Source organism: Acinetobacter sp. SWAC5, from assembly GCF_003419885.1.
Lineage (GTDB): Bacteria > Pseudomonadota > Gammaproteobacteria > Pseudomonadales > Moraxellaceae > Acinetobacter > Acinetobacter cumulans.
This window is the reverse complement of the sequence record NZ_QUWR01000020.1, coordinates 1-57671: the sequence shown is the minus strand read 5'-3', so window position 1 is coordinate 57671 and position 57671 is coordinate 1. Positions and strand designations below refer to the sequence as shown.

Annotated in this window: 55 protein-coding genes and 1 pseudogene (1 of these 56 running past the window's edge); 13 read left to right on the top strand and 43 right to left on the bottom strand. The window is 42.1% G+C overall.

What is annotated here, in order from left to right; translation table 11 throughout:
* Both DYI81_RS14120 and ppx read right to left on the bottom strand, forming a co-directional pair.
* Positions 1–140 carry the start of an acetyl-CoA carboxylase carboxyltransferase subunit alpha gene (locus DYI81_RS14120; protein ID WP_106986219.1) on the bottom strand. The gene continues 685 nt to the left of window position 1, outside the view, so the window shows 140 of its 825 coding nt (coding positions 1–140); its start codon is at positions 138–140; its stop codon lies off the left edge, out of view.
* Positions 141–174: 34 nt separating this feature from the next.
* Positions 175–1695 (bottom strand): exopolyphosphatase, encoded by a 1521-nt coding sequence (gene ppx / locus DYI81_RS14115; RefSeq protein ID WP_117007903.1) that lies wholly within the window; start codon positions 1693–1695, stop codon positions 175–177.
* Positions 1696–1962: 267 nt separating this feature from the next.
* On the opposite strand from ppx, the gene trxA reads away from it, so the two are divergent.
* The 3 genes from trxA to DYI81_RS14100 all read left to right on the top strand — a co-directional run bounded on the left by trxA (position 1963) and on the right by DYI81_RS14100 (position 4540).
* Positions 1963–2289 (top strand): thioredoxin, encoded by a 327-nt coding sequence (trxA, locus tag DYI81_RS14110; RefSeq protein WP_106986221.1) that lies wholly within the window; start codon positions 1963–1965, stop codon positions 2287–2289.
* A gap of 328 nt (positions 2290–2617) precedes the next feature.
* The gene (rho, locus tag DYI81_RS14105) at positions 2618–3886 is read left to right on the top strand and encodes a transcription termination factor Rho (RefSeq protein WP_106986222.1); all 1269 of its coding nucleotides are present in this window, start codon (positions 2618–2620) and stop codon (positions 3884–3886) included.
* 408 nt (positions 3887–4294) lie between these two features.
* On the top strand, positions 4295–4540 hold the full coding sequence (locus DYI81_RS14100; protein WP_106986223.1) for a hypothetical protein: 246 nt from the start codon (positions 4295–4297) through the stop codon (positions 4538–4540).
* Between the two features lie 194 nt (positions 4541–4734).
* Here the strand turns inward: DYI81_RS14100 and DYI81_RS14095 are convergent, their stop codons facing one another.
* The 3 genes from DYI81_RS14095 to pheS all read right to left on the bottom strand — a co-directional run bounded on the left by DYI81_RS14095 (position 4735) and on the right by pheS (position 8531).
* Positions 4735–5031, bottom strand: a complete 297-nt coding sequence (locus DYI81_RS14095) for an integration host factor subunit alpha (protein WP_004649746.1) — start codon at positions 5029–5031, stop codon at positions 4735–4737.
* The gene (gene pheT, locus DYI81_RS14090) at positions 5028–7409 is read right to left on the bottom strand and encodes a phenylalanine--tRNA ligase subunit beta (RefSeq protein ID WP_117007901.1); all 2382 of its coding nucleotides are present in this window, start codon (positions 7407–7409) and stop codon (positions 5028–5030) included. Before pheT ends, DYI81_RS14095 begins: the two co-directional genes overlap by 4 nt.
* 141 nt (positions 7410–7550) lie before the next feature.
* Positions 7551–8531, bottom strand: a complete 981-nt coding sequence (gene pheS, locus DYI81_RS14085) for a phenylalanine--tRNA ligase subunit alpha (RefSeq protein WP_106986225.1) — start codon at positions 8529–8531, stop codon at positions 7551–7553.
* Between the two features lie 157 nt (positions 8532–8688).
* Here pheS and DYI81_RS14080 point away from each other — a divergent pair, with 157 nt between their 5' ends.
* Entirely contained in the window at positions 8689–9705 is a 1017-nt protein-coding gene (locus DYI81_RS14080; protein WP_117007899.1) for a hypothetical protein, read from the top strand.
* 76 nt (positions 9706–9781) lie between these two features.
* Here the strand turns inward: DYI81_RS14080 and DYI81_RS14075 are convergent, their stop codons facing one another.
* Complete coding sequence (locus tag DYI81_RS14075; protein ID WP_106986240.1) at positions 9782–9994, bottom strand: KOW motif-containing protein; 213 nt, start codon at positions 9992–9994, stop codon at positions 9782–9784.
* A 122-nt stretch (positions 9995–10116) separates the two neighbouring features.
* Positions 10117–10668, bottom strand: a complete 552-nt coding sequence (locus DYI81_RS14070; protein WP_171356368.1) for an adenylate kinase — start codon at positions 10666–10668, stop codon at positions 10117–10119.
* A gap of 620 nt (positions 10669–11288) precedes the next feature.
* Here DYI81_RS14070 and DYI81_RS14060 point away from each other — a divergent pair.
* Entirely contained in the window at positions 11289–12437 is a 1149-nt protein-coding gene (locus tag DYI81_RS14060; RefSeq protein WP_117007894.1) for a hypothetical protein, read from the top strand.
* An 87-nt stretch (positions 12438–12524) separates the two neighbouring features.
* On the opposite strand, the gene DYI81_RS14055 is transcribed toward DYI81_RS14060, so the two are convergent.
* The 4 genes from DYI81_RS14055 to rpmI all read right to left on the bottom strand — a co-directional run bounded on the left by DYI81_RS14055 (position 12525) and on the right by rpmI (position 20529).
* Complete coding sequence (locus tag DYI81_RS14055) at positions 12525–14201, bottom strand: POTRA domain-containing protein (RefSeq protein ID WP_228198886.1); 1677 nt, start codon at positions 14199–14201, stop codon at positions 12525–12527.
* A 72-nt stretch (positions 14202–14273) separates the two neighbouring features.
* Positions 14274–19811: a YDG domain-containing protein gene (locus DYI81_RS14050; protein WP_117007893.1), complete on the bottom strand. Its 5538-nt coding sequence runs from the start codon at positions 19809–19811 to the stop codon at positions 14274–14276.
* A gap of 152 nt (positions 19812–19963) precedes the next feature.
* Positions 19964–20323 carry a 50S ribosomal protein L20 gene (gene rplT, locus DYI81_RS14045; RefSeq protein WP_004723060.1) on the bottom strand — a complete coding sequence of 120 codons (360 nt, stop codon included), beginning with the start codon at positions 20321–20323 and terminating at the stop codon, positions 19964–19966.
* Between the two features lie 11 nt (positions 20324–20334).
* Complete coding sequence (gene rpmI, locus DYI81_RS14040; protein WP_004804484.1) at positions 20335–20529, bottom strand: 50S ribosomal protein L35; 195 nt, start codon at positions 20527–20529, stop codon at positions 20335–20337.
* A gap of 231 nt (positions 20530–20760) precedes the next feature.
* On the opposite strand from rpmI, the gene DYI81_RS14035 reads away from it, so the two are divergent.
* Both DYI81_RS14035 and DYI81_RS14030 read left to right on the top strand, forming a co-directional pair.
* Positions 20761–22014, top strand: a complete 1254-nt coding sequence (locus DYI81_RS14035) for an MFS transporter (RefSeq protein WP_106986232.1) — start codon at positions 20761–20763, stop codon at positions 22012–22014.
* Positions 22015–22114: 100 nt separating this feature from the next.
* On the top strand, positions 22115–22852 hold the full coding sequence (locus tag DYI81_RS14030) for a TonB family protein (RefSeq protein ID WP_106986233.1): 738 nt from the start codon (positions 22115–22117) through the stop codon (positions 22850–22852).
* Positions 22853–22918: 66 nt separating this feature from the next.
* Here the strand turns inward: DYI81_RS14030 and DYI81_RS14025 are convergent, their stop codons facing one another.
* From DYI81_RS14025 to thrS, 5 genes are all read right to left on the bottom strand, one after another.
* Positions 22919–23344, bottom strand: a complete 426-nt coding sequence (locus DYI81_RS14025; RefSeq protein WP_106986234.1) for a YqaA family protein — start codon at positions 23342–23344, stop codon at positions 22919–22921.
* A 27-nt stretch (positions 23345–23371) separates the two neighbouring features.
* Complete coding sequence (locus tag DYI81_RS14020) at positions 23372–23656, bottom strand: hypothetical protein (RefSeq protein ID WP_106986235.1); 285 nt, start codon at positions 23654–23656, stop codon at positions 23372–23374.
* 95 nt (positions 23657–23751) lie between these two features.
* The gene (locus DYI81_RS14015; RefSeq protein ID WP_106986236.1) at positions 23752–24369 is read right to left on the bottom strand and encodes a glutathione S-transferase N-terminal domain-containing protein; all 618 of its coding nucleotides are present in this window, start codon (positions 24367–24369) and stop codon (positions 23752–23754) included.
* A gap of 339 nt (positions 24370–24708) precedes the next feature.
* Positions 24709–25257: a translation initiation factor IF-3 gene (gene infC / locus DYI81_RS14010; protein ID WP_106986237.1), complete on the bottom strand. Its 549-nt coding sequence runs from the start codon at positions 25255–25257 to the stop codon at positions 24709–24711.
* A 5-nt stretch (positions 25258–25262) separates the two neighbouring features.
* Positions 25263–27185 carry a threonine--tRNA ligase gene (gene thrS / locus DYI81_RS14005; protein ID WP_106986238.1) on the bottom strand — a complete coding sequence of 641 codons (1923 nt, stop codon included), beginning with the start codon at positions 27183–27185 and terminating at the stop codon, positions 25263–25265.
* A gap of 337 nt (positions 27186–27522) precedes the next feature.
* Between thrS and DYI81_RS18250 the strand changes: the two are divergent.
* Both DYI81_RS18250 and DYI81_RS18245 read left to right on the top strand, forming a co-directional pair.
* A pseudogene (locus tag DYI81_RS18250) lies at positions 27523–28428 on the top strand (glutamate synthase-related protein); the annotation flags it as partial.
* A 14-nt stretch (positions 28429–28442) separates the two neighbouring features.
* Complete coding sequence (locus tag DYI81_RS18245) at positions 28443–29147, top strand: FMN-binding glutamate synthase family protein (protein WP_346426375.1); 705 nt, start codon at positions 28443–28445, stop codon at positions 29145–29147.
* A 63-nt stretch (positions 29148–29210) separates the two neighbouring features.
* On the opposite strand, the gene DYI81_RS13995 is transcribed toward DYI81_RS18245, so the two are convergent.
* Positions 29211–30365, bottom strand: coding sequence for an alanine racemase (locus tag DYI81_RS13995; RefSeq protein WP_117007915.1), 1155 nt, complete (start codon positions 30363–30365; stop codon positions 29211–29213).
* Between the two features lies 1 nt (position 30366).
* Positions 30367–31653, bottom strand: a complete 1287-nt coding sequence (locus DYI81_RS13990; protein WP_117007891.1) for a D-arabinono-1,4-lactone oxidase — start codon at positions 31651–31653, stop codon at positions 30367–30369.
* Positions 31654–32076: 423 nt separating this feature from the next.
* On the opposite strand from DYI81_RS13990, the gene DYI81_RS13985 reads away from it, so the two are divergent.
* A complete protein-coding gene (locus tag DYI81_RS13985; protein ID WP_117007889.1) occupies positions 32077–33717 on the top strand; it encodes an acyl-CoA synthetase in 1641 nt (546 codons plus the stop codon).
* A 127-nt stretch (positions 33718–33844) separates the two neighbouring features.
* Here the strand turns inward: DYI81_RS13985 and yjgA are convergent, their stop codons facing one another.
* The 9 genes from yjgA to mazG form a co-directional block, all read right to left on the bottom strand.
* Positions 33845–34378, bottom strand: a complete 534-nt coding sequence (gene yjgA / locus DYI81_RS13980; protein ID WP_106986111.1) for a ribosome biogenesis factor YjgA — start codon at positions 34376–34378, stop codon at positions 33845–33847.
* A gap of 2 nt (positions 34379–34380) precedes the next feature.
* Positions 34381–34650 (bottom strand): HPr family phosphocarrier protein, encoded by a 270-nt coding sequence (locus DYI81_RS13975; protein WP_026438354.1) that lies wholly within the window; start codon positions 34648–34650, stop codon positions 34381–34383.
* Positions 34647–35498, bottom strand: a complete 852-nt coding sequence (gene rapZ / locus DYI81_RS13970; RefSeq protein WP_117007888.1) for an RNase adapter RapZ — start codon at positions 35496–35498, stop codon at positions 34647–34649. The genes DYI81_RS13975 and rapZ overlap by 4 nt, the downstream gene beginning before the upstream one ends.
* Positions 35499–35523: 25 nt before the next feature.
* Positions 35524–36372: a pantoate--beta-alanine ligase gene (gene panC, locus DYI81_RS13965; RefSeq protein WP_106986109.1), complete on the bottom strand. Its 849-nt coding sequence runs from the start codon at positions 36370–36372 to the stop codon at positions 35524–35526.
* Between the two features lie 3 nt (positions 36373–36375).
* Complete coding sequence (gene panB, locus DYI81_RS13960) at positions 36376–37185, bottom strand: 3-methyl-2-oxobutanoate hydroxymethyltransferase (RefSeq protein ID WP_117007886.1); 810 nt, start codon at positions 37183–37185, stop codon at positions 36376–36378.
* Between the two features lie 42 nt (positions 37186–37227).
* Positions 37228–37716, bottom strand: coding sequence for a 2-amino-4-hydroxy-6-hydroxymethyldihydropteridine diphosphokinase (gene folK, locus DYI81_RS13955; protein WP_117007884.1), 489 nt, complete (start codon positions 37714–37716; stop codon positions 37228–37230).
* Positions 37713–39173 (bottom strand): polynucleotide adenylyltransferase PcnB, encoded by a 1461-nt coding sequence (gene pcnB, locus DYI81_RS13950; RefSeq protein ID WP_106986106.1) that lies wholly within the window; start codon positions 39171–39173, stop codon positions 37713–37715. The genes folK and pcnB overlap by 4 nt, the downstream gene beginning before the upstream one ends.
* A 134-nt stretch (positions 39174–39307) precedes the next feature.
* Positions 39308–39661, bottom strand: a complete 354-nt coding sequence (locus DYI81_RS13945) for a ComEA family DNA-binding protein (protein ID WP_227865958.1) — start codon at positions 39659–39661, stop codon at positions 39308–39310.
* A 22-nt stretch (positions 39662–39683) separates the two neighbouring features.
* On the bottom strand, positions 39684–40478 hold the full coding sequence (gene mazG, locus DYI81_RS13940; RefSeq protein ID WP_106986104.1) for a nucleoside triphosphate pyrophosphohydrolase: 795 nt from the start codon (positions 40476–40478) through the stop codon (positions 39684–39686).
* Between the two features lie 94 nt (positions 40479–40572).
* Between mazG and DYI81_RS13935 the strand changes: the two genes are divergently transcribed.
* Positions 40573–41343 carry an SDR family oxidoreductase gene (locus DYI81_RS13935; protein WP_117007882.1) on the top strand — a complete coding sequence of 257 codons (771 nt, stop codon included), beginning with the start codon at positions 40573–40575 and terminating at the stop codon, positions 41341–41343.
* A 55-nt stretch (positions 41344–41398) separates the two neighbouring features.
* Here the strand turns inward: DYI81_RS13935 and DYI81_RS13930 are convergent, their stop codons facing one another.
* From DYI81_RS13930 to DYI81_RS13855, 16 genes are all read right to left on the bottom strand, one after another.
* Positions 41399–42037, bottom strand: a complete 639-nt coding sequence (locus DYI81_RS13930) for a 4'-phosphopantetheinyl transferase superfamily protein (protein ID WP_117007881.1) — start codon at positions 42035–42037, stop codon at positions 41399–41401.
* A 106-nt stretch (positions 42038–42143) separates the two neighbouring features.
* Positions 42144–43553 carry a ribosome biogenesis GTPase Der gene (der, locus tag DYI81_RS13925; RefSeq protein ID WP_117007880.1) on the bottom strand — a complete coding sequence of 470 codons (1410 nt, stop codon included), beginning with the start codon at positions 43551–43553 and terminating at the stop codon, positions 42144–42146.
* Between the two features lie 174 nt (positions 43554–43727).
* Positions 43728–44876: an outer membrane protein assembly factor BamB gene (bamB, locus tag DYI81_RS13920; RefSeq protein WP_117007879.1), complete on the bottom strand. Its 1149-nt coding sequence runs from the start codon at positions 44874–44876 to the stop codon at positions 43728–43730.
* Positions 44873–45571 (bottom strand): tetratricopeptide repeat protein, encoded by a 699-nt coding sequence (locus DYI81_RS13915; RefSeq protein ID WP_106986099.1) that lies wholly within the window; start codon positions 45569–45571, stop codon positions 44873–44875. Before DYI81_RS13915 ends, bamB begins: the two co-directional genes overlap by 4 nt.
* 29 nt (positions 45572–45600) lie before the next feature.
* Positions 45601–46896: a histidine--tRNA ligase gene (gene hisS / locus DYI81_RS13910; RefSeq protein ID WP_117007877.1), complete on the bottom strand. Its 1296-nt coding sequence runs from the start codon at positions 46894–46896 to the stop codon at positions 45601–45603.
* 3 nt (positions 46897–46899) lie between these two features.
* Positions 46900–48018 carry a flavodoxin-dependent (E)-4-hydroxy-3-methylbut-2-enyl-diphosphate synthase gene (gene ispG / locus DYI81_RS13905; protein ID WP_106986097.1) on the bottom strand — a complete coding sequence of 373 codons (1119 nt, stop codon included), beginning with the start codon at positions 48016–48018 and terminating at the stop codon, positions 46900–46902.
* 24 nt (positions 48019–48042) lie between these two features.
* Positions 48043–48831 carry a helix-turn-helix domain-containing protein gene (locus tag DYI81_RS13900; protein WP_117007876.1) on the bottom strand — a complete coding sequence of 263 codons (789 nt, stop codon included), beginning with the start codon at positions 48829–48831 and terminating at the stop codon, positions 48043–48045.
* Positions 48822–49646 carry a type IV pilus biogenesis/stability protein PilW gene (pilW, locus tag DYI81_RS13895; RefSeq protein ID WP_117007874.1) on the bottom strand — a complete coding sequence of 275 codons (825 nt, stop codon included), beginning with the start codon at positions 49644–49646 and terminating at the stop codon, positions 48822–48824. The genes DYI81_RS13900 and pilW overlap by 10 nt, the downstream gene beginning before the upstream one ends.
* Positions 49647–49661: 15 nt before the next feature.
* Positions 49662–50897 (bottom strand): 23S rRNA (adenine(2503)-C(2))-methyltransferase RlmN, encoded by a 1236-nt coding sequence (gene rlmN, locus DYI81_RS13890; protein ID WP_117007872.1) that lies wholly within the window; start codon positions 50895–50897, stop codon positions 49662–49664.
* Positions 50898–51020: 123 nt separating this feature from the next.
* Positions 51021–51452 (bottom strand): nucleoside-diphosphate kinase, encoded by a 432-nt coding sequence (gene ndk / locus DYI81_RS13885; protein WP_106986093.1) that lies wholly within the window; start codon positions 51450–51452, stop codon positions 51021–51023.
* A gap of 110 nt (positions 51453–51562) precedes the next feature.
* On the bottom strand, positions 51563–51763 hold the full coding sequence (gene iscX, locus DYI81_RS13880; protein ID WP_106986114.1) for a Fe-S cluster assembly protein IscX: 201 nt from the start codon (positions 51761–51763) through the stop codon (positions 51563–51565).
* A gap of 135 nt (positions 51764–51898) precedes the next feature.
* On the bottom strand, positions 51899–52450 hold the full coding sequence (locus DYI81_RS13875; protein WP_106986092.1) for a phosphatase PAP2 family protein: 552 nt from the start codon (positions 52448–52450) through the stop codon (positions 51899–51901).
* A gap of 54 nt (positions 52451–52504) precedes the next feature.
* Positions 52505–53788 carry a glycosyltransferase family 1 protein gene (locus DYI81_RS13870; RefSeq protein ID WP_106986091.1) on the bottom strand — a complete coding sequence of 428 codons (1284 nt, stop codon included), beginning with the start codon at positions 53786–53788 and terminating at the stop codon, positions 52505–52507.
* A 100-nt stretch (positions 53789–53888) separates the two neighbouring features.
* Positions 53889–54872, bottom strand: a complete 984-nt coding sequence (locus DYI81_RS13865; protein ID WP_121594930.1) for an ATP-binding protein — start codon at positions 54870–54872, stop codon at positions 53889–53891.
* 85 nt (positions 54873–54957) lie between these two features.
* Entirely contained in the window at positions 54958–55692 is a 735-nt protein-coding gene (locus DYI81_RS13860) for a hypothetical protein (RefSeq protein ID WP_106986089.1), read from the bottom strand.
* 289 nt (positions 55693–55981) lie between these two features.
* Positions 55982–56797 carry a hypothetical protein gene (locus DYI81_RS13855; RefSeq protein WP_106986088.1) on the bottom strand — a complete coding sequence of 272 codons (816 nt, stop codon included), beginning with the start codon at positions 56795–56797 and terminating at the stop codon, positions 55982–55984.
* Between the two features lie 180 nt (positions 56798–56977).
* On the opposite strand from DYI81_RS13855, the gene DYI81_RS13850 reads away from it, so the two are divergent.
* Both DYI81_RS13850 and DYI81_RS13845 read left to right on the top strand, forming a co-directional pair.
* Positions 56978–57265 (top strand): hypothetical protein, encoded by a 288-nt coding sequence (locus tag DYI81_RS13850; RefSeq protein ID WP_106986087.1) that lies wholly within the window; start codon positions 56978–56980, stop codon positions 57263–57265.
* On the top strand, positions 57265–57561 hold the full coding sequence (locus DYI81_RS13845) for a hypothetical protein (protein WP_117007871.1): 297 nt from the start codon (positions 57265–57267) through the stop codon (positions 57559–57561). The genes DYI81_RS13850 and DYI81_RS13845 overlap by 1 nt, the downstream gene beginning before the upstream one ends.
* Positions 57562–57671 lie beyond the last annotated feature (110 nt).

The window sequence follows — 57671 nt, the reverse complement described above, 5'->3', positions numbered from 1 at the left end:
TCACCAAATAAACGGTCACCATGTAGCGCATCAAACTCAGTGAAAATTTCACTTACATAGTCCAAAAATTGCGGACGCTCTGGATGACGTGCAATTTTAACCGTTGTCCAAGCTTTAGATTGAGCAGCTTTATTTTTCATAGGTCGACCATTATCCCTAAATTAACCTGATCTGTTAATCGATAAATTGTTCCGACTGAATATTCAATTCAATATCCCAATGCTTGAATTGCACTTGTTCATCATGCAAATCTGCTACAAGCAGTGGCCATTGTTTGGCATCACCAGAAACGCTAAGTTGCCATTGTTGCGCATTGAGGGCGACTAATTCAATGGCAGGAAGCATCTCATCGCTACGACTGTGATTAAGTAAAACGGCGAGTCGAAGTAACAAACACAAGTTTAGGAGTTTTGTGCCGCCCACTTTCATCACATCTACACGTGCATCGCTACGTAGCTTACGACGATGATGTGCCACCAAATGTGACAAATGATTTTGATCAATTTGTGAGAAACCTGGAATGTCTGAATGTTGCAATAAATATGCACCATGACGATGGTAACCACTATGACTAATCGCTAAACCGATTTCGTGCAAACAGCCTGCACGACGCAGTAAATCACTGTCATCATTGGTTAATTCAAGCTTTTCTGCCACACCTTCGAACAACTGTTGTGCCGTCGCAACAACGCGTTCTGCCTGTTTTACATCAGCATTATAACGGCCCATTAAAGCATGAACCGAACGATCGCGAATGTCTTCATGCTGGAAACGCCCTAAGAGGTCGTACATCACCCCTTCGCGTAATGCGCCATCCGAATAGACTAATTTTTCGAGTTTTAACACATCAAATACTGCAAATAAAATGGCAATACCTGCTGGCAAAACTGCTCGACGGTCTTCTTTTAAACCATCAAACTCCATATCCGTTACATGAGAATATTTGAGTAATTTATCTTTTAGTTTTTCTAAGCCTTCACGCGTCAGCTCTTCTTGCTCATTACTCCAGCCCATATTTACTGTAATTTGACGGCAAGCTTTAATCGTACCGCTTGAACCGACTACAGTATCCCAGCCAGCAGCTTTATAAGTAGTCGCAAGACCTGAAATTTCTTTGCGTGCTGCGGTAACCGCTTTATCAAAGGCTTTTTGGCTAATTTCGCCATCACTAAAATAGGCTTTGGTAAATGCTACACAACCCATTTGTACCGATTCTGTATGAATTGGCTCAAACTCTTCACCAATAATAAGCTCTGTAGAGCCACCACCAATATCAATCACCAAACGGCGACCACTATTAGCCATGGTGTGTGAAACACCCAAATAAATCAGACGTGCTTCTTCACGACCTGCAATAATTTCTATCGGCTTAGGTAAAATTTCAGCCGCTTTTTGAATAAATTCTTGTCCATTTTTTGCTTGGCGAAGTGCATTGGTAGCCACAATACGTAAACGTTTTGGCTGTACAGACCCCAAACGACCTACAAAACGGGCCAAACATGCCAGACCACGTTGCTGAGCTGCTTCAGTTAAATTTTTATTTTCATCCAAACCTGCTGCCAGCTGTACTTTTTCTGACATTGATGCGACTTTTTTTACTTCGCCATGATCAACACGTGCAATCGCAAGATGGAAGCTATTCGACCCCATATCGATCGCAGCGAGAAGTTCTTCATCAATCAAAAAATCAGACATGATTTCAAATAAACCTATACAGAATTGTGCTTAGAGTAATTCACAACCATGCAATTTAAAAGCCATTTATGTGCATGAAGTAAAAGTGCCATATTTTAGAGCTTAATGTGACAATTGCATGACACGATTGCAACTATCGTCAGCATCAATTAGACAAAATTCAATTTATCTACGAAAATTAAGCAATCCCCCTACATTGTTAAAGGCGGCTATGTAATACTAATAATTATAGAGTCACCTTTAAAAAATTATTCTGGAGCAAAATCCATGTCAGCGAATATCGTAAACACAACTGATGCAAACTTTGAAGCAGACGTATTACAATCTGACGTACCTGTACTTGTAGATTTCTGGGCTGGCTGGTGTGCGCCATGTAAAGCAATTGCACCAGTATTAGAAGTTCTTTCTACTGAATTCGAAGGCAAAGTTAAAATCGTTAAAGTTGACGTGACATCTTGCGAAGCAACTGCAGTGAACTACAACATCCGTAACATTCCTGCTTTGCTTATGTTTAAAAATGGTGAAGTTGTTGCGACTCAAGTTGGCGCTGCACCAAAATCTAAATTAACTGCATTCATTGAAGAAAACATCTAATCTTCAATTAAGTTAAAAAAATTAAAAAATACGCGACCTTGTGTGGCGTATTTTTTTTGCTGATAAATTGACAAAAAATCGAATCTCTCTTATATTGCATGCTCAAGAAATAAAGGATCTTAAATCCTCTCAGTTTCTTATGAGACTCAACACATAAGATGCCGCTCGGCTAAGAATTTGTTATTCACATTTCTCTTCTAACAATGAATCAGACCTCTGAATTGTGATTGTACATATTCAATTGCTTTCGTTTTATTGTATCCCTGCGGCCTAATGTTGCTCCCTTTCTAACCTGTATCTCAGAATTTTAGATTCTATCTGACCACCTATGAATTTAACCGAACTCAAGAAAAAACCGATTGGCGAACTCATCAAGATTGCCGAGTTTATGGGCCTTGAAGGAATGGCGCGTAACCGTAAGCAAGACATTATTTTTGCCATCTTAAAGCGCCATGCAATGAATGGCGAAGAGATCTTTGGTGATGGCGTTTTGGAAATTCTGTCAGATGGCTTCGGCTTTTTACGCTCAGCGGCTGGCTCATATTTAGCGGGTCCTGATGACATTTATGTCAGCCCTTCACAAATTCGTCGTTTTAACCTGCGTACTGGCGATACCATTACCGGCACAATCCGACCACCGAAAGAAGGCGAACGCTATTTTGCCCTTCTTAAAGTAAACCAAATTAACTACGACACGCCTGAAAACTCTCGTAACAAGATTTTATTTGAAAACTTAACGCCATTATTCCCAACTGAGCAATTGGTTATGGAATTGGGTAACGGTACAACTGAAGATTTAACTGCACGTGTAGTTGACTTGGTTGCCCCAATTGGTAAAGGCCAACGTTCAATTATTGTTGCACCGCCTAAAGCGGGTAAAACGATGTTATTACAAAACATCGCGCAATCAATTGTTCGTAACAATCCTGAATGCTTCTTGATTGTCCTTCTGATTGACGAACGTCCTGAAGAAGTAACAGAAATGGAACGTACAGTTCGTGGTGAAGTGGTTGCATCAACATTTGATGAATCACCTGCGCGTCACGTACAAGTTGCTGAAATGGTCATTGAGAAAGCCAAACGTTTGGTTGAGCATAAGAAAGACGTTGTGATCTTACTTGACTCGATTACACGTTTAGCACGTGCTTACAACACCGTGATTCCTTCTTCTGGTAAGGTGCTCACAGGTGGTGTAGACGCGCATGCGCTTGAACGTCCAAAACGCTTCTTTGGTGCTGCCCGTAATATTGAAGAAGGTGGTTCACTCACCATTATCTCAACTGCATTGATTGAAACAGGCAGTAAGATGGATGAAGTGATCTACGAAGAATTCAAAGGTACAGGTAACCAAGAAATTACCCTTGATCGTCGTATTGCAGAAAAACGTGTGTTCCCTGCAATGAACATCAAGAAATCTGGTACGCGCCGTGAAGAGCGTTTAATGTCTGAAGACAACCTACGTAAAGTATGGATTCTACGTAAGCTACTGCATACGCAAGACGAACTTGCTGCGATGGAATTCCTACTTGATCGTATGAAAGAAACCAAAACGAATGATGATTTCTTCGACCAAATGAAGCGTAAAGCGACAAACTAATCGATGTAAATTTTAAAAGGCCATCTATAACGATGGCCTTTTTATTTGGTTGACTTTGTTTACATAAATACACAATCCACTCAGCCATTTGTAAAGTTTTTTTCAAGTGAATGATTATAAAAATAATTTTATTAAAAACCCTATTGTTTTTAGGGGGTTATTTAGCATTTATCCAATATATTTCTTTTCTTTGATTGTTATTTTCTGTTAAAAAAAGCCACTTTTTAACCAATTTTTTAAGTTTTTTGCCTGTGAAGCAGTAGCATTTCAAAATACTCAGTGATAGCATATTCGCATACCAGTTACACTGCTCTGCATTGTTCATACCTAATAAAAATTAGGCATAATAAAAGCAAATAACAGTGCTAACTAAGGTTTTTTTTAATCTCATATTTAGAGAGTGATGCCATGTTATTCAAAAAAATCGCTGTTGCTGCTGCAGTTGCTACTACTTTAGCTTTCGTTGGTTGTGCTAAAAAAACTGAAGAAGCTCCTGCTGCTGCTGCTTCTGAAGCTGTAGTTGCTGCTTCTGAAGCTTCTGCTGCTGCTGACGCTGCTGCTGTTGAAGCTTCTGCTGCTGCTTCTGAAGCTACTGCTGCTGCTTCTGAAGCTGTTGCTGCTACTTCTGAAGCTGCTGCTTCTGAAGCTAAATAATCTAAACGATTATAAAGCACAAAAAGAGAGCCATTTGGCTCTCTTTTTTATTACAACAACAAATCTCAAAACACAATAAACAGAAAGATCAGTACACAATTAGCTTTCACCAGAACGACTGCCCTAGCATCTCTTCCCATATAGATCGATTAAGATCCTCTATCTTGCTATGAATGGACAATAAAAAAAGCAGATCAATCGATCTGCTCATTTCCAACGCGTTGACGGAATTTTTGTCCCGCACGGAAGGTTACTACACGGCGTGCAGAAATCGGAATTTCTTCACCCGTTTTCGGGTTACGGCCTGGGCGCTGACGCTTATCACGTAGCTCAAAGTTACCGAAACCTGAAAGTTTGACTTGCTCGCCTGAGATTAGCGCTTGGCTAATCTCATCGAAGAATAACTCGACCATTTGTTTCGCTTCACGACGGTTTAAACTCGTGAGCTCACTTAAATGATCAGCCATTTCTGCTTTTGTTAGTGCTGTCATGAAGCCCTCAATGTCGCCTGGTAAGTGTTTTCTAACACTTGGAGAATATTATCCATACCGGATTTGATCTCAGCATCTTCAAGAGTACGTGATGGGTGCTGCCAAAGTAATGCAAATGCCAATGAGCGCTTGCCTTCTTCAACACCTTGACCAGTGTACACATCGAACAACCAAGTAGAGTCTAAAAGCTCACCACCCGTTTTTCCGATAAGTTGCTGAATTTCGCTAACATTAATCTTATCACTAATTAAAAGCGCAATATCACGTCTTACCGACGGAAAACGTGATAATTCTGTAAAATTAGATACATAAGTTTGCAAAACAGCCTGTTGATCGAGTTCTGCAACCCAAGTCGTACTTAAATCCAATTCATCTTCTAAAGATGGGTGTAAGCGACCTAAGTAACCAATCGACTTTCCATTAACCAAAATTTCTGCAGATTGACCAGGATGTAACCATGCACGCTCAGAACGTACATATTCCACCTCTAAACGACCTGCTGCTAAAACTTCTTCAACATCGCCTTTAAAGTCAAAGAAATCCATTGGCGCTGCTTTACCATGCCAAGATTCAACATTACGTGGGCCTGTCGCAATCATCGCAAATGTTGGGATTTGTTTTAGATCATGAATAGATGCTGCATCTTGATAGTCAAAGCGCAAACCAAGCTCATAGAAACGTACACGGCTTTGCTGACGATTCACATTGTATTGCACACATGGAATCAGACTTGAAAGCAAGGTAGAGCGCATCACTGCCAAATCACTTGAAATTGGGTTTGCCAATGCCAATGGATTCACTGCTGGATTCAACTGTTTTTCAAGCTTCAAATCTGCAAAGCTAAAGCTGATTGCTTCTTGGTAACCTAAAGCCACAACCGTTTGGCGTAATTGAGCAAGCTCAAATTGGTCTTGGTATTTTGCCAATTTCACATCAATAACAGGCAGACTGATTTGAATATTGTCATAGCCATGAATACGCGCGACTTCTTCAATGAGGTCTTGATAAATGGCCATATCATAACGATGTGATGGTGGCACAACAGTCCATTCACCTGCAGCATGTACAGTGACATCACAGCCTAAACGCGTTAACGCATCTGCAATAAATTCGCCATCTACGCTATAACCAAGAAGTTGATCAACCTGCGCTTGTTTTAATTCAATCGCTTCACGTGTAGGCAATACATTGGCTTGCTCTGCTACAGTGATTGGACCAAAGTCACCACCAGCAAGTTCAGCAATGAGCTGAGATGCGCGGTGCATGGCAATCATTGGTAATTCAAAATCTACACCACGTTCATAGCGCTGAGATGCATCTGTATGCAAACCAAAGCTACGCGCACGACCTGCAATCGCAAGTGGTGCAAAGAATGCTGATTCTAAGAAAATTTCTTTGGTTTCATCTGTTACTGATGAAGACAAACCACCCATGATGCCTGCGATTGCCAATGCTTTTTCATCATCTGCAATGACCATCACTTTTTCGTTCAGCTCAACTTCTTGCTCATTTAAAAGCGTTAACTTTTCAGCAACAGTTGCTTGACGAACGTGTACAGCACCTTGAACTTTACCGCCATCAAATGCATGTAGTGGTTGGCCCAACTCCATCAATACATAGTTGGTAATGTCGACCAAAATGCTATGCTGACGAATACCTGAACGAGCAAGCGCACGCTCCATCCATTCAGGTGTTGGTGCTTTGGTATTAACGTTTTTAATGACACGACCTAAATAACGAGGACAACCTTCAGTTGTAACTACAACTTTTTTCTCATCCGCAATGGTTGCAGCCACTTCTTTAATTTCAGGTGCAGTCACAGCCAATTGGTTAATCACACCAATTTCACGTGCAATACCACGGATACTGAAACAGTCACCACGGTTTGGTGTAATGCTAATATCAATCACGTGATCATCTAGGTCTAGATATTCACGAATATCCATGCCCACAGGCGCATCTGCAGGAAGCTCTAACAGACCATCGATTTTGTCTTCTAAATCAATTTCTGACGCACCGCACAGCATGCCTTGTGATTCAACACCACGAAGTTTGCCTTTTTTGATTTTAAAATCACCTGGAAGTACAGCACCAATGGTTGCAACTGGTGCTTTCATGCCTTCACGTACGTTGGGCGCGCCACATACAATTTGTAAAGGCTCAGCTGTACCAATATTTACTGTGGTTACACGTAAACGGTCTGCATCTGGATGTTGTACAACTGTCAAAACTTCACCCACTACAACACCTGTAAAAGGCTTTGCTGCTGGATCCATATCGTCGACTTCTAAACCAAGCATCGTCAGCTGGTCAGATAAAGTATTGCTATCAATGGCTGGATTAACCCATGTACGCAACCAATTTTCGCTAATTTTCATAAATTCATTTCCTTAATCTCCCCTAGCCCCTCTTTTAAATAGAGGGGAAGCACATCTGCCCTTTAAGGCAGGAAAGTCCCCCTTTTACAAAGGGGGATTTAGGGGGATTTCAATAATTTTCAAATAACTGTTTAAATTCGTTTAAGCAAATTGGCGTAAGAAACGCACGTCATTTTGGTAGAACATACGTAAGTCATTGATGCCATAACGCAACATTGCAAAACGTTCTACACCTAGACCAAATGCAAAGCCTTTGTATTTGTCTGGATCAATACCTGCTGAACGTAATACGTTTGGATGCACCATACCGCAACCCAATACTTCTAACCATTTGCCACGCTCATCCATAATGTCCACTTCAGCACTAGGCTCAGTGAATGGGAAATAAGATGGACGGAAACGTACTTTTAAATCTTTTTCAAAGAATTCATTTAAAAGATTAACCAACAAGCCTTTTAATTCTGCAAAGCTGGTGTTTTCAGCAACGTATAAACCTTCAATTTGGTGGAACATTGGTGAATGCGTTTGGTCAGAGTCACAGCGGTATACACGACCCGGACATACAATGCGAATCGGTGGCTGTTGTGTTTCCATGGTACGGATTTGCACACCAGAGGTATGCGTACGAAGCAAGTGATTCACATCAAAATAGAATGTGTCATGCATTGCACGTGCTGGGTGATGACCAGGAATATTGAGGGCTTCAAAGTTGTGATAGTCATCTTCCACTTCTGGGCCTGTTGCAACAGTAAAACCAGCTTTGGTAAAGAACTGACAAATACGCTCTTGCACCTGTGTTACCGGGTGAATACTACCAATCGCTTGGCCGCGACCTGGTAAAGTAATATCAATTGTTTCGCTTGCCAGTTTTTGTTCTAGCGCCGCTTTTTGTAATTGAGTTTGGCGTTCAGTTAAAGCCGCGTTAATCGCTTCACGCACAGCGTGAATAGCTGCACCGTGAACCTTACGCTCTTCAGGGTCCATTTTACCCAGTGCTTTAGATTGTTCCGCGAGCTGGCTTTTTTTACCCGTAAACTGCACTCGAACTTGATCAAGTGTAGCAAGGTCATCTGCTGCTGCAATCGCAGCGAGCGCTTCAGTGGTCAGGGCTTCCAGTGACATAGTAACTCTCAAAGCAACAATTTAGAAAAATATAAAAACCCCATATTCTAACAGTTTTTGAACGCGATGATGAAGCGCATTCATAAGTAAAAATTGCAATAGCATCAAGAATTAAAAAAAGTATAAGATAGGCGCATTATCAATGAGATCTTTCATTATGGCGCTCGATCAAATTTGGAAACAGCAACTGACACTGGTTACTTATGGAAATGAGTTTTTAGCACAAAATCTAAGTTTTCAACGCTGGGTACAGCATGCTATTTTCGATCAGCACCATTTTGTGTTTCGTGACTTAATGTCACAACATTTGTTGGCACAGCATTTTCAAATTTGGTTAGAAGGCTTAAAAAAACAAGGTGTTCAGCGTATTAGTCTGCACCGCTCTGCACTATTGAATGACGAACAAAATCCTAATGCCAATGTTGAGCTTCTACCTATTGCGCACTTTATTGTGAGCCATGATGCCCATAAAAAGCAGGCTTGGATCTTTGGTAAAGAGTTAGCAGAATGGTACACCGCAGACAATGATTATGAAGCGCCTGCATCTCAACGATCTACATTACGTCTTGAGACATTTTGGCGCTTTGACTTAAATAATGCTTTAGCCAAACGAATAGATAGCGACTTACAACAACCCAATTGGGATGATATTCAGCTTTATACTGACAATGAATTATTTGATAGCAAATTTGCCAAAGGTTTTGTTGAACCAACTGAGCTAGATAGCCCTTATTATGGGCTGAATCACGAGCAACTGCAGAATGATGTAAGCGCGCTGTCTTTATTGCCGACAGATTATCAAGCGGATTATGCACATCAGACCTTACTTCGCTTAGATGCACTGAATACTTTTATTCAAGACAAAATTCAGCATCCATACAACGCTGAAGGTGAAGCACTACCAGCAGAAGAACAGCTGAATATGCGTCATTTTTCGCAAAAGTTAGATGATCTTCGCAGTAAGTTTATTGTCAAAGTTGCCAACCACTATAAAACTGCACGTTTGACTGCAAAAGCGGTGCCTTCACCTTTTGACAGCAGCGATGCGCCAAAGGCCGGCAAAACCTATGCAAAACCGGCTGCCGATGACAGCAAAAACAATAAAACCGGGGTTTTTGCGCTGATTATGGTGACAATTGTTATCTGTCTCTGCGCCTATTATTTTGGTCTTTAAACTGAGCCCAGCCATACTCAGCCCGGTATCCCCGCCAGCTTGCTAAAAGCATCCGTCAGGATGCTTTTTCAGCCGGTTAAGCGGTAATCAAATAATTAAACGGCCTGATTTCAATCTGCACTTTATGCTCTCCAGCATGCTGATTAATATAATGATTGACTGATACAACCTCACCTTCCAGCTGCGCATCCGGCCCATACATAATTTTGACAGATTCGCCTTTACGCGGAATCATCTGCAATTCAAGCGTGATCGTACCCTGCCCCATTCCTCTGATTTCAGCCAGCATATTCTTATCCTTGTGTTTTTTGCTCTCTACATTAGGCATGGCGCAAAGCGCGTTATAAAGATTAGTTCTGTAACTGGGCTGCACTTTTTATTGATTAAACATCTAAACTTAAATATCTAAACTCAAACATCAAAAACATAAGCGTCCAGTTGTTCTAAAAACGCATCGACTGCAGTTGGTGATTCTAATCGAATCCATTGAATATGCTGATATTCCGGCGCTTTCATCATCTGCTGATATTTTTCCCGATTCTTTTTATGGGTCTTAATCATCCACCAAACGATAGAATCACGGCCAAACATCCGCCATAAGCTTTCCTGATTATTTGAATCCGGCCAAAGATCTTGTTTGGACTTGGCCCGAGAAATTGCGCGCGTTACAGAGCGGTATAAATTGACCGGAAACGGCAGATCCAGCCAAATTACTGTATCTATTTCCGACCATTTCACCGGAATCGCCCGGGTATAATTTCCATCGATGACATAACCATTTTTTGCTTTGGCAATTTCAGCTTCGATACGCGCAAAAAAGATTTCGTCAGGACACTCCTGCCAGTCATCCAGCCAAAACAGGTTATCCAATTCAATATAATGCAGCGCTAATTTTTCCGCCAAAGCTCTGGAAAAGGTTGATTTTCCCGTGGCTGAAGTACCGACTACGTTTATTCTTTTCAGTGTCATGATGATCCGCTTGAGTCCGGTGAATCATTATCAAGATAACAGCATTCAATTCGATGGTTAAATTTTATTCTGCGCTGCCGTCAGATGCACTTTCATCGGCATCAATAGAATCCGGTTCAATTGCAGCCTCAAACCCCACTGTGCGCAGACGGTATTGATCCCATCATTTTGCCCTTAGCATTCATTTATGCCTGCTTCCCTCCTGATCTGCACGCCGTATAAAAAACAGAACATCAAGCCGCGCCCAGCTGAATGATTTGGGCCTGCCCGCGGTTATGATGAGCGCGCGCCATAAGACTGCCTTCCCGCACTGAGCGCAAAGCGGCAAGTATATGCGCGGGTTTTCATCTGAGCATTTAAATACATTAAGCAGCTGCACGGCAGCATGACCAAAACCAAACATTGAAATCACGGCATAACGCGCAAACTTCCGTCCGGGACGCGGCGCCAGCCCAGCCCAGCCCAGCCCAGCCCAGCCCAGCCCAGCCCAGCCCAGCCCAGCCTATTCATTTTCAAATAAAATGCAGCGCTGAGCATCGCTCAAATATTCAAAATTTAAATATAATAACCAAATACTTAAATATAAAATTTCAACATAATTATTATGAGGCTTTATGAAAACAGAATTTGCCATTTACGCTAAAAAACCGCTGATTTCATGGCCAACAAGTTTAATGCTTATTTTACTGGGCATTGTGATGATCATTGTTATACCTTTTTTCAAATGGTTTAGAGATCAGGCTCAACCGCTTAACCTCAGCATAGTGATTGAATACCTGCAATACACCCTGAAAAATTTCCCGATTTACGAGCTACAAGCTGATCATACTCAGCTGATACTGATCTACATCGTATCTGTAATTGTCATTGATTACTTAAAAACGCAGATTAAACTAGTCATTACGCCTGATAAAATTTATTACCGCTTGTGGAAAATGCCTCTCAGCACATTCATTCAGCGGCAGGAGGTAGAATACTGTCAATTTGCCATTCTTGGTATAACCCGCCCAAAATGGATCTCATGGATGCAGCGTCCCATTTTTCAGACTGCCAACAAAGCGAATCCACAGCTTTTATTCTTCCCCCTTAAAAATGTTCAATCTCAATTGCACCTTGCATGCTTAAGTGAACATGAAAAAGGGCAGCTGATTCAAATACTCAAACAATATTATAATTTTCAGGATGATATTGCGGCGCTGACGCTTTCGCAAGAAGATCTGCAAAATTTAATTCTTCAAACCAAGATCAGCCCGCGGATCGCCTACCTGCTTATCGGCAGCGTTCCTATTGGTATTTTGGGCTTATATTTAAACGCGCAAGCCCAGTTCTTTTATATTTCCAATTATCCGGTTTTGCTGTGTTTGGCCATTATTTTTCTGCTGATTTTCATTCCAAGCGTATTATGGATACAAAAAGATATTCCCAAAATAGCGTTTACAGGAAGCATGCTGTCCAGTACATTTTTAACGCTGAGCCTGAGCTTTTTTCTGATGCCGGTATTGCATAGTTATTATGCTTTGCATTTTGGCACTCATAAAATGACCGGTGCGCAATTGCTCTCAATGGATGCAGGCGGCCAAAAATGGCGCTTATTAGACAATCAGCAAACTTTTTATATTTTACCCAAAACACCCTTTTACAACCCGAACCTTAAAACCCATGAAATTTATGAATTTCCCATTTATTATCATTGGCATAACTATCATTTCCAGCATAGCGAGCTTGCCCTGGTTCAGCTCAAAACCAAAACAAAGCCCGGGTAATATCCGCCCGCCCGGCATAAGAATTTTAAGCAAAAAAGACCGCTAAAAGCGGTCTTTTTTGCATTCTAGTATTCACTTTGTACGGCATTAAAATACTTTCTGCCAGCTGAGCCAGATTTGGTGATCATCACGCTGTGAGATCTGCACCGGTTTATCCCCCAGCGCAAATCCGGCATCTGCCTGTAAAGTGCCCAGCAGATCATTGCTCCATGCGATGCCTGCCCCAGCAGAACGCAGCGAAATAGTATTTTTTTCAGTGAGGCTGTCCCATACAGAAGCATTCAGCTTCAGTTTAGCTGCATCAAAAAAAAGTTTGCCGTTAAGCTTATTGCTGGCGCTTGACCACAAATCCTGACGCAGTTCAATCGATGCAGTCAGTCCTTCTGATCCTGAAATTGCGCTGTTTTTATAGCCTCGCATAAAACTTGGACCGCCGACATAAAATGCTTCTGAACTGTCTAAATTATCCGGGCTATAGAAACCTGCAGCCGAAAGATAGAGCTGACTGCTGCTGCCTAATTTTTGCAGGCGTGATGCGTTCATTTGAGCTGATAAAAAATTGCCGTCAGTTTTCCGCGTTAATGCATCAATTGCTTTTGTATCTGCAGATTGAAGATCAAGTTTGCCAAAATTCAGCGCTGTATAGAGCGTATTGATGCCGGCTCCGAAAAGGCTGTCGGTACTGCTGTGATTTAAATTCAGCTGCAGCGCATCGACACGGCGGTGATTTTCATACTGCGCTGAGCGGATATCATCTTCAATCTGCTTACGGCTCAGTGCCAGCCCAAAGGCGGTTTGACTGCGCATGCTTTGCTGGAGCCAAAGCGAAGCCTCTTCCGCTGAACCCTCATAGCCTAAATTTTTAAGCTCCTCACGCAATTCATATTTCAAATATGAATAGCTGGCGCCCAACTGTGTGCCATAGCCATTAATAAATGCGCTGTATCCTGCTTTGCCGTAATTCACACCTTTGCCGCTGCTGAGCACATCCAGCGACAGCTGGTCACCCAATCCTGCAATGCTGTTGATACGCACACCTGCTGAAGCTCGAGCTTCCCCTGTATATTTACTTCCAGCATTATCTGCGCCTGCATAAGCCTGAATTTTTTGCGCCGGCGTCAGCAGGAGACTTAATTCTGTTTCACCTAGAGCGTTGCCCGGTGTTAAGGCCGCTTCACTTTTTACACCATGCAGCTGATTAAATCTGACTGAAAGCATATCTAAACTGCTGTCGCGCAAAATCTGCCGCGACTGTAAAGGCGTTTCAATTTGCCTAATTAGCCAAGGCAGCGTATTGGTCTGATTGCTGACCTTTACGCCATTCACGGCCGTTTCTATAATCTGAATCTGCACCTCGCCATTGTTAAGATTTTGCACAGGCAAAAATGCATAACTGAAGCTGTAGCCATGAGATGCATAATAGTCACTTATTCGGTCAGCCGCCTGCTGAAGACCTGCTAAGTTTTGCGTTTTGCCTTCAAGATCCGCAATTTCTTTTTTCAGTATGGATTCAGTAAACTGCGTATTCCCGCTTATATTAAATTGCTTTACAAATATAGTCTGACTGCCTTGAATTGTGCCATTTGGCTGGACCGGAACAGGTAAAGGCTTTGATTCAGGCTCCTTCATCTGCGGCTGCATCTGCTGCTGCAGCAGCTGTCCAGCATTTGGAATCGTTTCTGCAAAACACATGGTTACTGCTGCCTGCAGCATCAAGAATAGTGCAGATTTTTTTAAACTTCTGCTCATCAGATCTTTATTCACTTTTACATTCCCCCATATACGGCGTTTTTTCAACGATGCCGCATCTATTTTTATTCAGCTTATTCTGCTTTATTAGCGCATATTGCCAATAATCGAGCTTCGGCTGTCCTGCAGTTTCTTAACAAAATTTGTCATTTGCTCAAAAGCTTCATTGCGCTTATTTGACAGACTCTGCAAGCGCAGCATATCCATCTGCTGACTATTGGATAACGAATCTATTTGGGATTTTGTATTGTTTATAGAAGCGGATAATACGCTTTTACTGATTTTATTATCCGCAATGAGGGCAGTGACTGAAACACCAGCCTTAGCCGCGGCTTCCAGCCACTTCTTATACTCTGGACTATTTACAATATTTGGCCCTAGCATCAGATGAGTTTCATCCTTCTTAAATAACGCCAATAAGCCGTTGCTTGCTGCCAATACATCATTGAGCTTAGCAATTTGATCATTTTTTGCCTGCACAGCATTAATCTGAGCCGCAAGCTGGTTTTCAAGTAATTCTGCTCTTCGCGATTGCACCTCTAAAAGCGCGGTTTCAATATCAAGCCCCTGAATAATACCAGCATAGCTGCTGCCAGTAAGGCTGATACTATTGCCAATTGCGCCGATACCTGCGGCAGAACTGCTTCCCCCTGCAAAACTGCCTCCTCCTGCAGCAGGGAGTTTAATATTGCCCTGCGCTGTAAATTTCAGGTCTCCTAAGCTGTAGTTGGAAGCATCCGGCCCAGTCAGTACAGCATCATAAAGATGTACTGTTTTTTGATTTCCTGGCTTATTGTCTTCAAACCGGCCTTTGGCATTCAGCACCAATTGATCCCCGCCAATCTTCCCGCCCAATACTGCATTTTGCGTATTGATAGAGGCATAGAAAGTGCCATCATCTGAAGTTGTAATTTTATCCGCCACAATCACGCCTGAAATGCTCGAAATGATTCTGCTGTATATGTCAGCCTGTAAATTTAATGACGGATTGATCAGCTCATAATTTGAAGCGTCTTTGCCAGCCAGCTGCAGGCTCAGCCATACATTTTTATTTTCACCAGCATTTTTATCTTCAAATTGCCCCTGCGCATTAATATGCAGGTCATCCAAGCCCACTTTGCCTTTCAGCACACTCATCCCTGTATTAATATCGGCATAAGCTATTCCGTCATAGGTTTTGCTTTGTGCAGATAAACCTTGAACCTCTGTAATCAAAGCTTTGGAGATATTCGCCGTGCCTTCAAAGCCTGCCAGCGCCGTATCTTTCAGTTTGTAGTTCAGCGCGTCTTTACCTATGAGCAGCAAGCTGTTGAGTGAAACATTTTTGCCTGTACCTGCATTTTTATCTGCAAAAACGCCATTGACCCAAATACCTAAATCATCGCCGCTGACTTGTCCATCGAAACTGACGCCGCGGGTATCAAACTCTGCTTTGATAGTCCCGTCATAGACTTTATCCGCTGCCTTCAGGCCGTTGATTCTACTGATTTCCGCCTGCTGTATATTCGCTGTTAAAAAAAGATTTTGATCATAGAGCTGATAATTTTTCGCATCCGCCCCAATAAGCGCAAGATCAGAAAGAATGACTTGCCTGTCTGTACCTGCATCTTTAGCAGCAAAGGCGCTGCTGCCAATATTCAAAGAAACTGAATCTCCTAGAATCACTCCATTTAAAACGGCGCTGTTCTGACCGATCACTGCATTCACTGTGCCGTCATATACTTTATCCTGCGCCTGAAGTCCTGAAATGCCTTGAATAACAGCCTTCTCAATCACGCCATTCAGCCAGGGCGCATTTGCCGACAGCTGATAATTGGCTGCATCGGCACCATGGATCTGCAAGCCTTCCAACTTGGCAATTTTGGCGCCTGCATCTTTGCTGCCAAAACTTGCTCCCTCGGCATAAAGAATCACATTATCGCCTTGGATCATGTCTGCTGACATTGCATATTGACTGTAGAGCGGCGCAGACAGTTTTCCATCATAGGTTTTGATAATCGTCCCAAAGCCGCTGTTATCCGAAATAACTTTCTGCGTGATATTCGCAGAAGCTGTGTACGGTGTATTTTGCAGCTGATAATTTTGAGCATCGGCCCCAGTCAGCACCAGATCTGAAATATAAACTGTTTTATTCTGTCCCGCATTCTTATCTGAAAATATGGCTTTTCCTCCGCTCAAGGCAACAAAATCGGAAGCAATTTTGCCATTCAGCTGCGCACGCCAGAGTTCAGCCTCTGCAGCATCTGTACCGTCATACACTTTGTCTTTTGCCAGCAGCTGGCTTACCGTCAAATCCGCTTTTTCAATATCCGCCGACAACACTGACGAATGTCCTTCCAGCTTATAATTCGACGCATCTGCACCAGTTAAATTCAGGCTGCCGATATAGACGGTTTTACCCTCTCCTGCATTTTTATCTGCAAAGCTTGCAGTACCGGATGCACTCAGTTCATCGCCTTGAACTTTGCCAGAAAGAACAGCACTGGATGCATCCAGCAGCGCATTGACCGTGCCGTCATAAGTTTTATTCAATGCTTTTAAACCGCTGTCTATGCGGATTTCAGCCTGATGGATGTCTGCTGCTGCGGTTAAGCCGTTTTGCAGCAGCGTGCTTGACAGCGCATAGTTGCCTGCATCCGCACCGCTCAGCTGCAAATTGCTGACTTGCGCGGACTTTGCCGAACCGGCATTTTTGTCGATAAAGCTTGCACTGCCGGTTAGAGAAATGCTGTCATTTTCAACCTTTCCGAAGAGCATTGCATCTGCAGCATTCAGTGATGCATTCACTGTGCCGTCATAGGTTTTGCTCAAGACTTCTATCCCGCTGATACTATCGATGACTTTTTGAAAAATAAACGCTGACGACGTCAGATTAGATGCAAGCTCATAATTCTGCGCATCAGCGCCATTCAAGGTGACATTGTACAAGCTCACCGTTTTGCTGCTGCCTGCATTTTTGTCGGAGAACTGCGCACTTCCAATTGAAACTGAGACCTGATCTGCCCCAAACAGCCCTGCCGCAACAGCATTTGCATTCACTTGTGCAGTCAGCAGCCCATCGTAGATTTTATCTGCAACCGCATTGCTGATCTGATAGATCTGCGCTTTGCTTAACGTGATATCGCCTTGAGAAAAGATCAAATCGTAGCCGTTTTGTACTGAATACAGCCCAGCCAGCTGAGAATGGCCTAATCCCGCATTTTTAATGCCTCCGGTATAAACAGCAGATCCGAGAATTTTTGAAGCATCTGCCCAATCATCCAACACCGTATAGCTGCTGCTGTTTTGCATCTGGCCATTATATGCGCCACTGTAGTCATCCGCTTTTACTGTCAGAGGTGTTAAAAATGCTTTGAGCAAAGGTGCAGTCTGCCCTTCATAAATCCGCCAAGCGCCATTCATTCCAGCCCTGTCTGCAACAGACCAGCCCAAAACTGAATAGGCCGCGCTATTTTTTTCCTGTCCAGCCATAAATGCAGCAATTGCACCTGAGCTGTCCCAAACCTGCTGTGAACCATCAGCATTCAACGCATAAGCTTCTTTGATAACGGTACTGTACACTTCACCAGCAAGCGCCCCTGACATATTATCCGCCTGCACATTGACATCTGCATAAGCGCGTTCAATGCTGCTGAAATAGGATGAGCCAACCAAGCCGCCGGCATAGTTCTGCGCTGCAACTTTGCCAGTAACGAAACTGTTGCTGATATGAGTACTCGATATGCTGCCGGCCAAACCGCCAATATTGTCATCTCCTGAGACATTAACATTCATCAAACCGATATTGCGGATATCCGCATCTAGCGTCTTGCCAAACATCCCCCAGTTACTGCCTTGCCCCTGGCCGCGCTGCACAGCATGAACAGTCAAATTTTCAATGATATGACCTAAACCGTCAAAACGGCCAGTGAATGAGCGGTTGCCACTGTTTGGGCCAGTACCTTCAATCAGCGTACCGACAGGCGAAAAATTGGCAAGCGCAGCCGCATCAATATTGCTGCCTAAAGCATAATTGCCGCTGAGATCATCCTGCATGTTCTGCACAGCATGGATATCCGTCAAAACATGAAAAGCCTTAAAATTCTGTACATCAGAACCGCGCTGAATGCTGAAATTCAAGCCCTGCTGCAAATGCACCGGCGCTTGAATATAATAATCTGCATAGATAGGCTTCATCATCTGTTCATCAGCATCAAAGATCTCACTAATGCTGCCGTCAGCACTTTGCTGACCGTATTTCAAATGCAGCTGACCGCCTGCACCTTTGCCGGCATCAATGACATGATTGATGTAAATATCATTATAAGCATCCAGTGTCAGCGCTTTTCCGCTGTCCCATGCAACAGCGTCTTCAATGATAATATCGCCTTTTCCGGACGTATCCGTATTTACCGCGCCGGATGCTGAAGCCTGCGTCAGGCCCGTTTGCACAATCACATCCGTCGTCTTTAACGCAGCGCTTAATGCAGCGCCGGTTATATGGCCATTCTGCCCGACTTTAAAATCCACAGGATCAATCAGCCACTGTCCCTGTTTTGCGCCATGTTCCGCCTCTGTGCTGACTTTAGCCGCATCAGAAACATGAACCGCCGCAGCCGAAGTTTCGATAAACCCGCCATTCTGACCATTTTTGCCTTCAGCAGCCAATGTTCCAGAAATATTGCTTTGCCCATTCGACATATCGCCTAATAGCACAATTTCGCCCTTCGCATTTGTCTCAAGACGGTTAGCTTGGATATAGCCGCTATGGTTGACGACCGCTCGGCCCAGCTGCTTTTCTGCAGCAGCCGTTAAATGCACAGTTCCATTATCTGCAATAATGGCGCCGCCATTGTCGACCAGCGCCTGCAGCGCGCCCTGATCAATGTCATAGCTGGCTAGTTTTCCATTTTGCAGCGTAATGCGCACTTTTTCCGCTGCGGTCAGTTCCACACGGCCATTTGGTGCAGTAATTTCACCGGTATTTTTAACGGCTGAAGCAATCAGCGCAACCGTGCCTCCATGCGCAGCAGTGATTTTCCCATGGTTTTCAACAGACGCTGCTTTGCCATTGCCGGAAAAACTGAATTTTCCCTGAAACAAATCCTGATCTTGCAAATCTAAAGTAGAAGCTACAATCCCTCCGGCATTGACCTGCGCTGTTTTGGAAAATAGCACGCCATTTGGATTAATCAAAAAGACTTGGCCATTGGCATTCAGCCTGCCCATGATTTGGCTGCCATTACTGTCCAACACCCTGTTCACTGCAATAGAGGAATTATTTGGCTGAACAAAGTTAACCTCTGCCTGACTGCCGATATTGAATGTATTCCAGCTTGCTGATAAATTCTGACTTTGCTGCAGTACATTCAGCGTGTTGCCAGACTGTTTAAATTCTGCGCTGCCTGCAATCACCTGCTGGCCTGTTGGCAATGCAATATCACTGATCGCTGCGGATACACTGAAAGACAATAATGAAAGTGCCGGCAATACCAGCAAGCTGAGATAATTTGAATAGATTTTAGACGATGCCTTATTTTTTTTAACGGCAGCACACGATGCGCCTGCTGCATTTTTTGCAAGTTCAGATACTGCCTGCCAGCAAGATTTATTCTTATTCCAAATGATTCTATATATTTTGTTCATTTTTCACCCAATAGCAAAGCTAAATGAAGCTATTAGAACATTAAACAAAAAACAGTCATATCACTTAAATTTGGGATATTTTTCCATTCATCCTAAAATTAGGCCCAAAAAAAAGACCGCTAAAAGCGGTCTTTTTTTATCATCTAAGATGATTAAGCAGCCAATGCGCCTTTAGCTTTTTCAGCTAAAGCTGCAAATGCAACTGAATCATGCATAGCGATGTCAGCAAGTACGCGACGGTCGATGATCACTTGAGCTTTTTTCAAGCCATCGATCATACGGCTGTACGACAAACCGTTTTGACGAGCACCAGCATTGATACGCGCAATCCATAGAGCACGGAATTGACGTTTCTTTTGACGGCGGTCACGGTAAGCGTATTGACCCGCTTTGATTACTGCTTGAAACGCAACACGATAAACACGTGAACGCGCGCCGTAGTAACCTTTAGCACGAGCTAGAATTTTTTTATGACGGCGATGAGCCTGTACACCACGTTTTACACGAGCCATTTAAAATCTCCTTAGATGTATGGGCACATAGCACGAACTGAAGCAACGTCACTTACGTGAACCATTACACAGCCGCGTAATTGACGAATACGCTTAGCAGATTTTTTGGTCAAAATGTGGCGCTTGAACGCTTGTTTGCGTTTGAAACCGTTTGCAGTCGCTTTAAAGCGTTTAGCTGCACCACGGCGAGTTTTCATCTTAGGCATAACAACCTCTTTTGAACACCTGTTCGGCACGTTCGCACCATTGCGATTACGCCCTGCAGGTAAGGGAGCGAGTATTCTAAAGCATCTTTGTTCAAAACAAAAGCACCATCGAAAATTAAAATCTACCTCTGAGGAGCTTAGTTTTATTTTCTATAAGCTTTACATGATGAAATATCAACCAAGCATAAACTGCGACTTATAATTTTCGCATCTTCTCTCCAGTTGCCTGTTATGACACCTGCACATGATGCATTCGCAGCCTTACGCTATCGTGATTTCTCAATTATCACCCTCAACCAATTTAGCTTGACCTTAGCCATTTTAATTCAAGAAATTATTGTGGCTTATTCCCTCTATCAAATTACCAAAGACCCACTCACCTTGGGCCTAATTGGTTTAGCAGAAGCGATTCCATTTATCAGCCTTTCCTTGTGGGGCGGTTATTTTGCTGACCGCTTTAATAAGCAATTAATTATGAAGATTTGCTTATTTTTTGCCATCCCCATGCCGCTCATTTTATGGTGGTTGTTTCACTTATATGGACAAGCAACGATTGGCGTACAAACGCTGTCATGGGGTATTTATGCCGTCATTTTTGGCCTAGGCACCATTCGTGGTTTTTATAATCCCTCTGCTACGTCATTAAAACCATTTTTAATTCCACGTGAACTGTACGCCAATGGTGCAACATGGACCACGATTGGTTGGCAAAGTGGCGTTATTTTAGGGCCAATGTTAGGCGGTTTTATGTTGGCCTTCTGGGGACGTGAAAACAGCTTACTTAGCGTTGCAGGCCTATTAGTACTGTGTTTTGTGCTGATTAACTTACTGCAAAAGCGTCAGTTTCCAAAAATTGAAACTGACAAACTTTGGAATAGCTTAGGCGATGGATTTCGCTTTATCTGGAAAACCAAAATTGTGCTATGGGCCATTTCACTGGATCTAGTCTCAGTGCTGTTTGGTGGTGTGATTGCACTTTTGCCCATCTTTGCAGAAGATATTTTAAAAGTTGGTCCAGAAGGCCTTGGCTATCTGCGCGCAGCACCTTCAATCGGTGCATTAATAACGATGATTGCACTCACCAAGTTTCCACCCACACAAAATGCATGGCGCAATATGTTATTAGCAGTTGCGGGCTTTGGCTTCTTCACCTTGTTATTTGCCTATTCAAACGTATTGTGGCTGTCTTTATTTGCACTCGCTATGACAGGCGCTTGCGATAGTATTTCAGTTGTCATTCGCCAAACCATTTTACAAATCTATCCGCCAGAAAATATGCGTGGTCGTGTCGCCGCTGTAAACGGTATGTTTGTCTCTTCAAGCAATGAGTTAGGCGCTTTTGAATCAGGTTTAGCCGCAAAATACATGGGGACAATTATGGCAACTGTGTTTGGCGGCTGTATGACCCTCGCTGTTGTTGTGATCAGTTGGTCAAAAACCAAAGATTTATTTGGACTAGACATCACCAAGGGTACAGAAAAATAGCGAAAACAGTGGATTTAGACTTGCCAGTATTTCTAATTCAGGAAATACTGCGCTTCAATATTGACCAATCATCACATTGCGTGATTAAAGCCTTTAACTTATGAAAAAAATTCTGTGCTTATCTACTTTAATGTGCCTCCCACTGACGGCTTACAGTGCAGCTACGAAACAAGTCCATCAGCTTCCTGCACAGACGATTGACGTCTCACCGACATCGCACTTAACCACACGTTTACAGTGGTCTAAGTTTCCAGAGCCGAATTACAGCATTGAAGATTTAAAAAATGAAAATCGTGCAGCAATCATTCGTGTGGTGGCCAATACCAAAGGTGATGTAACCAATGCTACGGTTGAAGAAAGTACTGGCCTTAAAGCCCTCGACCAGCTTTTAATTCAAGCCGTTGAAGATGCTCAGGTCAAACCCCATATCAAAAATGGTCGTGCCGTATCACAAATAGGTTATCAAGCCTTTAACCTCAAGCTCAGCAACAAAGAAACTGTGTGTGACTACCAGTTCGATTCAAAAGTTTGGCTTGCTCAAAGCGAAGCAAAAAAAACTGCTTTTCAATATGTAGTGCAACCAAAGCTGAGTCTTAACTCAAGTCAGCTCAATGGCCATAACCGCCAAGTTAAATTTAGCTTTGCCACAGACAAGCACGGCAACGTTAAAAAAGTAAAAATTAAACAAGGTTCTGGTATTTATGCACTGGATCAAAATATTGTACAAGCCGTATCAGACAGTAAAATTAGCGTAAAACGCAATGCGCGTACCTTATGGATGTATAAGCAATCCCACTTTAAGGACCAAATTGAATTTAAGCTCAATGCTTGCAAATAATGTCCACACTAAGGCTCATCTCATTTGATGGGCCTTTTTTTATGCCGACTTCAATCATGCACAACGTTAAAATACATTAATAAAAATCAAATAAACGCAAAGATAACGCCCAATTTTTGCCACGCTTACCAGCACTAAAAACCGCCAAAAATTTTCTTTTAATAGACCAGCAATTAAGGTAATTGGATCGCCAATGATTGGTGTCCAACTGAGCAACAATGACCAATAGCCATATTTTTGATAGAAGTCCTGAGCCTGTTGCATTTTCTGGGCAGATACAGGAAACCATTTTTTATTTTTAAATTGTTCTATCTTTAGGCCCAAATACCAATTAACACAGGAACCTAAAATATTACCCACGCTTGCTATGGCAATGAGCCACCCAACTGCATAACTGTGCTGTATCAACAAGCCTAACAAAACCGCCTCAGACTGCAAAGGCAACAGTGTGGCTGCCCCAAAGGCGCAAAGGAATAACAAAAACAAACTCATGCTGTGCTATTCCTCTGTCTGGTTGTATTACAAACCTAATCGCTGTTTGGTCTTACGGTATTCCCAAATCGACCACAAAACCATAACGCCAATAATGAAAGCGCGCGACCAACCATAACGTGTAGTTAGCGGTTGAATCACTTCTTTTAATCTGACTTGATCATGTGTTTGCAATGCATTAGCGACCGTTTGAATATGCACAGCCTCGGCAATAAACAAGACTAAAGACAGCACAATAGCTGCAATAATGGCAAAATAAACCCGCGAATTGGCTTCCACAATGCGTGTCAGATTTAAGAAAAATTCTTTCATGTATTCATCCAATAAAAAACCACCGCAGAAGTGGTGGTTTTATGATTTTCAATCATCTTAGCATAACTGCTTAAAACAATGCCTTGTTATTGCCATCAGACTTTTATAGCCAATGCTTTCTGCACCGCAGGGCGCGCCGTTAAGCGCTCGACATACTCTTTCACTTGTGGATAATCTTCTAACTGAATCCCCTGCCACTCATGACGCAAAATCCAAGGCAGTATCGCCATATCTGCAATCGAGTAGCCGCCAGCTACATATTTTTGCCCAATTAATTGATGATTTAAAACTTTGTATAAGCGCTTAGTTTCATTCACATAACGCTCAGTTGCATACGGAATACGCTCCGGCGCAAAACGACTAAAATGGTGATTTTGACCCAACATTGGACCAAAGCCACCCATTTGCCACATCAGCCACTGCTCAACTTCAACACGCTCAAATTCATCTTCAGGATAATACAGTCCAGTTTTACGGCCAAGGTACTGTAAAATAGCACCCGACTCAAATACGGAGATGGCTTCACCACGTGGCCCGTTTTGATCCACAATCGCTGGTATTTTGTTGTTTGGCGAGATTTTTAAAAAATCAGGCTGAAATTGATCATCCTCTAAAATATTAATTGGGAAAATTTGATATTCCAAGCCCATTTCTTCTAATGCAATGGTGATTTTATGGCCATTGGGCGTCCCCCAATAATACAGATCAATCATATACATATCCTGTCAATGTTCTGATTTTTAATATCAACTGTCTTGATTTATGTGCTGTTTATAGCATGCATTACGCTTTTAAACCTTAACTTAAACTGAAACTCAGCATAAAAATATAGCGAAAAAGATAACAAATTAAGCAATGTTTTTCTCAAAATCCGATTATTCGCCAAATACATCTATTTCAATTTTTTATACTGCCCTTAACCCTGATTATGTAGATACCATTAAGCATGCTTAAAGTGTAGCTTTCATGTCTTTTATTTAGATCAGCACTTCAATCCTATTATTTCAATAAAAAAAGCCCTGCAATTGCAGGGCTTTTTTTCAAAATGTAGATTACTTACGTTTTTTAGGACCAAGTAACATACCCATTTGACGACCTTCCATTTTCGGGGTCTGCTCAACAACACCCACATCAACCACGTCTGCTTCAATTTTTTGTAATTGAGCCAAACCAAGTTGTTGGTGTGCCATTTCACGACCACGGAAACGCAACGTAATTTTTACTTTGTTGCCTTCCTCAAGGAACTTGATGATTGCACGTAGTTTTACGTTGTAATCACCAACATCAGTACCTGGGCGTAACTTGATTTCTTTCACCTGTACTTGATGTTGTTTTTTCTTCGCTTCTTTCTGCTTTTGCTTAAGATCAAACAAATGCTTGTTAAAGTCCATGATTTTGCAGACTGGTGGCTCAGCATTTGCAACGATCTCAACAAGGTCAAGATCAGCAGCTTCTGCTGCGCGCAAAGCTTCATTTAGAGATACAATCCCTTTTTGCTCGCCATTTTCGTCTACAAGACGGACTTCTTTTGCACGAATTTCATCATTCAACGCAGGACGGTTTGATTTACTACCCTGTTGATTACGGTCAGGCTGTTTAATCGCTTTTACTCCACAATGTACCGGCCACGTTCGGCTACGGCTGCTTTCACTAAGTCAACGAAAGCATCGATTGACATAGTGCCCAAATTTGTTCCAGAGCGGGTACGTACGTTTACTGTACCTTCTTCTACTTCACGGTCCCCAAGTACCAGTAAGTAAGGAATACGCTCTAATGTACGTTCACGAATCTTAAAGCCGATTTTCTCATTTCTCAAGTCAGAAATGGCACGAATACCGTTTTCTTTAAGTTTCTCGACGACTGACCCACATGCTTCTGCTTGTGAATCTGTAATGTTCATTACACATGCTTGGATTGGTGACAACCAAGGTGGCATGAAACCAGCATAGTGTTCAATAAGTATACCAATAAAACGTTCGAAACTGCCAAGAATTGCACGGTGCAACATTACAGGCTGATCACGATCGTTGTCTTCGGTTACATAAGAAGCGTCTAAACGTTCTGGCAAGTTGAAGTCACATTGAATTGTACCGCACTGCCATACACGGCCTAAGCAGTCTTTTAATGAGAATTCAATTTTCGGACCGTAGAATGCACCTTCACCTGGTTGAAGTTCCCACTCTAAGCCAGCAGCATCTAAAGCATCTGCCAAAGATTTTTCTGCCATGTCCCAAAGTTTGTCATCACCCACACGTTTTTCTGGACGTGTAGACAATTTCATTTGCACTTCTTCGAAGCCAAAATCTTTATAAACATCTAAAGTCAGTTTAATAAAGTCTGCAACCTCAGTACCAATTTGTTCTTTAGTACAGAAAATATGCGCATCATCTTGGGTAAAGCCACGTACACGCATAATGCCGTGCAATGAGCCCGATGGTTCGTTACGGTGACATGAACCAAACTCAGCCAAACGAACAGGAAGATCACGGTAAGATTTTAAACCTTGGTTAAATACTTGCACGTGACATGGGCAGTTCATCGGTTTTACAGCATAGTTACGATTCTCTGAATGCGTCGTAAACATGTTGTCTGCATAGTTTGCAGCATGGCCTGATTTTTCCCAAAGCGTGAAATCCACCACTTGTGGTGTACGAATTTCTTCGTAGCCATTGGCTTGTTGAACTTTACGCATGTACTGCTCAAGTACTTGGTAAATAGTCCAACCGTTCGGATGCCAGAACACCATGCCTGGTGCTTCTTCTTGCATGTGGAACAAATCAAGTGCTTTACCAATTTTACGGTGATCGCGTTTTTCAGCTTCTTCAATACGTTTGATATATGCAGCAAGCTGTTTTTTGTCTGCCCACGCTGTACCGTAAATACGTTGTAGCTGTTCGTTTTTCGCATCACCACGCCAGTAAGCGCCTGACATTTTAGTCAGTTTGAATGCTTTTAAGAATTTAGTATTCGGTACGTGCGGACCACGGCACATATCCAAATAGTCTTGATGGTAGTACAAGCCCATTTCTGTTTCGTCAGGCATGTCTTCAATCAGACGTAATTTATAATCTTCGCCACGTGCAGTGAATTCTTTAATCACTTCATCACGCGGTGTCATTTTTTTAATAACGTCATAATCTTGATCGATGAGCTTTTTCATGCGCTCTTCGATGGCAGCCATATCTTCTGGTGTGAATGGTTTTTCACTGAAGATGTCGTAATAGAAGCCATCTTCGATGACTGGACCAATTACCATTTTTGCTTGTGGGAACAATTGCTTAACTGCATGACCTACAAGGTGAGCGCAAGAGTGACGAATGATATGAACACCATCATCGTCTTTAGGCGTGATAATTTGCAAGCTTGCGTCTGCTGTAATTAAGTCAGATGCGTCAACCAATTGACCGTTTACACGACCAGCAACTGTATTTTTTGCAAGACCAGGACCGATGCTTTGAGCAACTTCCATCACAGATACGGCGTGATCAAATTCTTTTTGATCGCCATTTGGCAAAGTGATAATTGGCATAAAAAATCCTTAAGGAGTGATGCCCCGTACAATAGAGCATATCACCGCGAGATTATGATCGAGGGAAACCCTCAAAAGATAAAAACGGTGGATAAATAAAATTCGATCTAAATTTTACACGTCTTGGCCCGTTTAATAAACCGTTAATGCTGATTTATCCACAGATGTCTATATTTCCTAAAACATGTGTTCTTACAATTAGCCACTCTATAATCAAATCATTCCATATTAAGCTTAGCTTGAAAATCCAATTTTGATGGTCTTGGACATCACTTAGAGTTTTCAAAAATAATTTATCTGATTAGCAAAATTACTCACTGAATAAAATTAGGCAGGTATGATGCAAGCACATTCTTTAATTTCTTGGACAGAACTTTCCACATTAAAGCCCGCTTATGCTTTAGCGGCGAATGTCGATTTAATCGTTCTTCGCTTACCCGAAGATGACCCAGAAAATGTGGTCGTCATGTACGGTCGTTGCCAGCACCGTGGTGCATTGATGGCGGATGCACATATTCAAGGTGATAAAATTGTCTGTGGCCTACATGGCTCGCACTATATTTATAAAACAGGAATTAACCCTCGTTACCTCAATAAAAACCTACAAAAGTTTAAAGCATGGGTAGAGAACGATCAGGTTTTTGTTGATTTAGAGGAAATTACAGCTTGGGAAAAACGCAATCCGCAACAATATAAACGCGATCAATACCAAGGTTTATATGCAGATTCTGCACCTGCACCAGAAGAGCCACACAATAAATTTATTTTAGAGCTTGCGCGTAATGGCCTAAAAAACTTTGGGCATCATGGCCCGACGGCTGCGATGGGAGTCCCTTTTGATAAGCTACCCAAATGGGAAGATATTCAACTGGTGACTGCACAGCTGTGGAAAGTGCCTCTACTTGATGATGCACCCGTTGCAACAAAAGTGGTGATTGGTCCAAATGCCAAAAAGCCCTTGGTTTTAGATATTCCACTCTTTGTGTCTGATATGAGTTTTGGCGCCTTATCACAAGAAGCAAAAACAGCACTTGCAATGGGCGCTGAGCTGGCAGGTACAGGGATTTGCTCGGGCGAAGGCGGTATGTTAGCCGATGAGCAAGCTACCAACTCGCGCTATTTTTATGAACTGGCCTCAGGTCGTTTTGGCTATGACATTGAAAAAGTTAAAAAATGCCAAGCTTTTCATTTTAAAGGCGGGCAAGCCGCCAAAACGGGCACAGGTGGACATTTACCCGGTCATAAAGTAGTAGGTAAATTGCCGAAGTACGTAATCTACCTGAAGGCGAAGCCGCAATTTCTCCAGCGACCTTCCCTGACTGGACGGAGCTGTCTCAATATAAAGACTTTGCAAATTATATCCGCGAAGAAACTGGTGGCATTCCAATTGGCTTTAAGCTGTCTGCTCAGCATATTGAAAAAGACATCGATGCAGCCATCGTGATTGGTGTCGATTACATTATTTTAGATGGCCGTGGTGGTGGTACAGGTGCAGCACCCACGCTGTTCCGTGACAACATCTCCGTTCCGACCATTCCAGCACTGGCACGTGCACGTCGACACCTAGATCGCTTGGGTCGCCGAGATATCAGCTTAGTGATTACAGGTGGTTTACGTGTGCCTGCCGACTTTATTAAAGCTTTGGCTTTAGGTGCAGATGCAATTGCAGTGTCTAACTCTGCGATGCAAGCCATTGGCTGTTTGGGTATGCGCGCATGTCAATCCAATGATTGTTCTGTGGGGATTGCCACACAGCAAGATCATTTACGTGCACGACTTGAAATTGAAAAATCTGCACAGCAATTGGCAAATTTCTTTCATGCATCTATTGAACTCATGCAAGTCATGGCGCGGGCATGTGGCCATCATCATCTAAATCAATTTTGTAAAGATGACCTCACCACATGGAAAAAAGAAATGTCAGAACTGACTGGCATTCATTATGGCGGGTTTCAGAATTAAGAACATCGCGATGAACATGCTGTAAAAGCAATGCTTAAAATGCCAAAAACAGATGGTGCACACTTAGTCTCTAAATGTGCACCACGTGGCATGTAGTTGCCTATTACGAATTACACACAGTGCCGTAAACTGCGCAATGATCGCCTCACTTTGACTGGGGCGAATAAACACATAATCATCGACCTGTATTTGGCAGCCTGAAGGCAGTTGCAACATTTCCTGATTGCTACTTCGACCATATAAACTATGTGGTTTTGCACCCAATGGGTACTCACATTTCCCCCGCCAATATCCGCCGTAAATAAATACCGCCTGTTGTTTGCGAAATACGCGTGACAAGAATGATAGTTCAGGTAATTGCACGTGAGGAATCACTTTTAAAACTGGTGCTGCAATCCACAGCGCGGGACGAAATGCCTTTAATGAACTTAACTCAAAATCCAGCGGTTTGACTAAAGCAGATCCCACCGCCAAATCATTACAAACCGTAGCTTGCTGATGTAAGCCAAAGCTGGCACTGCCTGCACCATTCAAGCACACGTCCTTTAATTCAGCTTCAGAAAAATACTGGCGTAGGCATTGTATAAAAAACTGATACCGTTGCTGTGTACGTTGAAAAATATCTTCTGGCTTAAACCAAGGCTGAGGCAACTTGCTCACATGCGCATCGTAGCCCATTAAACCGCTGAGCTTCAAATACGGCGCGTTCGCCTGAATCAATGCCAATGCCTGTGCAAAGTTGGTTTCGTCTGCAAAGCCACCTCGGTGCAAACCTATATCAATTTCCAAACTTACCCTAAGTTGAATCTGTCTTGACTGCGCAAACTGCAAATATTGGTTTAAGCGCTCAACTGAGTCGATGAGCCATTGTATATTTTGCGACTCAAAAAGCTGTTGAACCGATCTTTGTAAAGCTTGGATCGGCATAGGCTTGCCCAATAAAATATCACCCTGCGGAAATAGAGTTTGAATCTGTTTTAAATGTGGAAAATGGAACAGCATAAAGCGTTGGCTCGGCAATCGCTGGCTAATGTATTGCAACAACTCAGGACTTGCCAAAGACTTAACAACAATGCGCATCTGACATTGAGCATTCAATTGAGCTTGTAATGTAGCAAGGTTAGCATCTAAACGATCGAGATCTAACAGCAACTGTGCTTGCCCCGTTCCTGCTTGTATCAACTCACGATTCAGTGCTTCAAAGTACGCAACAGACATATCAATCACTACGTCCCCAAAATAAATGTTCCAGATGCGAATTGATCCACTTTTTCTCAGGATCTAACTGTTGTCGCAAATGCATAAAATCATCCCATTTCGGATACAAGGTACTTAACGCATCTCCTCCTAGCGTGTGCAATTTCCCCCAATGTGGTCGTCCACCATATTTTTGAAAGATTGGCTCTGCCAATTTAAAAATACTGACATAATCTTGCCGATAGTACTGATGTATCGAAATTGAAATCGAGTCCTGCTGATAAAATGGGCTCAGCCAAATGTCATCGGCTTTGACATAACGAAATTCAATTGGAAAAAACATCGGGACTTTGTGCTTTTTTAAACAGTACATTAGCTCTTCTAAGCAAGCGAGTCCTTCTTTAACTGGCAACTGATATTCCATTTCGTTAAAGCGTGTTTCACGTACAGCGGGAAAGATCCGACTGGACCAATCAATTGCGGTACTCGGTCGTACCAATAGACTCACCAATTTCTGCAATGCTGGATTTAAAACAGGACATGACTTGGTGAGTTCAGAACAGATTCGTAAAAATACATCTTCATCTAAAATTTGTTCTGTTTTTGGTTGTACGGGTTCATTGGTTTCGTCTAAAGTTTTTAAAATGACATTCGGCGAATGAATAAATGCCCAAAACTCGATATGCCGATGTTGTGATTTCCATTGCTCAATATGTTGGAGCACTTCTGTAAATGGGCAACTGCGGATCTGCTCTTTGAGCTTATACATGGGACGATTTTGTAATTTAATTTTAGTCATGAGCCCCAAGCTTCCAAAAGCAACGCGACCTGCTTGATATATCTCACGATGGTGCAATGCATCACACCAAATTAAATCGCCATCTGCCGTAATCAACTCAAAGCCTTCTACATAGGCAGATAGGCATTGCAAATCGATCCCCGTGCCATGCGTTCCTGTCGCAATTGCACCCGCCAATGTCTGTTGATCTATATCCCCCTGATTCATGAGCGCCTGATTATAGGCAGCCAGTTTTTCACCTAAATCATATAAATGCGTACCTGCCTGCACCACACTTTGGCAATGCTGATCATCATGTGAGACCACACCTTTAAAGTAATCTAGGCTCAAAAGTACGTCATTGGTTTGGGCCAAGCCACTAAATGAATGCCCTGCACCGATCACTCGAATTTTGGGGTGTGTACGTATCACATTTTGTAATACCTCTAAGCTGTTCGGACGCAGTAATTTTGGATAGGCTTGTTGCGAACCTGACCAGTTCGACCAAAACTCGGATTGCATTTTTATCATTGTTATATCCTCAGTCTGTGCGCTAAGCACAATGCTGAATTGCTCTTCTTATTTTTTTAAAGTGTGCAATGCAATATTGACCCTTCCTATATGTATATGGCTCAATTTATAAACAAAAGTCAATCTACTTTAAGTTCTTGCTTAGCTATAAAAACTAAAAAGGCACAGCTATGCTGTTATTGAACGCTACCTTGTTGAATATACTTCATTAAAAATTTCACACACAGGTATGCTCTTTCTCATACTTCAGGACCCCAAAAGCTGTCTAAATCACCTCATCTATCTATACCCAAAAAAAGATCAATGCACTCGACTTTAAGCATACAATAGAGTAAATACTCGACTAAAGAATAAATGCAACAATCCACAATTCTGAATATTGTGTAAGCAGGAAATTAGAATAAATAAATTTGGAGTTTTGACATGGTCAGTCCTTATGATGAATTGCCTCGTACACCGGCAAACTTCGTTGCATTATCACCTTTGCGCTATTTAGAACGGGCTGCATATATTTATCCAGACCAAGACGCGATTATTCATGGTGATCGTCATATCAGCTGGCGTCAAACGTATCAGCGCTGTCGTCAGTTTGCCCACCAATTACAGCAATTGGGCATACAAAAAAATGACACTGTGTCGGTTTTACTTCCAAATATTCCAGCGATGATCGAAGCACACTTTGCAGTGCCTATGGCAGGTGCGGTTTTAAATACCCTTAATACCCGCTTAGATGCAAAGACCATTGCTTTCATGCTTGAACATGCTGAAACCAAAGTTCTTTTGGTTGATCCTGAATTTACCAGCGTAGCACAAGAGGCCTTAGCCCTGATCAATAAAGAGATCTACCTTATTGATGTCACTGATGTTGAATATGAAGGCACCAGCCAACGCATTGGTCAAATTGAATATGAAGACTGGATTGCACAAGGCAATAGCAATTTCGAATGGGACCTCCCTGGCGATGAATGGGATGCGATTAGTCTGAGTTATACCTCAGGCACCACAGGCAATCCAAAAGGCGTGGTTTATCATCACCGTGGTGCTTATATTAACGCGGCCAGCAATATCATTGCCTGTGGTATGAAGCCACGTGCGACTTACCTTTGGACGCTACCACTGTTCCATTGTAATGGCTGGTGCTTTGGCTGGACCATGGCAGCCAATGGCGGAACCAATATCTGTTTACGTAAAGTTGATCCTGAGCTAATTTTCAAATTAATCGCTGAACATAAAGTGGATTATTTCTGCGGTGCGCCAATCGTACTTTCAATGTTGATCAATACCCCAGAAGAGAAAAAGACTTCATTCGATCATCGTGTAGAAGTGATGGTCGCTGGTGCAGCACCTCCAGCAGCCATTATTGAAGGCATGCGTGGTATTGGCATCAATGTGACTCATGTTTATGGCCTTACAGAAACCTATGGTCCTTCTGCACTGTGTGCTTCACAAGCAGGCTGGTCAGAGCTTTCAATTCAAGAACAAGCACAGCTACACTCGCGTCAAGGCGTACCATATCCACTTCAGGATGGCATGAAAGTGCTTGATCCAGAAACAATGCTCCCTGTAAAAAATGATGGCCAGACCATGGGTGAAATCATGTTCCGTGGCAACATTGTGATGAAAGGCTATTTGAAAAACCCCGAAGCTACGGCTGAAGCTTTTGCTGGTGGCTGGTTCCATACTGGTGATTTAGCAGTCTGCCAGCCCGATGGCTATGCAAAAATTACCGATCGCTCTAAAGATGTGATTATTTCAGGTGGCGAGAATATTTCATCGCTTGAAGTTGAAGAAGTCCTGTACCAGCACCCAGCAGTACTCACTGCGGCTGTCGTTGCGAAACCAGATCCATGTTGGCAGGAAGTCCCTTGTGCCTTCATTGAGCTTAAGGTCGGTAAAGAAGCCACTCCTGAGGAAATTATTGAATTCTGTAAGCAACACCTTGCACGCTTTAAAGTCCCTAAAGATGTGGTGATTACAGAAATTCCAAAAACCTCGACAGGTAAGCTACAAAAATTTGTACTTCGTGACTGGGCCAAAGAACGTGCCACAGGTGAGTTCAGCTAAGCATGCAGCTAAAACAGAAAAACGACCGCTATGGGTCGTTTTTCTTTATGCACAGATAGCATCAATAGACATACTACTCATAGATTCAAAAAAAAACGGCTCTCATGAGCCGTTTTTAATTACAACATTAATTGTCTGAAATTAATGCAACTTGCTGTACATAGTTGAATAATTTAAGTCTAGACGCTGCAATTTCTTCTTCCGTTGCATTCTTTGCGATATCACGATGAACACGTAAAGCATGCTGACGTAGAGTATGGCGCTCTGTCGCATTATAAGTTTTAGAAAAGTCATTAATGACTGGATCACCATCTTTAATAATGCGATCAACCCAACGATTCAACTGCGCAGTTTTTTTCAAACCTTGCTTCGGTGTTAAATACGATAAAATGACACTTTCATCTTCATTACGCATTAACTTGCCAATACGCGAGCATTGACGGCGACGCGCTTCATGCGATGAAATTGCTTGAATATCAAGAAGCGCTTCAATCAAGCGCTCATCCACTGGAAGATTTTTGATTTGTTTAGGACTCAGCTCTGCAAGCTGTTCACCCAAAGCGGCCATACGCTGTACAGCCTTCTTTTGTTCGGTTTTGCTTGCACGTCCTTCTAGAGATTCAAAATCATCTTCAGTAAAACGAGTTGGTCGACGTGCCACGATTAATCTGCCTCATAAAATTTTGCTGCGAATAATGCTTGAATATCAGACAAAGCTTTTTCTTCATCTGCACCATCAATCACTAAGCGCAAAGTTGTGCCTTTACCAGCACCGAGCATGAGCAAAGACATAATGTTTTTTGCGTCTACTAATTTATCACCTTTGCCAATCTGAATCGATGAGCGAAATTTAGTGGTGACTTCAATGAGTTTTCCAGACGCACGCGCATGTAAACCTAGTTTGTTTATTACGTCAACAGTTGTGTCTATCATGACCAGTGCTTCATTTCTCTATGTAAGACCTGAACAGACCATTTTGCCTCAAGGGCTCTCTTGAGTCTATCCACAATATAAACCGAACGATGTTGTCCACCCGTACAACCGATAGAAACCGTCATATAATGGCGGTGTCCTTCTGCAAAAGCAGGCAACCACTTTTCTAAAAATTGATAAATATCAGTAAACATTTCATTGGTTTGTGCACTGCTTTCTAAGAATTTTTGTACAGGTGCATCTAAACCAGAAAATTTTCTTAACTCTAAATCCCAATGCGGGTTAGGTAAATGCCGAACATCAAACACATAGTCCGCATCTAAAGGGATGCCATGTTTAAAACCAAAAGACTGTAAAATAACGATTAATTGGTCAGCTTGCCCTAATTTAGATAAAAGCACATGCTTTAAATCATGTACGCTTTTATCTGTGGTGTCGATATGTACTGTCGCACGAAATTGAATCGGCAACAACAAATCTTTTTCTTGTTGAATACATTCATTCAAACTATTAAAACGACTAGATAATGGATGAGGCCGACGCGATGCACTAAAGCGTGCTATCAGTTCCTGATCACGCGTAGTCAAATAAATCACATCCACGGCACCGTGCTTTTGCAATAATGAAAAAACATGGTCAAACTCTTGCATATCTTGGCGTGTACTTCGAACATCCACCCCTAAGGCCAGTTGCTCGAGATTATTTTCCTGATCTAATTTTTCAACAATTTCAGGTAACAGCGCGAGAGGCAAATTATCAATACAGTAGTACCCCAAATCTTCCAACACCTGCAATGCAGATGACTTTCCTGATCCTGACTGGCCTGTAACGATTAAAATTCGTTTCATCGCGCGTGCTGTCCTTTCATGCAAATTAAGATGCAGTAAACTTAACCTGTAAATTATCAATTAAGCGTGTTTTGCCAATTTTGGCTGCTACAAACAAGACGACGTCTTGATTAAAGCTATCGACTTTTTGAAGTTCTGGGCTACGTGCTTCCACATAATCCACCACAAAACCAGCATCCGTTAATGTTGCTCGAATTGTATTTAAGGCATCTGACAACGCAGTACCTGACGTGAGTTGTTGTGCTGCCGTTTGTAAGCTTTGGTAAATAACTGGAGCAATTTCACGGTGCTCAGGGCTTAAGTAACCATTACGTGAGCTGAGTGCCAAACCATCTGCTGCACGTGTAATCGGCACACCAATCACTTCTAAAGGAATATTTAAATCACGCACAAACTGACGAATCACTGCCAGTTGTTGATAGTCTTTTTGACCAAAAAATGCAAAATTTGGTTGCACCATGTTAAAGAGTTTGGTCACAACGACCGCAACACCATCAAAATGACCTGGGCGCTGTGCACCGCATAAATCATCTGTAATGTTATTCACTGAAATATTGGTTAAACGCGGTTGATTGCCATACATTTGCTCTACAGTCGGCGCAAAAACAATGTCACAACCCACATCAGCTAAAAGTTGCTGATCGCGTTCTAAAGTACGTGGATAATTATCAAAATCTTCATTTGGCCCAAACTGAATTGGGTTGACAAAGATACTCACCACCACCACATCACAGAGTTTACGCGCTTCACGTACAAGGTTTAAATGCCCTTCGTGCAAATTACCCATAGTTGGAACAAAGCCAATAATTTTACGTGCTGCTTTTGCAGGACTCAGCGATGCAGTCAAGCCTTGAATCGTGGTTTCAGTTTTCATCTTTTATAACTCAATTTGGAAAGTTTGTTCTTTTGCAGGGAAAGATCCATCGAGCACTGCGGCATGGTAAGCCTTAAATGCATCTAAAATAGCCGTCTCACCTGACTGTTCTTTCATAAAGTTACGTACAAATTTCGCAACATGGCTAAATGTAAGCCCGAGCATATCTTGCTGTACCAACACTTGACCGTCCGTATCCGCCCCAGCACCAATACCAATTACAGGTGTTTGTGGAAACAATTCGCTAATTTCTTTACCGACTTGTGCTGGAACGCATTCCAACAACAAAATCGCAGCGCCTGCATCAACCACAGCTTTACAGTCTGCAATAAGCTGATCTGCTGTTTCACGTGTACGGGCTTGGATTTTATAGCCACCAAATACGTGTACAGATTGAGGTGTTAAACCTAAATGCACACATACAGGAATCCCGTTACGTGTCAGCGTTGCCACAGTTTCTGCTAACCATGCCCCACCCTCAAGTTTCACCATGTGCGCACCGGCTTGCATAATGGTTTTTGAGTTTTCTAAGGCATCATTTAAAGTTGCATAACTCATAAATGGCAGATCAGTTAAAATAAAGGCATGTTGATTACCACGGCGCACTGTTGCAGTGTGGTATGCCATATCTTCAACAGTTACAGGCAAAGTCGAATCATGACCTTGAATGGTCATTCCGAGTGAATCACCTACTAAGATTGTATCAATTTCAGCAACTTCCATTGCTTTTGCCATACTTGCATCATAACAAGTTAAGCAAGAAAACTTTCGGCCTTCCGCTTTAAATTTTTTTAAGTGGCTTAGACTGATCATCTAGAATTTCCTCTTATGGCCATATTTTCAGCCAATAAAAATTTAAATTTTTGCCCAATTTCCTGCATCTAAGACAGTCAGACTGACTTGATCCAGAATGGGTAAAGTATTTAATTGTTGTCCATTTAACTGTAGATTTTCATCTAAATCGAGTAATGGAATCAGCACAAAATCACGTTCCATCACGCCTACATGAGGCACAATTAAACGCGGATGTTGAATATTTTGTTGGCCATAAATCAACAAATCTAGGTCAAGTGTACGCTCGCCCCAACGGCGTAGACGTACGCGACCAGACTCTTGTTCAAAGCGCTGTAATTCATCAAGTAATGCCAATGGTTCTAAATCGGTTTGCAATTGCACTACAGCATTTAAATAATTCGGTTGATCCTGCGGACCCATGGGCGGACTTTGGTACAGTTTAGAGACTTTAACCGTACCTAGTGTCGACAATTTATGCACAGCTTCGGTCAAAATTTGCAGAGAATCCCCCAAATTACTGCCTAAGCCAATATAGGTAATCACGCTCATTGCGTTGGTCCAAAAATCACCGTGCTCAAATCTCGTTTTACACGCTTACGTTTTAGAATTGGGTGATCTGCCGTAATTTGATCATTCCCCCCATTCACCGCCTGTGCTTTAAAGTCAGCTTGTTGCTTGGCTTTACGCGCACGACGACTACGAGGTTCTGGCTCATTCACCAAAGGTTCAATCTCAGCTTGTTGAACTTGATGTAATGGCTTAATGTCTTCTTGAGTAGCACCTTTACGGCGCCCTTTCGCACGTTGGCGATTGTAGTCCGCAATCGCACGTTCTTTTTCATCTGTGCTAAGTGTTTGGTAAGTATCCCACCACACACCCATGCCTTGAGTCGTTTGATCACCCGATTTTTCACGTAGCAATAAAAAGTCAAAACCCGCACGGAAACGTGCATGTCCAGACAATGCTTCAATTTGCTGCGGTTTTGGATTAAGCAAACGCGTCTGCATCTCCCAAACTTCACGAATAAAAGTTTCTGCAAAACGTGGAATAACAGTACGTGTCGCTTGACGTTTAAGCACATCTAAACCAGCCTGAGCACGAGCTTCAGCAGCAACTACGCCTTTTTTCGCATAAAACTCACAACGCTCAAGGAAAGGCTTCCACAGCAACACTGCATAGAAAAATGCAGGATTGATGGTCTTACCAATTGAGATACGCTGGTCTGTGTTTTTGGCTGCGCGCTCGATAAATGGCGTGATATTTGGCTGGATATCCGCAAATAACTGATGCCAGATCTCGAATTCTATCAGCATTGGCATGACACGGTTTAAGTGTCCCATCGTGAAGAGTTTCTGGGACTCATCGTATAAACGATGTGGAGACACATCACGGAGTAATTGCGCAGTTTCAGGTGTAAAGACATCCAAAATGCTTTGATCGATAGAGAAGTTTAATTTCGCTGCAAAACGCAATGTGCGTAACATACGCACAGGATCTTCTTCAAAACGAAGCATTGGATCGCCCAATAAACTTAACTTTTTCGCTTTGATGTCTTCATAGGCATTACAAAAATCGAGCACGATACCTTTGCGTGGCTGGTAATACATGGCATTAATTGAAAAATCACGTCGTGCAAAATCTTGCTCAATGGTTCCCCAGTTATTGTCACGTAAAATCATGCCTGCAGCAGAAGTTACTGCTTTTTTCGGAGGTGCACGAAAAGTAGCAACTTCAATGAGTTCACGACCTGAATAGACATGTGCCAACTCAAAGCGACGTCCGATAATCCGACAACGTCGTCCGAAGACTTCTTTAACTTGTGATGGTGTGGCATTCGTCACCGCATCAAAATCCTTAGGATTCAGACCCAGCATTAAATCACGTACACCACCGCCGACGATATAAGCTTCATAGCCTGCCTTAGTTAAGGCATCAATCACATCTAATATGGAAGAAGGTAATTGTGCGGTAGATAAACCGCATTTGGACGCGCGCAAAGTTTGCAAAAGACGCTGTCTCCTACGTCTGGACGTAAAAATTTTAAGATGCCGTAATCATATCTCTAACACAATCAAAGGGCAATTTGATTCTATCAATCCAACCGTATTGCCTAGATTGGAATTTTCTACAATTGTAATATTTACAAACTTAAGCGCGCTCTATTTTTGGCATACAAAGCAGGCCCTATACCTTTGACTTGTTGGATTTCTTCAATGCTTTTGAACTTCCCGTTTTGGCTCCGATACGCAATGATTGCCTCAGCTTTTTTCTGACCAATACCGTGTAATTGTTGTAACTGCTCACTATTCGCAGTGTTTAAACTCACTTTGGCGCCTGAAGTATTCGCATGTAACGTAGGTTTAGCCAAATAATGCTGTGCTGTAGCATCTGGGGTTTTCAAGCGCTGATCATGTGCCTGTTGCGTCGCTTTCCACTGCGTATAGTCTGCAGTTTCAGCTTTAGCCCAAGACATGCTCAGTGTCATCAAAATCATTAACCAAAGAAGAAGCTGTGCTTTATTCAATCCGCCCTGTTTCATGCTGTGCCTGCTGTTTTAAGTGTTGTTTTGCCTGTTCCCACAGCTGATCCATTTCAGCCAGTGACAGGTCTTCTATATTGTTATTGTGTAATGCAACCTGTGATTCTATATATGCAAAGCGTGAGCGAAATTTTTGAATCGTGCCCAACAATGCAATCTCACTAGAGATGCCTAGTTTACGACCAACATTCACCAGTGAAAATAAGCAATCGCCAAATTCATCTATAATTTCATCGGAATTTTGCGAAGCCAAAGCCTCTTGAAATTCTGCCAATTCTTCTTCGACCTTGCCATACGCCTCTTGCACATCTGGAAAATCGAACCCTATTTTGGCAACTTTTTTTTGGATCTCTTCTGCTTGATTCAATGCAGGGCCAGGTTTAATTGCATCTAAGCGGGATGCACTTTTTCCAGCACGTTCCTCTGCTTTAATTTTTTGCCAAAGCTTGGCAACATCGTCCGCATTGAGCTGGCTAAATTGCTCGGCTTGAAACACATGCGGATGACGACGAATTAATTTTTCTGAAATCGCATTCACGACATCATCAAAGGTGAAAGCCCCCATTTCACTATACATTTGCGATTGAAACACCACCTGTAAGAGCAAATCACCAAGTTCATTTTTGATCTCATCAATATGACCTTCACGAATTGCCGCTTCAACTTCGTATGCTTCTTCAATGGCATATTGAGTGAGGCTTTGTGGCGTTTGTTGTTGATCCCAAGGGCACTTCATCCGTAGCTCTTGCATAATATTCAATAAACGTTCCACATTTCACCTCAGTGTTTTTCATGTTGCTCAAGATTTCCTCATTTTATTTTGTTATGCTCAAAATCGCATAGGGAAAATAAGGAGAATCATAAAAGTGCAAAGTATATTTATTAGTGGGGCAGCACAAGGCATTGGTGCAGCAACCGCACAATTATTTTATCAACAGGGCTATAAAGTCGGTATTTACGACATTAACGTCGTACAAGCTCAACAACTGGCTCAGCAACTTGGCCCCCATGCCAAAGCAGGCTTACTCGATGTCAGCAATGCTCAACACTGGGAAAATGCGCTCGCAGAATTTAGCACTTGGGCAGGTGAGCTCAATATCTTGGTCAATAATGCAGGAATTCTCTACTCTGGCCCCTTTGAAGAGACTGAACTCAGTGCTCACCTTAAAACCGTCGACATTAATATTAAGGGCGTTTTGACGGGTTGCTATTTAACATTGCCCTATTTACGCCAAGCATCTTTTGCACGTGTGATTAATCTATCTTCTGCTTCTGCCATTTATGGTCAACCCGATTTAGTCAGCTATGCCGCATCTAAATTTGCAGTCCGAGGCCTGACCGAGGGTCTAGATATTGAATGGCAAAAATACGGGATTCGCGTGTTCGATATTATGCCTTTATTTGTACAAACCAATATGGTGAAAAACATGAATGCAGGGAGTATTCACAATATGGGGGTACACTTAAGTGCTACAGATGTTGCACGGCAAATACTACACACAGTCCAATTAAAAGATACGCCTTTTACCGTCACGCATCATACAGTTGGCCTAAAGGCCAAAGTCCTCATGACACTCTCCAATGTAAGCCCACAGTTTGTTAATCGAATGAGCAATCTTTGGATTAGCAAAAAATAGTTAAGCAATCCACTGCACAGCATCTTGCACGTGATTCAGACTTCATTTAAACAAACTAAAGGTGCGAATGAACTGCAATCACGGGCAGGCGAAAACCCTGACAAGAACGTTCTGTACGCCAAGCCACACTAAGCATAGCTTTTCCAATCACATAACATTGATAAGCAAACACCCCAAGTTCAGGATGACTACATATTCCACTGTTTTGTGTAGCATGAGCTTGTGTGTTCAGCTCATGTAAATTCAGGCGAATGCCGAGCCCTGATGCCTTTAATACAGCCTCTTTAATGGTCCAAACCTTAAACCAATATTCCGTATCCTCTGCTAAATCGCGCCAATGTTGTATTTCTTCGGGATGAAATGCGTGTTGAGCCAAAGCAGCAAAGCGCACAACACGATCAAGGTCTTCCACATCAACCCCCAAATCTGCCACACGATGGCTCGTGGCTAAGGCATAATGTTTTTGACTGTGACTATGATTAAAATAAAATTTCGGATGTTCAAGCAAATAAGGTTTGCCATATTCAGTCCGTGCAAAATCTGTATTTTGAATAGGTTGCTCAAGCACTGCTGATAAATAACGATTGCGCATTTCGGCTGTCATTACTTTGCGATGTTGTACGTGTTGCTGACGGTTCAGCTGTGAATCTGCTAATTGTACAACCTGCTGTAGATCAATCCGAATCTGCGCCATCAAGCTGACCTCAATTTCATGTGTGTAAACCAATTTAACTCACCAATCTCTAGTCTAGCCCAAAGCGCAAAAAGCCTGCAATTGCAGGCTTTTTGAGATCAACGAATTAACGTTTAAATTTCTTTTCAGCTTTCTTAAACTTCTGAACATAACGGCGTTTACGTGCCAAAGTACGTTCATCCACTTGAGATTTACGACCTTCAAATGGGTTTTCAGAGGTTTTAAATTCGATCTTCACTGGCGTACCTTCAAGCTTGTACACTTTACGGAACACGTTTTCTAAGTAACGACGGTAATCCGCAGGTGTTTTATCCACTTTGTTACCATGGATCACAATCGTTGGTGGGTTTTGACCGCCAATATGCGCATAACGCATTTTGATTGCACGACCTTGCACTTTCGGTGGATGGTGCGCATCTGTCGCATCATTCAAAATTTGGGTGATTTTTGCTGGTGAAACCTTCAAACGTGATGAATCATACGCACGGTGAATTGAAGGATAAAGATCGCCAACACCTGTACCATGCAAAGCAGAAATCAAATGAATTTTTGCCCATGGAATAAAGTCAAAACGACGCTCAACATCAAGTTTACATTGCTTACGATCATATTCAGACATATTGTCCCATTTATTAATCGCAATCACCATCGCACGACCCGCTTCAATGGCATAGCCAATCAAGTGTAAGTCTTGCTCAACAATCCCTTCACGCGCATCGACCACTACCACAATCACGTTGGCATCTTTCATCGCTTGTAAAGTTTTAACAATTGAGAACTTCTCAATCATTTCATCCACTTTACCTTTACGACGTACACCAGCAGTATCGATTAATGTGTATTTACGGCCATCACGTTCAAAAGGAATATAAATCGAGTCACGCGTTGTACCTGGTTGGTCAAATGCAACAACACGATCTTCACCCAATAAACGGTTTACTAGCGTAGATTTACCCACGTTTGGACGACCAATGATCGCAAGGCGTAAGCCTGTATCTTTGTCATGTTCTGCAGCATCTTCATCTTCAGGTACGTCTGTAAGGACTTCCTCAAGCATTTGTTGTACGCCACGGCCATGGCTGGCTGCAACCTGCAAAGGCTCACCCATACCTAACTTGTAAAATTCAACAAGTGCGGCTTCAGCATGTACACCATCAACTTTGTTAGCAACAAGATAAACTTTTTTACCTAATGTACGTAGCTCACGAGCAATCTGTTCATCAGATGCCAACAGTCCCGCACGAGCATCGACCACAAAAATGATCATATCTGCTTCGTTGATTGCAGTTTTTGACTGCTCAGCCATGTATGAGTCAATACCACCTTCATTTTCGCCAATACCACCAGTATCAACAACAATGAATGATTTATTTTGATACGTTGCATCACCATATTTACGGTCACGTGTAAGACCTGCAAAATCGGCAACAAGTGCATCACGGCTCTTAGTAATCTGGTTAAACAACGTTGATTTTCCGACGTTCGGACGACCAATGAGCGCAATTACGGGTTTCATAGATTAACCTTTATTCAAGATCAGCCAGCTAGGTCTGGTCTGAACATCAGAAAGTTTGGGAAGAATAAGAATTGGATTTAGGCCCAAAAATAAATAAAAACACGGGGTATTGAATAACAATCACCCCGCGTTCAAAAATACGGTTGGCTTATTTTAGCATAAGCCAACGAAAAATTAACGGTTCTGCCAAATGCTCATTGCACCCTTACGCGTCGCAACAAATAATTGATTGTCGATTACGCGTAAAGTACGGACATCACCGCTGGTTTTTGCACGGCCAATAATATTTCCTGTGCTCGGATCAATCAAGTGTAATACACCATCCAAATCACCCACCACAAGGTTTTGACCTAACATTACAGGGTTACTGAGTTTACGATTCAACAGCTGATCGTTTTCCCAAAGTTTATGACCTGTGGTAATTTCATAAGCCGTGATTTTGCCATCATTTTGCGCCACAAACACACCGTTACCTGAAACTTCTGGGCGCTGCGTACTGCTCGCATCTTCACTCCAAATCACTTGTTGGCTCACCATATCCATCACAGTCACTTGACCTTGATAGCTGGTTGTTACCAAAAATTGACCTGTAACTGTCGGCTCACCATCAATATCAACTAAACGCTGAATATCCGAACGGCCTTCCGTTACTGCCATACGACGTTGTAAACGCGGTGCGCCACTTAAAGCATCAATAGCATAAATATAAGCATTTGCTGAGGCAATCAATACATTTCGAGCATCCAGCGCGACAGGTGCTGCTTGGCCACGCAAACTAAACTGTACGTTTGGTAAGCTGTATGTCCACGCTTGTTTACCTGTATCAAGCTCATGCGCATAAACCGTACCATCGTTGGCTACGGTAATTACACGACCCGCATGAATCAACGACGGCGCAAGAATTGCACCAGACAATTGTGCTGTCCACTTTTGTTCGCCTGTCGCTTGATCCAAAGCAAACAATTGACCTTTCTGGTTACCCACAACAACAAGACCTTCGGTTGCTTCTACACCAGAACTCAAACCTTGTTTGCTGACATTTTTCTGCCAAAGACGTTGTTTACCTTGATAAGCCTCAACTTCGCCCTTTGGATTAATGACATACACTACACCGTTGTTTGAATCCAAACGTAAACGTAATGGGTCTGCTTCGCTGGTCGATGCAACACTGGTAGAAAATACAGAGCTCAGTGTTTGTGGATTGACTAATTTTGGTAAAGGATTTGGCTTTGGCTCTTCTACCTTTGGACCTTTACTTGCACATCCGGTTAGTGCAAGTGTTAAAACTGTCAATGCACACGCAAATTTGTATTTTCTATTCATTCAGCTTCTTCCACATGTGTATCTAATATCGGGCGTTCAATTTCTGGATCATCAACTAAAACGCCTACACTTTCGAGTTTAATTTGTAAAATTTGGCGTTCTTCTTTACGTTCTACCAACGCATCCCATGCACTTTGATATACTTTTTTAGCATTTTCAATATCATTTTTTGCAACATACACATCACCACGCGCTTCATCAGCTGTTGCTTTAAAGGCAGGATCAGTCACAGCTACTAAGGTTTTTAAGGCCTCATCATATTTCTTCTGTGCCAATTGTGCATAAGCCAAACGTAATTTCACGACTTGTACTAAGCCTTGATCATCTACTTTTGAGTTTTCAACTTTTTTCAATGCTTTTTCAGCACTTGCATAGTCTGACTTATCATAAGCCAATTTCGCCATCAGCAATTGTGCTTGAATTGCCTGAGCTGAGTCAGGTGCATCTTTTACAATTTTATCTGCAGATGTCGACAGTTGAGTAAATGCATCACCCTGTGCAGACTGCGCATCACCAATCAATTGTTGCACTCTGGCTGTTTCCACTTGGGACTCAGCCAGATTTTTCTTCTGCCAATATTCCCAACCGAAAAAGGCAATCAACGCAATTAAAATCCCGCTAATAATGGCAGAACCATACTTCTTAGAGAATGATTTCAAGTTATCAAGCTGTTCATCATCACTTAATGCGCTCATGTGATTCCCTTTTCCTTATCTGTTATGGCTTATTTTGAAGAAATTTGTTCGATAATAAATGGCACAATGGCTGAAACAGCAACTTCTGTTTGTGTCGCTGTTGCAAGCTCTTTCACCAATAATTGCTGAGCATCCCACTCTCGTTCACCCAGAATCACAGCGAAAATTGCACCCGATTGATCGGCTTTTTTCATTTGTGATTTCATTGAACCCTGTGAGCCTACTTTGAAGCGAATCGCCGATGTCGCAGCATCTAATTGGTCACGAATTTGCTCTGCAAGCACCAATGCTTTAGATTGATATGCAGGTTCAGAAACCAAAAATACTTCACAATCACGGACTGGTGTATTGTCTTCAACTTGTTCAAGAAGAAGCAATAAGCGCTCTATACCCATTGCAAAACCGACTGCTGGTACAGATTGATCTGGCTTGCCTTTCAACTGCCCAACTAGACCATCATAACGACCGCCTGCACACACTGTACCCTGTGAACCCAAATGCGTTGTAGTCCATTCAAATACAGTTTTGTTGTAGTAGTCTAAACCACGCACCAATTTTTGGTTAATCACAAAGCTTATACCAGCATCTGTTAAATACTGCTGTAACTGTGCAAAATGAGCCAAAGTTTCTTCACCCATAAAGTCATGAAGTTTTGGTGCATTTTCAAGAATGCTTTGTGTTTTTGCATCTTTAGAATCTAAAATACGAAGCGGATTGGTAGTCAAACGACGCTGTGAATCTTCATCTAAATCTGCTTTGTGTGCTTGAAGAAATTCAACTAAGGCTGCACGGTAGTTTGCACGTTCATCAGACTCACCCAAAGTGTTGAGTTCAAGTTGAACTTTATCTGCAACACCCATACGCTTCCAAAGACGCGCTGTCATAAGAATCAATTCAGCATCTTGATCTGGCGTTGAAACACCAAAAGTTTCTACACCAAATTGGTGGAATTGACGATAGCGACCTTTTTGTGGTTTTTCATAACGAAACATCGGGCCGACATACCACACTTTTGGCGTTGCACCACGCAGTAGGTTATGTTCTAGCATTGCACGCACACAGCCTGCGGTCCCTTCAGGGCGCAAGGTTAAAGACTCAGGTGGCTGACCTTTGTCTAAAAAAGTGTACATTTCTTTTTCAACAATATCTGTTGCATCGCCAATTGAACGCTTAAACAAATTGGTTTGCTCAACGATAGGCAAACGAATTTGTTGATAACCGTATGCATCCATTAATGATGCTAAATGCTGTTCTAAACGTCTCCACGCAGGAGTTTGCGTTGGGAGAATATCGTTAAAACCTTTAATTGCTACAATTGAACTCATGACCTACTCAGAACTGGTGCGAATGATTTCTTTAGATTTCGCTTCTTCAAGCGCTAAAACACGTTGACGAACCATCGCTTCAATTTCGTCAACCAATTGATTGGTGTCGATTAAATGACTCTTTTCGCCATTACGATACACCAGTGAACGCGGACTTGCACCCACCACGCCAATATCAGCTTCTTTAGCTTCACCAGGGCCATTAACTTTACAGCCAATCACCGAGACATCCATTGGCGTACGTACATCTTCAAGGCGTTCTTCTAAAGCTTGCATCACAGAAATGACATTAAACTCCTGACGCGAACAACTCGGGCACGCAATAAAATTAATGCCATTTGAACGTAAGCCCAGTGATTTTAAAATATCAAAACCAATTTTTACTTCTTCTTCAGGCTCGGCTGCCAATGAAATACGCATCGTGTCACCGATGCCTTCCATAAGTAAACCGCCCAATGCAATCGCTGACTTGACTGAACCTGTGCGGTAGATTCCCGCCTCAGTCACACCCAAATGAAGTGGATTATCAATTTGTTGTGATAACAAACGATAAGCATCCATAGTTAAAAATACATTCGATGCTTTGACCGACACTTTAAATTCATGAAAATTTAAGCGGTCTAAAATATCAATATGGCGCATTGCAGATTCAAGCAAAGCTTGGCCTGTAGGCTCACCATATTTTTTTTGAATATCTTTTTCGAGTGAACCTGCATTCACCCCAATACGCATAGAAATATCGTGATGACGAGCTGCAGCCACCACTTCACGGATTTTTGCTTCCGAGCCAATATTACCCGGATTAATACGGAGGCAATCTGCGCCAAAGTCGGCAACTGCCAAGGCAATTTTATAGTCAAAGTGAATATCGGCAACCAATGGCACATTCACTTGCTTACGAATTTCACCAAAAGCTGCTGCCGCTTCCATGCTCGGCACAGAAACACGCATGATATCTGCACCCGCATCTACACAGCGCTGAATTTGTGCAACTGTTGCATCTACATCACAGGTTTCAGTATTGGTCATGCTTTGAATACTGATTGGTGCGTCACCACCTACATACACCGAACCGACACGAATTTTACGAGTTGGACGGCGCTTAATCGGATTTTCAATCATTGTTCGAATCTGCTCTGTTATGCCTTAACGAGATAAACGGAAGTCTGCTCGACCATTTACGGTATACGGCGACAATGAAATATTTTCATTATTGAGGCTTAGTGTCACGGCTTCTGCATCATCTAAACGAATTTGGAATGGTGATTCACCATGTAAAGTTAATGTCGTAGCTTGGCGACCCGTCGCCAGTACTTTACCCGTCGCATCAACAATATTCACTGAGGTTGGACGACTAAAATTCAATTCTAATTGCTCGCCAGATACAGCCGATGAACCATCCATATTAATGACTTCTACATCAGATGTTTTGACTGGCGCGCCTTCAGTATCAGAAGGTGTAGATGACATATTTTGCACAGCCATCACGATTGCCGCCAAGACCACCAATACAACAATCGCCAACACACCATGTTTTAACCACTTACGATTACGATCGCGGTTAGAACCTGGCAATTTGCCCATAATTTTAATTGGAGAATTATTTAAAGCATGATTTGGCAAGAGGCCCGTATCATTGGCATAAATTTCATCAAATCGCTGAATGATATTGGTCGCATCAACTTTTAAAAATTTTGCGTAGGTACGGTAATAACCTTTAATAAAGGTTGCTTCAGGTAATGACTTATAGTCATCCTGCTCCAATGCCATCAATGTCTTTACAGGAATGTTTAACTCCTGCGCAACTTCATCTAAATCACGTTTTTGCGTGACACGAATCTGGCGTAGGTACTCACCTGGACGCTGAACATTTCCTAACGCATTTGGGGCTACGCTCGAGTTATTCGATTGCGGTGAATTAGGATTTATTTCCATACGGCCTCAGTACTGTACTGTAATTGCAAATAACGTTGGTATTCTGGACTTTCCGGGAATAAAGCACGTAGCTGGTTCACTAAAACCTGCTGACCAATGTTGTCTTTATTCGCACGCGCGGTACGAATACCAATCCAAAGCGCACGTGCACTTTGGTTGTTCTGACCTACTGTACGCACAAATTGTTCATACATTTGTGTCGCATCAGAAGTCTGCTGGTTCAAATAAAAAATTTCTGCCAACTCTAACATCGAAACATAAGAATCACGATTAGCTTGCAAGGCTTGCTTGAATGTTTTTTCAGCACTCGCAACATTACCTAATTTAAGGTAAATACGCCCTGCATTTTCCAGCGCTCTTGCACGCTGATCATACCCCAATGTAGAACCGGCGATATTCAACTGTTCAAGCGCATCATTATAGCGTTCAAGTTGATATAAATACGTACCATAGTTGTTACGTACTTGCGCATTTTTAGGCTCAGATGATATGGCGCGTTTAAAATAACCATCCGCTTTTTGAATATTGGCTTTACTTCCTTCTTGCTGTAAAAGCACACCCATCATCATATTTGCTTGTGCATCACGGCTATTTGCTTCTAAGGCTTGGTCAAGCTCACGTTTTGCCGAGTCGAGATCGCCATTTTTAATATATTCAGCAGCCATTTGAGTTCTTACTTTTGCTGCTTTTTCTGGGTCCTTTTTGACTACCCCACCACTTGCACTATGAATACCCGTAGTTTGACACCCTACCATTGCACTCAACGCAATACATAGTGATGAAATTAAAGCAATTTTATAAGTCGACTTTCTCAATTGGCTGCCTCTTTGTTATCCTTGCGAGCGCAGAATCTCATTCTTTGCCGCAACTTTCTTTTTCCATTGCTCCGCACGACGAGTACGGTCTGCAACTTGCCCCACAAGTTGTCCACACGCAGCATCAATATCATCGCCACGTGTCTGACGAATCGTACACACAAATCCAGCATCAGACAAAGTTTTTTGGAAAGAAATAATGCGGTTACGACTTGAGCGGCCATACGGCGCATGCGGGAAAGGGTTAAATGGAATTAAATTAATTTTACTCGGCAGATTTTTGAGTAATTTAATCATTTGTTGCGCATGCTCTGGATGGTCATTTACACCATCTAACATGACATATTCAATCGTCACGTGTTTACGTGAACTTTCGTTGCCATCTTTAGCAATATAACGCTGACATGCTGCAATCAATTGTTCTAGTGGATATTTTTTATTGATTGGCACCAGTTCGTTACGAAGCTCATCGTTTGGTGCATGCAATGAAATCGCCAATGCGACATCAATATCTTTCACCATCTGATCGATTTTAGGCACAACACCCGAAGTTGATAAAGTCACGCGACGCTTTGACATGCCATAAGCAAAGTCATCCAACATGGTACGCATAGAATTCAGCACTGCATCGTAGTTAAGGAGTGGTTCGCCCATCCCCATCATTACGACGTTCGTTACCGAACGCTCACGCTCAAGAACAGGCACATCTTCCATATAAGAATAGTTTGCCATCCATAGCTGACCAATGATTTCAGCCTGATTTAAATCACGCTGGAAGCCTTGTTTACCTGTAGAACAGAATGAGCAATCTAGTGCACAGCCGACTTGTGAAGAAATACACAATGTACGGCGTAAACCACTACGGTGTTCAGCAGGAATGAGAACAGTTTCAACTAAAGAACCTGCACCCTCACCCACGCGGAATACCCACTTACGGGTACCATCTTTAGAATAGTTTTTATGCACCACTTCTGGCGCTTTAATTTCAGCAATTTTTTCTAGTTTTTCACGCAATTTGCCTGAAATATTGGTCATTTCAGCAAAATCAGTCACAAAAAATTGGTGCATCCACTTCATCACCTGCCCAGCACGGAACTTCTTCTCCCCCATATCTTCGAAGAATTTTTCCATTTGTGGACGTGACATGCCAAGTAGATTCACTTTTTCCACAGACTTTTGCTGCGTTGGAGCGGATGGAGATTGTTGCTGTGCATCAGAAACAGCTGATGTAGCGACTACTTCAGTACTCATGTGTAATTACCTAAACCATGTCTAAAGATGAAAGGAGAAGCTCAATAAGTGAGCAAAGGATTATTCAGGGAATAAAAAAACCAGATAAGTATAATAACACTTATCTGGTTTGAATACTTCGAATTAACGAGTACGTGGAGCAATCTCAGTTTGAGCGAAGAAGTAGTTAACTTCACGATCAGCAGATGCTACAGAGTCAGAACCGTGAGCAGCGTTTTCGTCGATGCTTACAGCGAAGTCAGCGCGGATTGTACCTGGAGCAGCTTCTTTAGGGTTAGTCGCGCCAAGGATTTCGCGGTGAGCAAGAACTGCGTTTTCGCCTTCAAGAACAGAAACAACAACTGGACCAGAAGTCATGAATGCAACTAGGTCAGCAAAGAAACCACGTTCTTTGTGCTCAGCGTAGAAGCCTTCAGCTTCAGCTTGAGTCAAGTGTTTCATTTTAGTTGCAACGATTTGAAGACCAGCTTTCTCGAAACGAGCAAAGATGTCACCGATGTTGTTTTTAGCAACTGCGTCTGGTTTAACGATAGATAAAGTACGTTCGATAGCCATGGTAGGCTCCTTAAGTCATAATGTTGACAGGAAAATTTGGCGCATTATACCGAATAATGCGCTGTTTTCTGCTTTTGAGATGTAAAAAAATTGCTTTTTTCGACGCAGTGTTAACTTGCTTCGTCTATCCAAGCCATTTGAATCGCTTCCAGTAAACCTTCAGTCGATTTTTCTGGGTTATCTGCAAAGTCTGGCAAAGCGCACACCCATGCATGTAAATCAGTAAAGCGAATCCATTGTGGATCCACATCTGGATGAGCTTCATAAAGCTCAATTGCGATATCAATCGTATCTGTCCAGCGTAAGCCCATGTGCGCCATCCTAACATCCAATAAACGATGCTGTACTTTAGCAAATTTCTAAATTGCTGCCTAAATTTTCAATCAATAAAGCCTCATTTTTTATTGTCATGGCAGATTTTAATGCCCCCACACCACAACATTGGCTTAAAGCATAATATGTAAAACGGGTGCACATAAAATAATGGCTATCGCCACCACAGCACCAATCAATGCCCCAATGACCACATCGCTAGGATAGTGCAGCCCTAAAACCATACGCGACAAAGCCACCAATACGGTAAAAGGCAACATCAAGATGAGTAAAATCGGCTGTACCCACCCCAATACAGTCGTCACCATCACCGCATGTAGGGTATGCCCTGAGGGAAAGCTAAAGTGGTCTAAAGGGCGCTCGCCCAATCGAATCACTTGATGCACTTGATAAGGCCTTGGCCGTACGGTTTTTTGTTTGAGCAACTTATATATACCAGTTCCCAGCAAACCACTCAGTGCAATGTACAGCAATTGAAATGCATACATCAGTCCTTGTAGCATCCACACAGCCATCAACATGAGATACCAAAAAACTCCATCGCCCAAGCGACTAATCATTTTAAAAAAGTACGCGATTCGCTCTGAGTGAGAAAACGTATTGAGATAAATACAGCCTTTTAAATCGAGATCAAGCATTCTTATTTTTGCATTTTTGAATTTCATGGCTCTCTCCTCAGGTGGTCAATAACCTTCCTGTTATCGCTTCATAAAGCAGGATTAGCTTGGTGCAATACTTCGCCTAGCAACACTATATAAAGCCTGCTCAAATTGTTGTACAGGATGCTTCCATCCAACATGTTGCACATCTGCTTGTGCTTGTATACCCATGGTTTTTAATACTTCTCGTGCAGGTAGCTTCTTAATCAATTCGCTAAATTGGGTAAGTTGCCCCAACCCCGCTAACCAGCCCGTATGCCCAATTCGCACATATTGCTGCGCACATGCATTGTCATAAGCCACGATGGGCAATCCGCTGGCCATCGCCTCTAACACTACATTACCAAAGGTTTCAACTTGACTTGGAAAGACAAAAACATCAGCACTGGCATATACTTCTGACAATGCAATACCACTCAAGCTTCCCATAAAAATAATACGATGCCCCTGTGCTAAACGTTGTAGCTTTTCGCGCTCAGGACCATCTCCCACAATAACCAAACACTGCGTTGCTGTTTGTTTGGTTTGCTGGGTAATAAAAGCCTCAATCAGTACATGCAATTCTTTTTCTGGCGATAAGCGCCCGACATAAAGCAATACTGTAGTCTGCTCATTGACTTGCCACTGCTGACGCAAACCAGTCGAAGCATATTTAGGGTGAAAAACATCGACATCTACGCCTCTTCCCACCACAACCTTGGGACAAGTCACGCCTAAGGATTGTAGCGACTTTGCCGTTCCCTGACTGGGTACACAGGTCAATTGCGTACTGTTATGAAACCAACAGAGATAACGTTGTATTGGCTTAAGCAAAAAGGCCAAATCAAAGAACCGACTAAAATCTTGAAATGCAGAATGAAAGCCACTTGAGATTGGAATTTTCTTATTTTTAGCCGCTTGCAATGCCGCCAAACCCAGTGGACCTTCTGTCACAATATGTACAACGTCAGGTTCAAAACTTTCAATACTACTGGAAACTTTTAAATATTGTGGCCAGCCAAACTTTAATCCCGGATAACGCGGGATGGACTGCGCCAACACCAAACACTCCTGATAAGGCTTAAAGCTCAAACATTCACTTTTTTGTTGTGGGCGTATTAATAAAATTTTATGGCCTAACGCTTGTAAACCTTTACACAATTGAAGCAACGACAGTGCCACACCATTAATTTCGGGTGGCCACGTTTCAGTTACAATGGCAATTTTCAAACGAGGTCTTACCAAATCATTCAGCTCACGTCTATCCGCTTTGAGATGATTTGAATTCTTATTTTTAAAATAAAAGCGTAGGTTTTCTGGAAATTGCTGTTGCTTGAGCAGGCTTGTCGCTGTTTGATCTGACATAGGCCACCTATTTATCTTTTTTGTTTTAGCCTACTGCCCTTTCTTTGCATTTTAATGTGGATTTAATGACACTTTTTTGACAATACCTCAACCTTTATCCTCAGAGTTTTTTACGCACTGTAATGCGTGTACAACCAGGCCTAGATTCAACTTCAAGCATCGCATTGATTTTGATCAATCGTGCACACATGCTTTTTAAGCCTACACTCAAGCCCGATTCTTTCACTGCTGTGGTATCAAAGCCAACGCCATTATCCTGCACAAAAGCAATCAGCTCTTGATTATGAAAGCGCATGTTTACATCCACCCGATCTGCATAACTATGTTTCAGCACATTCGTCAGACACTCCTCCAAAACCCGTTGTAGTGCAATACAATCTGCTGGAGTAATTGCACCTTGCCAATGATCTGGAAATTCCCAACAGACAATTACACCCAGTTCATCAAACAACTGATTAAAACGGTGACGTGTCGGCGCAACCCACAACGTTGGTGTTTCAGGAACAGAAGTATTTAGGCTTGATCCACTATCAATCACAAGTCTAAGGTCATCACGTAAATGCTTAAGTACAGATAAAAACTGATGGTTATTCAAATTTTCACGGGTATGTTCAATCGAGGCCATAGAACGCACCAATGAACTTCCCAACCCATCATGTAGATCATGTGCTAATTGAATTCGTTCCTGCAATTTAGCATTTTTCAGCTCCAGCTGGTGACTGTGGTTCAAACTATCCTCTAGCTCTGTGCGTACCTGCTTCACCTTTAGGGCGAGACGTGTATTAAATCGCTCTACACCATTCATACTACGGGTTAAACGTAGGGCAAAAATACACGCTAAAATCACTGCAGTAAAAGGTGATGCATAAACAATTAATAAATTTCCCTCATGTAGGTAAATACTCAAACCATCATGCAACGACAAGGGCAAGTACACACAAAACATCACCAATGCTAAACAATAAGCTTCAGGCTGTTTAGAACGATATGCAACAACAGGATAAACAATACAGTTAAGCAAATAGATGCCAACTGCCACAACAAAACTCACTTTCAATAAAAAATCGAGATATTGAACAGGCATAAATAAAGTGAGCGATAAAAAAACTACAACCAACCAAAGCAATGTACGCTCTAAACAAGGCGCCCTGAAGTTGGCAAAACGCCAACTATATAAACAGGTAAAGCAAACAAATACTAAAAAAATTAAACTTTGAATGCGCGCAAAGTCCAATGTTTTCAGTGCAAATAATGGCTCTGTAATGAGCTTCATCCCAATATATAGCACCTAAAGCATAGTATCCAAATGCACTTTCCTTGCGCCTAAACAACCAAACAAAAGCAGCAATTAATCCAAGTGCAACCTCCAGACAGAGTGTGTAGGTCAACAAGTCTCGCATTTCAAGCCAATAATGTTCGTGCTTTGCCATGACGGACTCATAGTCCCCCAAATGAACAAAGCCAATTCCTGGATTGAGCTCAGAAACACCTTCCACACGTATATAAACTGTATTTTCACCTGGCTTTAAAATACCGACGGGCAACATCCAGCGTCTAGGGATGTTCAAGTTACGAGATAAAGGTTCTTCAAGTGATTTGTTTTGCCATAGGAAGTGGTCATTAATGTAGACCTGCCCAGCCATATTAATAAAACTGACTGACAGCATCATGGGCTGATTTTGTTTTTCGTCACAATGAAATTGCCAAGTCAGCTTATACCAAACTGTACCGCTAAATTTTGGCCAACGGTCATTCCAATAATCTGGCGTACTTGAAATTGTTTGCCACTGTGATATTTGTGGCCGACCTTTAGCATTTGGACCAATTCCTTTTGTACTTTGAATCTGCTTAAGTTGTGCATAACACTTGGTGGCCTGCTGATATGCGTGTACTTCTGTCGTCATAAAAATTGACCACAGTAAAACACAAAGGCACAGTAATATTTTGTGTAAGCTTCGCCCTCCCACACCAATCACATGAGCAAAATTTAGGCAAAAAATACAAACTGTATTATGGCAAAACGCCAAAAGCGTCACCTTATTTTTTAAAATTATAAAGTCGTTCAATCATACTCAAATTTACACAAACAATACAATAAAATTGCAATAATATTCATTATCATCTAATTTTAATTTTTATATGTGCAAAGTATAAACACCTCCCTTTATACAACTTAAGCAATTTTCACTTGAATTATTGCACCAAATACATCAAGCCACCTTTTACCTGATATAACTGCCCCTCACCAAAATCTATTTGTTGCTGGTCTCCACGCAACCGAGGAAAACCAATCAATGCATCCAGCTGTGCGGAACGCTGAAATTGGTGTGTTTTAGGGTTAAACATCCAATAGATAAACCGTTTATCTTCTATTTTTTTGCCATTGGACACATCTGAAAGCACCACATCATAATAACCATCAAAATTCACATCCATGTAGCCAATGCTATTGGCAAAGGCTGTAAAACCCGTCAGGCTTTGTAATAGCTTATTCGTTTTTTTATCAATCACATCAACTTGCGTTAAGGCTTTACCAGCCGGATATTGCGAATGATCCACACCATAAAATTTAAAAACCACCACAGGCTTATCCGCTGCTTTAAAAGCAGGTTCAAAACTGAGTGATGTCGCACCTAGCGATGTATTCCAATTGGCTTGCATAATGCCCGTGTTTGCATTTAATTCGCCACTTAAGGTTTCATTATTGGGCGTAGCCATACCTTCCGCGCTCACAGCGAGTAAATTAATTTGATCTGCTTTTTGCGTGCCTTTGAGTGCGTAGGCAGTAGAAGCTGACTCATCATATAAAGTGCCGTGTGGATTCCAAATACCCGCATACAAATCTAAAAAATACTGATTGTCTGTTGAACGTAGCATTCGAAGCATCGACACTCGGACATTATTTAAAGGCTTAAGCTGTTCACTGCTTATTCCTGATGATGCAGGTTCAGCAAAAGAAAGACTAGGGAGAAATAAGGCAATGATACAAAGCAAAATTTTATTGTTCATTGTGAAGCCACACCCAAACAAGGAATGAATAATGTGGAATTTATCACACTTTAAAACACTAAAATGTATAGTCTTTGCTTAACCATTCGATAAGCTAAATACTGGTTAAAGTGCAAACCATTGTTTTCTCACAGCACATAAATTAATCTAAAAGCCAATCAAATAAAAAATATAACTTGAATGAATTTTAAGTCCGCCCCTGAACGTGAAATTTTAAGCTTTCAGCCACACCTGCTTAAGCTCACAGAAACAGACAGCCACCATCAGACGTGGCAACTCCCTCCGGAACTTCAAGAAAAAACGGGATTGAATGAAATTTACATCCATGAAAAATGGGCTGAATTTAATCATAGTTTAAAAATTGGACAATCTTATCCCGTCAGCATTTATCAAGGTAAGTTTCAAGATTATTGGATTGAAGCAAAAACCTTTCAACAACTAGGGCCGATACAGGAGTCACAACCATAATGACACCTGTACATACAATTCGGCATACTGTTTGCACCAACAAAGAAGACCAAGAGCTGCTTAAATATCAGCTATTAAATCAAGCTAAACGCGATTATAAATTATCAAAAATCAATAGATTTTTACTTCATAAAAATATGCATCCAATATTGATTTTAGTTCTTGTTTTTCTAGTTGGATATGGCAAAGATCAAATCTTATTTGGAGTTTTAATTCAACCTTACTATTACGTATTTTTTGCACTCGCTCTGCTGCATCCAATTTATGAAGCATGGATGGTGCTATTCACCAATTAAAATGTCTATGCGATAAACCATTTAAAATGTCCTGTTTTTAACTGCAAGAGTCAAGAACAGGATTTAAATATCTTTGTTCAATAACAGCTTTCTGAGCTTTACGACTCGGC

What these genes read in the sequence shown, in the direction of transcription:
- ppx (WP_117007903.1), bottom strand. Translation starts at nt 1,695, where the DNA reads ATGTCTGATTTTTTGATTGATGAAGAACTTCTCGCTGCGATCGATATG.
- trxA (WP_106986221.1), top strand. Translation starts at nt 1,963, where the DNA reads ATGTCAGCGAATATCGTAAACACAACTGATGCAAACTTTGAAGCAGAC.
- rho (WP_106986222.1), top strand. Translation starts at nt 2,618, where the DNA reads ATGAATTTAACCGAACTCAAGAAAAAACCGATTGGCGAACTCATCAAG.
- DYI81_RS14100 (WP_106986223.1), top strand. Translation starts at nt 4,295, where the DNA reads ATGTTATTCAAAAAAATCGCTGTTGCTGCTGCAGTTGCTACTACTTTA.
- DYI81_RS14095 (WP_004649746.1), bottom strand. Translation starts at nt 5,031, where the DNA reads ATGACAGCACTAACAAAAGCAGAAATGGCTGATCATTTAAGTGAGCTC.
- pheT (WP_117007901.1), bottom strand. Translation starts at nt 7,409, where the DNA reads ATGAAAATTAGCGAAAATTGGTTGCGTACATGGGTTAATCCAGCCATT.
- pheS (WP_106986225.1), bottom strand. Translation starts at nt 8,531, where the DNA reads ATGTCACTGGAAGCCCTGACCACTGAAGCGCTCGCTGCGATTGCAGCA.
- DYI81_RS14080 (WP_117007899.1), top strand. Translation starts at nt 8,689, where the DNA reads ATGGCGCTCGATCAAATTTGGAAACAGCAACTGACACTGGTTACTTAT.
- DYI81_RS14075 (WP_106986240.1), bottom strand. Translation starts at nt 9,994, where the DNA reads ATGCTGGCTGAAATCAGAGGAATGGGGCAGGGTACGATCACGCTTGAA.
- DYI81_RS14060 (WP_117007894.1), top strand. Translation starts at nt 11,289, where the DNA reads ATGAAAACAGAATTTGCCATTTACGCTAAAAAACCGCTGATTTCATGG.
- DYI81_RS14050 (WP_117007893.1), bottom strand. Translation starts at nt 19,811, where the DNA reads ATGAACAAAATATATAGAATCATTTGGAATAAGAATAAATCTTGCTGG.
- rplT (WP_004723060.1), bottom strand. Translation starts at nt 20,323, where the DNA reads ATGGCTCGTGTAAAACGTGGTGTACAGGCTCATCGCCGTCATAAAAAA.
- rpmI (WP_004804484.1), bottom strand. Translation starts at nt 20,529, where the DNA reads ATGCCTAAGATGAAAACTCGCCGTGGTGCAGCTAAACGCTTTAAAGCG.
- DYI81_RS14035 (WP_106986232.1), top strand. Translation starts at nt 20,761, where the DNA reads ATGACACCTGCACATGATGCATTCGCAGCCTTACGCTATCGTGATTTC.
- DYI81_RS14030 (WP_106986233.1), top strand. Translation starts at nt 22,115, where the DNA reads ATGAAAAAAATTCTGTGCTTATCTACTTTAATGTGCCTCCCACTGACG.
- DYI81_RS14025 (WP_106986234.1), bottom strand. Translation starts at nt 23,344, where the DNA reads ATGAGTTTGTTTTTGTTATTCCTTTGCGCCTTTGGGGCAGCCACACTG.
- DYI81_RS14020 (WP_106986235.1), bottom strand. Translation starts at nt 23,656, where the DNA reads ATGAAAGAATTTTTCTTAAATCTGACACGCATTGTGGAAGCCAATTCG.
- DYI81_RS14015 (WP_106986236.1), bottom strand. Translation starts at nt 24,369, where the DNA reads ATGATTGATCTGTATTATTGGGGGACGCCCAATGGCCATAAAATCACC.
- thrS (WP_106986238.1), bottom strand. Translation starts at nt 27,185, where the DNA reads ATGCCAATTATCACTTTGCCAAATGGCGATCAAAAAGAATTTGATCAC.
- DYI81_RS13995 (WP_117007915.1), bottom strand. Translation starts at nt 30,365, where the DNA reads ATGTCTGTTGCGTACTTTGAAGCACTGAATCGTGAGTTGATACAAGCA.
- DYI81_RS13990 (WP_117007891.1), bottom strand. Translation starts at nt 31,653, where the DNA reads ATGATAAAAATGCAATCCGAGTTTTGGTCGAACTGGTCAGGTTCGCAA.
- DYI81_RS13985 (WP_117007889.1), top strand. Translation starts at nt 32,077, where the DNA reads ATGGTCAGTCCTTATGATGAATTGCCTCGTACACCGGCAAACTTCGTT.
- DYI81_RS13975 (WP_026438354.1), bottom strand. Translation starts at nt 34,650, where the DNA reads ATGATAGACACAACTGTTGACGTAATAAACAAACTAGGTTTACATGCG.
- rapZ (WP_117007888.1), bottom strand. Translation starts at nt 35,498, where the DNA reads ATGAAACGAATTTTAATCGTTACAGGCCAGTCAGGATCAGGAAAGTCA.
- panC (WP_106986109.1), bottom strand. Translation starts at nt 36,372, where the DNA reads ATGAAAACTGAAACCACGATTCAAGGCTTGACTGCATCGCTGAGTCCT.
- panB (WP_117007886.1), bottom strand. Translation starts at nt 37,185, where the DNA reads ATGATCAGTCTAAGCCACTTAAAAAAATTTAAAGCGGAAGGCCGAAAG.
- folK (WP_117007884.1), bottom strand. Translation starts at nt 37,716, where the DNA reads ATGAGCGTGATTACCTATATTGGCTTAGGCAGTAATTTGGGGGATTCT.
- DYI81_RS13945 (WP_227865958.1), bottom strand. Translation starts at nt 39,661, where the DNA reads ATGATTTTGATGACACTGAGCATGTCTTGGGCTAAAGCTGAAACTGCA.
- DYI81_RS13930 (WP_117007881.1), bottom strand. Translation starts at nt 42,037, where the DNA reads ATGGCGCAGATTCGGATTGATCTACAGCAGGTTGTACAATTAGCAGAT.
- der (WP_117007880.1), bottom strand. Translation starts at nt 43,553, where the DNA reads ATGAAACCCGTAATTGCGCTCATTGGTCGTCCGAACGTCGGAAAATCA.
- bamB (WP_117007879.1), bottom strand. Translation starts at nt 44,876, where the DNA reads ATGAATAGAAAATACAAATTTGCGTGTGCATTGACAGTTTTAACACTT.
- DYI81_RS13915 (WP_106986099.1), bottom strand. Translation starts at nt 45,571, where the DNA reads ATGAGCGCATTAAGTGATGATGAACAGCTTGATAACTTGAAATCATTC.
- hisS (WP_117007877.1), bottom strand. Translation starts at nt 46,896, where the DNA reads ATGAGTTCAATTGTAGCAATTAAAGGTTTTAACGATATTCTCCCAACG.
- ispG (WP_106986097.1), bottom strand. Translation starts at nt 48,018, where the DNA reads ATGATTGAAAATCCGATTAAGCGCCGTCCAACTCGTAAAATTCGTGTC.
- DYI81_RS13900 (WP_117007876.1), bottom strand. Translation starts at nt 48,831, where the DNA reads ATGGAAATAAATCCTAATTCACCGCAATCGAATAACTCGAGCGTAGCC.
- rlmN (WP_117007872.1), bottom strand. Translation starts at nt 50,897, where the DNA reads ATGAGTACTGAAGTAGTCGCTACATCAGCTGTTTCTGATGCACAGCAA.
- ndk (WP_106986093.1), bottom strand. Translation starts at nt 51,452, where the DNA reads ATGGCTATCGAACGTACTTTATCTATCGTTAAACCAGACGCAGTTGCT.
- iscX (WP_106986114.1), bottom strand. Translation starts at nt 51,763, where the DNA reads ATGGGCTTACGCTGGACAGATACGATTGATATCGCAATTGAGCTTTAT.
- DYI81_RS13875 (WP_106986092.1), bottom strand. Translation starts at nt 52,450, where the DNA reads ATGAAATTCAAAAATGCAAAAATAAGAATGCTTGATCTCGATTTAAAA.
- DYI81_RS13870 (WP_106986091.1), bottom strand. Translation starts at nt 53,788, where the DNA reads ATGTCAGATCAAACAGCGACAAGCCTGCTCAAGCAACAGCAATTTCCA.
- DYI81_RS13865 (WP_121594930.1), bottom strand. Translation starts at nt 54,872, where the DNA reads ATGCCTGTTCAATATCTCGATTTTTTATTGAAAGTGAGTTTTGTTGTG.
- DYI81_RS13860 (WP_106986089.1), bottom strand. Translation starts at nt 55,692, where the DNA reads ATGACGACAGAAGTACACGCATATCAGCAGGCCACCAAGTGTTATGCA.
- DYI81_RS13855 (WP_106986088.1), bottom strand. Translation starts at nt 56,797, where the DNA reads ATGAACAATAAAATTTTGCTTTGTATCATTGCCTTATTTCTCCCTAGT.
- DYI81_RS13850 (WP_106986087.1), top strand. Translation starts at nt 56,978, where the DNA reads ATGAATTTTAAGTCCGCCCCTGAACGTGAAATTTTAAGCTTTCAGCCA.
- DYI81_RS13845 (WP_117007871.1), top strand. Translation starts at nt 57,265, where the DNA reads ATGACACCTGTACATACAATTCGGCATACTGTTTGCACCAACAAAGAA.